This is a genomic window from Bilifractor sp. LCP21S3_A7 (genome assembly GCF_052118825.1).
Classification (GTDB): Bacteria; Bacillota; Clostridia; order Lachnospirales; family Lachnospiraceae; genus Bilifractor.
On record NZ_JBQKGL010000014.1, the window covers coordinates 1 to 57671 of the forward strand.

General features: G+C 44.9%; 53 protein-coding genes and 1 pseudogene (1 of these 54 running past the window's edge). 42 read left to right on the top strand and 12 right to left on the bottom strand.

The features are described 5' to 3' along the window. Positions 1–146: 146 nt before the first annotated feature. Together ACTQ1O_RS11965 and ACTQ1O_RS11970 are read right to left on the bottom strand one after the other, a co-directional pair. Positions 147–437 (bottom strand): hypothetical protein, encoded by a 291-nt coding sequence (locus ACTQ1O_RS11965; RefSeq protein WP_441487448.1) that lies wholly within the window; start codon positions 435–437, stop codon positions 147–149. An 8-nt stretch (positions 438–445) separates the two neighbouring features. Then, positions 446–1237 carry a YoaK family protein gene (locus tag ACTQ1O_RS11970; protein ID WP_441487449.1) on the bottom strand — a complete coding sequence of 264 codons (792 nt, stop codon included), beginning with the start codon at positions 1235–1237 and terminating at the stop codon, positions 446–448. A 1169-nt stretch (positions 1238–2406) separates the two neighbouring features. On the opposite strand from ACTQ1O_RS11970, the gene ACTQ1O_RS11975 reads away from it, so the two are divergent. The 4 genes from ACTQ1O_RS11975 (at position 2407) to ACTQ1O_RS11990 (ending at position 8850) form a co-directional block, all read left to right on the top strand. Further along, the gene (locus ACTQ1O_RS11975; protein ID WP_441487450.1) at positions 2407–3624 is read left to right on the top strand and encodes a hypothetical protein; all 1218 of its coding nucleotides are present in this window, start codon (positions 2407–2409) and stop codon (positions 3622–3624) included. 386 nt (positions 3625–4010) lie between these two features. After that, the gene (locus tag ACTQ1O_RS11980) at positions 4011–5408 is read left to right on the top strand and encodes a hypothetical protein (RefSeq protein WP_441487451.1); all 1398 of its coding nucleotides are present in this window, start codon (positions 4011–4013) and stop codon (positions 5406–5408) included. 50 nt (positions 5409–5458) lie between these two features. Further along, a complete protein-coding gene (locus ACTQ1O_RS11985) occupies positions 5459–7372 on the top strand; it encodes a phage tail tip lysozyme (RefSeq protein ID WP_441487452.1) in 1914 nt (637 codons plus the stop codon). Beyond that, the gene (locus ACTQ1O_RS11990; protein WP_441487453.1) at positions 7345–8850 is read left to right on the top strand and encodes a glycoside hydrolase family 25 protein; all 1506 of its coding nucleotides are present in this window, start codon (positions 7345–7347) and stop codon (positions 8848–8850) included. Before ACTQ1O_RS11985 ends, ACTQ1O_RS11990 begins: the two co-directional genes overlap by 28 nt. Positions 8851–9115: 265 nt before the next feature. On the opposite strand, the gene ACTQ1O_RS11995 is transcribed toward ACTQ1O_RS11990, so the two are convergent. Both ACTQ1O_RS11995 and ACTQ1O_RS12000 read right to left on the bottom strand, forming a co-directional pair. Beyond that, the gene (locus ACTQ1O_RS11995) at positions 9116–9988 is read right to left on the bottom strand and encodes a nitroreductase family protein (protein ID WP_441487454.1); all 873 of its coding nucleotides are present in this window, start codon (positions 9986–9988) and stop codon (positions 9116–9118) included. A gap of 507 nt (positions 9989–10495) precedes the next feature. Continuing rightward, the gene (locus ACTQ1O_RS12000) at positions 10496–11701 is read right to left on the bottom strand and encodes a diguanylate cyclase (protein WP_441487455.1); all 1206 of its coding nucleotides are present in this window, start codon (positions 11699–11701) and stop codon (positions 10496–10498) included. Between the two features lie 485 nt (positions 11702–12186). Between ACTQ1O_RS12000 and ACTQ1O_RS12005 the strand changes: the two genes are divergently transcribed. The 23 genes from ACTQ1O_RS12005 to ACTQ1O_RS12115 all read left to right on the top strand — a co-directional run bounded on the left by ACTQ1O_RS12005 (position 12187) and on the right by ACTQ1O_RS12115 (position 41039). Further along, the gene (locus tag ACTQ1O_RS12005) at positions 12187–12882 is read left to right on the top strand and encodes a response regulator transcription factor (RefSeq protein ID WP_441487456.1); all 696 of its coding nucleotides are present in this window, start codon (positions 12187–12189) and stop codon (positions 12880–12882) included. 290 nt (positions 12883–13172) lie between these two features. Beyond that, entirely contained in the window at positions 13173–15512 is a 2340-nt protein-coding gene (locus ACTQ1O_RS12010; protein WP_441487457.1) for a GH25 family lysozyme, read from the top strand. Positions 15513–15594: 82 nt separating this feature from the next. Then, entirely contained in the window at positions 15595–18642 is a 3048-nt protein-coding gene (locus ACTQ1O_RS12015; RefSeq protein WP_441487458.1) for a YfhO family protein, read from the top strand. 94 nt (positions 18643–18736) lie between these two features. Continuing rightward, positions 18737–19693, top strand: a complete 957-nt coding sequence (locus ACTQ1O_RS12020) for a ComEC/Rec2 family competence protein (protein ID WP_441487459.1) — start codon at positions 18737–18739, stop codon at positions 19691–19693. A gap of 223 nt (positions 19694–19916) precedes the next feature. After that, the gene (locus tag ACTQ1O_RS12025; protein WP_441487460.1) at positions 19917–21473 is read left to right on the top strand and encodes an LCP family protein; all 1557 of its coding nucleotides are present in this window, start codon (positions 19917–19919) and stop codon (positions 21471–21473) included. A gap of 150 nt (positions 21474–21623) precedes the next feature. Beyond that, positions 21624–22448, top strand: coding sequence for a YveK family protein (locus ACTQ1O_RS12030; protein WP_441487461.1), 825 nt, complete (start codon positions 21624–21626; stop codon positions 22446–22448). Continuing rightward, the gene (locus tag ACTQ1O_RS12035) at positions 22448–23179 is read left to right on the top strand and encodes a CpsD/CapB family tyrosine-protein kinase (RefSeq protein ID WP_441487462.1); all 732 of its coding nucleotides are present in this window, start codon (positions 22448–22450) and stop codon (positions 23177–23179) included. Before ACTQ1O_RS12030 ends, ACTQ1O_RS12035 begins: the two co-directional genes overlap by 1 nt. A gap of 2 nt (positions 23180–23181) precedes the next feature. Next, positions 23182–23916 carry a CpsB/CapC family capsule biosynthesis tyrosine phosphatase gene (locus ACTQ1O_RS12040; RefSeq protein WP_441487463.1) on the top strand — a complete coding sequence of 245 codons (735 nt, stop codon included), beginning with the start codon at positions 23182–23184 and terminating at the stop codon, positions 23914–23916. Positions 23917–23999: 83 nt separating this feature from the next. Beyond that, positions 24000–24935: a hypothetical protein gene (locus tag ACTQ1O_RS12045; RefSeq protein WP_441487464.1), complete on the top strand. Its 936-nt coding sequence runs from the start codon at positions 24000–24002 to the stop codon at positions 24933–24935. 222 nt (positions 24936–25157) lie between these two features. Continuing rightward, positions 25158–27116, top strand: coding sequence for a polysaccharide biosynthesis protein (locus ACTQ1O_RS12050; RefSeq protein ID WP_441487465.1), 1959 nt, complete (start codon positions 25158–25160; stop codon positions 27114–27116). Between the two features lie 218 nt (positions 27117–27334). Continuing rightward, the gene (locus ACTQ1O_RS12055) at positions 27335–30298 is read left to right on the top strand and encodes a sugar transferase (RefSeq protein WP_441487466.1); all 2964 of its coding nucleotides are present in this window, start codon (positions 27335–27337) and stop codon (positions 30296–30298) included. A 57-nt stretch (positions 30299–30355) separates the two neighbouring features. Next, positions 30356–31198, top strand: a complete 843-nt coding sequence (locus tag ACTQ1O_RS12060; RefSeq protein ID WP_441487467.1) for an NAD-dependent epimerase/dehydratase family protein — start codon at positions 30356–30358, stop codon at positions 31196–31198. A gap of 1 nt (position 31199) precedes the next feature. Beyond that, a complete protein-coding gene (locus ACTQ1O_RS12065) occupies positions 31200–31784 on the top strand; it encodes a DapH/DapD/GlmU-related protein (protein ID WP_441487468.1) in 585 nt (194 codons plus the stop codon). Between the two features lie 38 nt (positions 31785–31822). Next, a complete protein-coding gene (locus ACTQ1O_RS12070; protein ID WP_441487469.1) occupies positions 31823–32614 on the top strand; it encodes a glycosyltransferase family 2 protein in 792 nt (263 codons plus the stop codon). Then, on the top strand, positions 32611–33606 hold the full coding sequence (locus tag ACTQ1O_RS12075; protein WP_441487470.1) for a glycosyltransferase: 996 nt from the start codon (positions 32611–32613) through the stop codon (positions 33604–33606). The genes ACTQ1O_RS12070 and ACTQ1O_RS12075 overlap by 4 nt, the downstream gene beginning before the upstream one ends. After that, entirely contained in the window at positions 33584–34693 is a 1110-nt protein-coding gene (locus tag ACTQ1O_RS12080) for an EpsG family protein (protein WP_441487471.1), read from the top strand. Before ACTQ1O_RS12075 ends, ACTQ1O_RS12080 begins: the two co-directional genes overlap by 23 nt. Before the next feature lie 7 nt (positions 34694–34700). Beyond that, on the top strand, positions 34701–35642 hold the full coding sequence (locus ACTQ1O_RS12085; protein WP_441487472.1) for a glycosyltransferase: 942 nt from the start codon (positions 34701–34703) through the stop codon (positions 35640–35642). Positions 35643–35662: 20 nt separating this feature from the next. Further along, positions 35663–36862, top strand: coding sequence for an ATP-grasp domain-containing protein (locus tag ACTQ1O_RS12090; protein ID WP_441487473.1), 1200 nt, complete (start codon positions 35663–35665; stop codon positions 36860–36862). Further along, complete coding sequence (locus ACTQ1O_RS12095; protein ID WP_441487474.1) at positions 36859–37839, top strand: NAD-dependent epimerase/dehydratase family protein; 981 nt, start codon at positions 36859–36861, stop codon at positions 37837–37839. The genes ACTQ1O_RS12090 and ACTQ1O_RS12095 overlap by 4 nt, the downstream gene beginning before the upstream one ends. Positions 37840–37841: 2 nt before the next feature. After that, a complete protein-coding gene (locus ACTQ1O_RS12100; protein WP_441487475.1) occupies positions 37842–38951 on the top strand; it encodes a DegT/DnrJ/EryC1/StrS family aminotransferase in 1110 nt (369 codons plus the stop codon). 58 nt (positions 38952–39009) lie between these two features. Continuing rightward, positions 39010–40461 carry a lipopolysaccharide biosynthesis protein gene (locus ACTQ1O_RS12105; RefSeq protein WP_441487476.1) on the top strand — a complete coding sequence of 484 codons (1452 nt, stop codon included), beginning with the start codon at positions 39010–39012 and terminating at the stop codon, positions 40459–40461. Positions 40462–40501: 40 nt separating this feature from the next. Continuing rightward, the gene (locus ACTQ1O_RS12110; protein ID WP_441487520.1) at positions 40502–40873 is read left to right on the top strand and encodes a helix-turn-helix domain-containing protein; all 372 of its coding nucleotides are present in this window, start codon (positions 40502–40504) and stop codon (positions 40871–40873) included. After that, positions 40845–41039, top strand: coding sequence for a transposase (locus tag ACTQ1O_RS12115; protein ID WP_441487521.1), 195 nt, complete (start codon positions 40845–40847; stop codon positions 41037–41039). Before ACTQ1O_RS12110 ends, ACTQ1O_RS12115 begins: the two co-directional genes overlap by 29 nt. 65 nt (positions 41040–41104) lie before the next feature. On the opposite strand, the pseudogene ACTQ1O_RS12120 reads toward ACTQ1O_RS12115, so the two are convergent. Next, positions 41105–41473 (bottom strand): annotated as a pseudogene (locus ACTQ1O_RS12120) (transposase); the annotation flags it as partial. Positions 41474–41761: 288 nt separating this feature from the next. On the opposite strand from ACTQ1O_RS12120, the gene ACTQ1O_RS12125 reads away from it, so the two are divergent. Further along, positions 41762–42649: an AbiH family protein gene (locus ACTQ1O_RS12125; protein ID WP_441487477.1), complete on the top strand. Its 888-nt coding sequence runs from the start codon at positions 41762–41764 to the stop codon at positions 42647–42649. Between the two features lie 127 nt (positions 42650–42776). Here ACTQ1O_RS12125 and ACTQ1O_RS12130 read toward each other — a convergent pair whose 3' ends face one another. The 4 genes from ACTQ1O_RS12130 to ACTQ1O_RS12145 all read right to left on the bottom strand — a co-directional run bounded on the left by ACTQ1O_RS12130 (position 42777) and on the right by ACTQ1O_RS12145 (position 45585). Then, the gene (locus tag ACTQ1O_RS12130) at positions 42777–42989 is read right to left on the bottom strand and encodes a hypothetical protein (protein WP_441487478.1); all 213 of its coding nucleotides are present in this window, start codon (positions 42987–42989) and stop codon (positions 42777–42779) included. Between the two features lie 62 nt (positions 42990–43051). Next, on the bottom strand, positions 43052–43600 hold the full coding sequence (locus ACTQ1O_RS12135; RefSeq protein WP_441487479.1) for an ExeA family protein: 549 nt from the start codon (positions 43598–43600) through the stop codon (positions 43052–43054). Next, a complete protein-coding gene (locus ACTQ1O_RS12140) occupies positions 43593–44999 on the bottom strand; it encodes a Mu transposase C-terminal domain-containing protein (protein WP_441487480.1) in 1407 nt (468 codons plus the stop codon). Before ACTQ1O_RS12140 ends, ACTQ1O_RS12135 begins: the two co-directional genes overlap by 8 nt. Before the next feature lie 73 nt (positions 45000–45072). Further along, positions 45073–45585 (bottom strand): DUF6431 domain-containing protein, encoded by a 513-nt coding sequence (locus ACTQ1O_RS12145; RefSeq protein WP_441487522.1) that lies wholly within the window; start codon positions 45583–45585, stop codon positions 45073–45075. A gap of 282 nt (positions 45586–45867) precedes the next feature. Between ACTQ1O_RS12145 and ACTQ1O_RS12150 the strand changes: the two genes are divergently transcribed. The 6 genes from ACTQ1O_RS12150 to ACTQ1O_RS12175 all read left to right on the top strand — a co-directional run bounded on the left by ACTQ1O_RS12150 (position 45868) and on the right by ACTQ1O_RS12175 (position 50612). After that, positions 45868–46494, top strand: a complete 627-nt coding sequence (locus ACTQ1O_RS12150; protein ID WP_441487481.1) for a hypothetical protein — start codon at positions 45868–45870, stop codon at positions 46492–46494. Between the two features lie 664 nt (positions 46495–47158). Beyond that, positions 47159–47746, top strand: coding sequence for a type I restriction enzyme endonuclease domain-containing protein (locus ACTQ1O_RS12155; protein ID WP_441487482.1), 588 nt, complete (start codon positions 47159–47161; stop codon positions 47744–47746). A 20-nt stretch (positions 47747–47766) separates the two neighbouring features. Then, a complete protein-coding gene (locus tag ACTQ1O_RS12160) occupies positions 47767–49029 on the top strand; it encodes an SEC-C domain-containing protein (RefSeq protein ID WP_441487483.1) in 1263 nt (420 codons plus the stop codon). Positions 49030–49043: 14 nt separating this feature from the next. Continuing rightward, a complete protein-coding gene (locus tag ACTQ1O_RS12165; protein WP_441487484.1) occupies positions 49044–49238 on the top strand; it encodes a hypothetical protein in 195 nt (64 codons plus the stop codon). A 104-nt stretch (positions 49239–49342) separates the two neighbouring features. Continuing rightward, positions 49343–49636, top strand: a complete 294-nt coding sequence (locus ACTQ1O_RS12170; RefSeq protein ID WP_441487485.1) for a hypothetical protein — start codon at positions 49343–49345, stop codon at positions 49634–49636. Between the two features lie 112 nt (positions 49637–49748). Beyond that, positions 49749–50612, top strand: a complete 864-nt coding sequence (locus ACTQ1O_RS12175; protein WP_441487486.1) for an ATP-binding protein — start codon at positions 49749–49751, stop codon at positions 50610–50612. Between the two features lie 149 nt (positions 50613–50761). Here the strand turns inward: ACTQ1O_RS12175 and ACTQ1O_RS12180 are convergent, their stop codons facing one another. Then, positions 50762–50962, bottom strand: coding sequence for a hypothetical protein (locus ACTQ1O_RS12180; RefSeq protein ID WP_441487487.1), 201 nt, complete (start codon positions 50960–50962; stop codon positions 50762–50764). Positions 50963–50986: 24 nt separating this feature from the next. Between ACTQ1O_RS12180 and ACTQ1O_RS12185 the strand changes: the two genes are divergently transcribed. The 8 genes from ACTQ1O_RS12185 to ACTQ1O_RS12220 all read left to right on the top strand — a co-directional run bounded on the left by ACTQ1O_RS12185 (position 50987) and on the right by ACTQ1O_RS12220 (position 55971). Then, positions 50987–51286, top strand: a complete 300-nt coding sequence (locus ACTQ1O_RS12185) for a hypothetical protein (protein WP_441487488.1) — start codon at positions 50987–50989, stop codon at positions 51284–51286. Positions 51287–51555: 269 nt separating this feature from the next. Beyond that, the gene (locus ACTQ1O_RS12190; protein WP_441487489.1) at positions 51556–51915 is read left to right on the top strand and encodes a hypothetical protein; all 360 of its coding nucleotides are present in this window, start codon (positions 51556–51558) and stop codon (positions 51913–51915) included. Then, on the top strand, positions 51908–52981 hold the full coding sequence (locus ACTQ1O_RS12195; protein ID WP_441487490.1) for a HigA family addiction module antitoxin: 1074 nt from the start codon (positions 51908–51910) through the stop codon (positions 52979–52981). Before ACTQ1O_RS12190 ends, ACTQ1O_RS12195 begins: the two co-directional genes overlap by 8 nt. A 622-nt stretch (positions 52982–53603) precedes the next feature. Next, on the top strand, positions 53604–53942 hold the full coding sequence (locus ACTQ1O_RS12200) for a hypothetical protein (RefSeq protein WP_441487491.1): 339 nt from the start codon (positions 53604–53606) through the stop codon (positions 53940–53942). Continuing rightward, positions 53887–54399, top strand: a complete 513-nt coding sequence (locus ACTQ1O_RS12205; RefSeq protein WP_441487492.1) for a S1 family peptidase — start codon at positions 53887–53889, stop codon at positions 54397–54399. The genes ACTQ1O_RS12200 and ACTQ1O_RS12205 overlap by 56 nt, the downstream gene beginning before the upstream one ends. Positions 54400–54420: 21 nt before the next feature. Then, on the top strand, positions 54421–54693 hold the full coding sequence (locus ACTQ1O_RS12210) for a hypothetical protein (protein WP_441487493.1): 273 nt from the start codon (positions 54421–54423) through the stop codon (positions 54691–54693). Positions 54694–54812: 119 nt separating this feature from the next. Beyond that, positions 54813–55196 (top strand): SMU1112c/YaeR family gloxylase I-like metalloprotein, encoded by a 384-nt coding sequence (gene gloA2, locus ACTQ1O_RS12215; RefSeq protein WP_227617353.1) that lies wholly within the window; start codon positions 54813–54815, stop codon positions 55194–55196. A 1-nt stretch (position 55197) separates the two neighbouring features. Next, positions 55198–55971 (top strand): hypothetical protein, encoded by a 774-nt coding sequence (locus ACTQ1O_RS12220; RefSeq protein ID WP_441487494.1) that lies wholly within the window; start codon positions 55198–55200, stop codon positions 55969–55971. Positions 55972–56767: 796 nt separating this feature from the next. On the opposite strand, the gene ACTQ1O_RS12225 is transcribed toward ACTQ1O_RS12220, so the two are convergent. Together ACTQ1O_RS12225 and ACTQ1O_RS12230 are read right to left on the bottom strand one after the other, a co-directional pair. Beyond that, complete coding sequence (locus ACTQ1O_RS12225) at positions 56768–57289, bottom strand: ATP-binding protein (protein ID WP_441487495.1); 522 nt, start codon at positions 57287–57289, stop codon at positions 56768–56770. A 237-nt stretch (positions 57290–57526) separates the two neighbouring features. Further along, positions 57527–57671, bottom strand: the end of a protein-coding gene (locus tag ACTQ1O_RS12230) for a hypothetical protein (RefSeq protein ID WP_441487496.1). It continues 236 nt past the right edge of the window; only the last 145 of its 381 coding nucleotides appear in the window; the start codon falls outside the window, past its right edge; its stop codon occupies positions 57527–57529.

Here is a 57671-nt window from a genome sequence, read left to right on the forward strand (position 1 = left end):
AGGTGGAAGTGCCGTAAGGCATGGAGCTGACTGTTACTAATCGGTCGAGGGTTTGACCTGAAGCATAAGTTGGAAGGAAAAGAGGGAATCCGGAGACGGATTCCCGGGAAGAGTTTGTGTGTTCAGTTTTGAAGGTATGTGTTGATCTACTGAAAGTCTGCGTCGGCAGGCTTTTTTTTGTTATGGACTTTAGCCAGGACCGAACCACCCGTTTCGCAGGTGGCGGCGATTTTATCAGGAAGCAGCTGCATCGGCAGACTTTTTTGTTTATAAGGATGGAGTTGCTGCAGCGACTGTCTCAGCTTTCCAAGAGATCCGACGTCATAGATAATGGCATCACGAAAAAAGCACCGCCGTAAGATCGATAAAGACATCACGAAAAAAGCACCGCCGTAAGCCGAATTCATCCGGTGTACAGCAGCGCTCAACTTGTTCAATATTCACTTCACAAATTTTTTTTGAATTTTTCCTTTAGATCACTGATTGCCTGGAGTTCATCCTGATCAGTGACTTCTTCTATTTTTTCTTCTTCACGGACAAGCATCAGAACAAAGCTCACGGCGAGCAATGCACAGGAGATCCAGATGATCTGCCTTCCTGTCGGTGCAGTCCCGGCTCCGACACGGGAGGCAAGAAAGCCTCCGACACCAGCACCCAGAACAAAGACCAGGATAACCAGAAAATACTGCGTGCATCGTCTGAGATGCTTTCTATCCTTTGTACGAAGATAGGCACTCAGTGCGTCCATCCCGCTTCGAAGATTTCCAATGCACATTGTACTTGCGTATGCGTAACCGTTAACCTTCCGAAATGCCTGAACCTGCATTGCGCAGGCCATAGAAGTCAGGGCATTGGCAAAGACGTTGATGATATCATTGATCGGCAGAAAACCAACCACCAGGAGCATCAGGATCTGGAGCAGAACGATAACCTGTCTCCAGTGAATCATCCCGTTTGACCGGATTCTTGCGCGGATCTGTTCGGCAAGGAGAACACCGAGCGCAAATGCAGTCAGCGGGATCAGATAGTGCAGAGCTCCGGTCACGTCTCCGATGAAAAAATGCTGTGCCATAAGAACCAGATTTCCGGTCTGCGCATTCGCGAAAACCCTGCCTCGCACGAAATAGGAGTAAGCGTCCTGCAGTCCTCCCGATGCAGTAAGCACGATCATCACCGCATTTGATTCAGACATCTGAATGTGTTTTCTTTTCTTATGATAAGTTACAGGCTGTTCCAAATCAAATTCCTTCTTTTCTTAGCGTACCAAACGAATATTGAGCGGCCAATAAAACGCCTGATCTGATGCAGCTGAATACGAAAAAGCCGCATACAGATAAGTATTATAGTTCATCAGAAGAAAAAAACAACCTTGAAAAACAAAAGGATGTATAACTAAAGAGCTGAACTTAAATGACTGAAATGAAAAGACAAAAGACACGAGATCAAAAGACCAAAGATCAAATGACTGAAATCAAAAGATCTGAAATGAAAGGACTGAAATCAGATGTCCGAACATCAAAGACAGAACGTCAAAGATAGAACGTCAAAGACAGAACATCAAAGGCAGAACATCAAAGGCAGAACATCAAAGGCAGAAACATGCAGAAAAAGCGGCAATGAAAAGAGGATGTTGATTTTCTCGTCATCAACATCCTCTTTTAATGAACTGCCCTTATCGTCTCTACTTTCTTTATCATTATGATTAACCTCCTTTTCTTTTATTTATCGGATGGTTACTTAGGCCTTGATCAGATGTGCAATGGACTTCTCCTCCGTTTCTTTTGCTTTCTTTTTGTTGTTAACTATATAATACAGACGTAACGTCTGTTTGTCAAGTATTAATCTGAAAATAAAGCGAATTATAGAGTATATATAGATTAATTGAACGTGCACACAAGAATATACAAAAAAAGAGCCGCTGCCTGTTGATATCAGACAGAGGCTCCTTAAATGGGGGAGATGATCAAGATGAGGTAATCATCCTGAACCAAGGTTAAAAAACTTTGCCTTGATTTGGTGTGATTATAACAACAGCCGGGCTTCATTGCAAGCAATTTCATTGAAATAATTCCGAAAACTTTTACGAAAACAGCCTGATATCTAAATATATGCTATATGCGTTTGAATGAGCTTGAAATCGCGATCGTCCCGATCAAACATGCCACCTGAAATATCAATGAGAACAGGTGTCGATGTACAATTGAAATAATTTCAGAGGACATCGCAGGAGGATATGGTTTATGCTGCGCGGTTACATAACAGGGATGTTTTCAGTATTAATGATTAAAATATCTGTCGAATCTTCGGATTTTTATTTATCTTTCCGAATGAAATGTGCTAAAATTATAAATATGTGAAATGTGTAAGGGCTACTTGGGCTATGTCTTTAAATGAGAGGAAGTTCAAATGAACATTGACAAAACAAATGAAATCATCAATTTCTATATTGACAAGTTTGACAAATCAGCCGGGAAAGAACATGACGAACTCTTCAAGTGGCGCTCTGCGTGGAAGTGCAGAAAATACTGGGATCTGGAGAACGCGGATTTTGCCGGGATGTTCCAGTCCTGTTTCAAGGACAGTGGCAGCCTCATCTCCAGCAGCTTCTGGTGGCCGAACAACGGCATCATGATGCTCTGTGATGAACGCAGCAATCATCAGGAGGCAGTCCGTGAGGCCTTCCGGATCCTCACGGAGGAAACGGAAGAGGATGACAAAGCACGAGGAGAACACACCTTTACATTTATACACAAGATCAACAGTCTCCTGGAAAGCCGGTCAAACGGTAAAGGTTATCTTCAGAATTCACGTTCCGCGCTTTCTTACCTCGGACTGATCTTCCCGCAGAAGGACTTCATCTACAAACCGACGACAGCATCGAATTTTGCTGATTCTGTCGAATTTTCCGAGAACTTCAGCAGTGGAAAGGCCTTTCGTCTGGATGCCTACTACCGGATGTGCCGTGAACTTGCCGAAGTGATCCGCACTCGCCCGGAGCTTCTCGAAATCGTTCAGAAAGAATTGATCAGTCAGGCTGAGGAATACAACATGCCGGGGCTTGAAAGCATTGATCCTGAATGTCACATCCTTGCATTTGATATTATGTACACAGCCGACACCTATGATTACTACATGGATCACCCCTTCGTTCATCGGACCAAGGCATCCCGCACAAAGCAGGAGAAAGAAGAGAAGAAGCAGGAAATTGAAAATGAGATTTCTTACATTGAGGATCATATCCGGATGCTGAAGGATCAAATCGGAAATGCAGACAGCGCGGATATAATTGGAGCATCTGTCTCTCACAGAAAGTTCGGGGAAGGAAAGATAACCAGTCAGAACGATGACAAGGTGACCGTTGCGTTCCCGGCAGGAAGCAAGATTATGAGTCTTGCCTTTCTGACTTCGAACCACATGCTGGATGATACCGGAGTTATGGAAAGCTACAACAACCGGATGCATCTGAAAAATGAGCTGGACACCTACCGGGCTAATCTTGCCATCAAGAATTCCGAGCTTGCTTACTTTATTCAGAAGAATAAGACCCGGAAGCAGCTGCAGGAGGAGGAAGAGGAGAGGGAGCGGCTCTCTCTTGCAAAGAAAAAGGCGAAGGCACAGCAGTAAGTCTGGAAGGCAGACTATCCAACAAAGAATCAGAAATTAATGTTCACACAAAGAAAAAGAACGAGATAAAACACGCTGCGCGAGTTTTATCTCGCTATCGCGACGCTCGCCGCACACGAATACTTCGCATTCGGCTGCGGCTCACTGTTCGCGTAAATAAGAAAAAACGGGTGTTCAGTCATCCGTTTTTTCTGTATAATAGTAAAAAGACATCAGAAAGGTAACTGGAAACCGTGCAGAACAGAGCAAAACGAGGAATTGAAAATACCGCATTCTCGGAACAAAAGACCGAAGAATACGGATATTCAGCGAATGCGCTCCGGTTCATAGCACGGATCACTCTTTTCTTTTTTCTCTCCGCATTTATCGGAACCTCATTTCTATGTATGTTTCATAAATCCTATGCGATCGGAACCTACAGCGGGCAGGTCAGATGGAAGGAAACAGAGACCAATGATCTCTGGAAATTCTATCAGAGCTCGCTTTCGCTGGTCAATCCTGACGACCCGGAATCTGATCCGAACGTCATGACGTACACGGGAAGTACCTTCGACGACAATTATTACAATCTGATCAACAGCACGAACAGCTGGTCTCAGTTCCGCTCCTTCAGCAGATCCCTGTATCAGAACGATTCCTATGTGATTCCCGGCCTCAGACAGACGAACGTCTCCGGAATGGCAACGCCCTATATGGTGCCGCAGGGAATCTGCATGGCCGGAAACTATATTCTGATTTCCGCATACAGTTCTTCAGATAAGGTATGGACAAGCTCCGTAATCTATGTGCTTGACCGGGACACCGGAAAATACCTCACGACCCTTGCGCTGAGCACCCGCTGTCACGTCGGCGCGCTCGCCTACAGTACAAGAACAAACCGTGTCTATATCGCGGACTCCAGTCTCAAGGATGAGCGGGTACCCAGGACGAACAAATCGGATCAGCCGGAAAACCCGACCGGCGTCTACCGCATATGGCAGATCTCCATGCGTGATCTCCGGAAGTATGTCAATCAGAACAGAGATTCTGTCTATGTACCTCTGGTCAAGTATTTGTCCTGCAATACCATTCCGTCTTTCATCTTCATATATAAGAACACACTATTTGTCGGGAGCTTCAATGCCAACAGCTTCTATCCGAGAAGCTACGCGACAGCCTACAGCCTGAAGACCGGGAAGGTCGTGACATACAAGCTCTATCTCAGCTATTTTACCCAGGGAGCGCAGATTGTGAAACATAAAGGCCGTCTGTATGTGATCACGTCATCCTCCTACGGACGCAACAATACCTCCTATCTCAGGATCTACCGGATTCATTATAACAAGTATCTCGGCTGGTTCCGCAATCCGGTCCTTGTCCGAAGCCTGCGTATTCCAAATATGAGCGAGGATCTCGACTCCGGCGGAGATCATCTGCTGATCAATTTTGAATCCGGGGCGACGAAATATCAGGCGCAGAACGTCACACAGAATCAGATCGACCGTGTCCTGAATGCATCGATAGGCAGTCTGATTGACGGTTATCAGATGCAGGTTCCTTATGCGAACGAGACGCAGATGATGGACAACGCACTTCCCGGAGACAAGAGCACGAAGAAGGACAGCCCAGCCGCTGCAGATGCAGCCGGCGATCATATTGTCGAGAGGGCATTACTCCCTTCAGAGAGGAAAAATTCCGCGTTAAGCAGAAATCCTTCTGGGATCGGGAAGGAACCGATGAAAGAAAATGAAATGGAAGAAAACGAGAACAGAGAAAAACGAGGAAAGAGGAAAACCCGGTTGTAGAACCGGAACGAATAGTATTATAATAGGGGCTTAAAGGAGATTATACAAAAATGCACTATAAGAAAATTATACTGGCTCTGACAGCCGCGGGCATGATCGCATCTCAGACAGTGCCTGCCTATGCTGAAGAAAATTCAAACGTCACCTCAGTATCGTCTGCTTCCGGAGTGGTTTCTGCATCCTCCGGCTCAGATGCTGCTTCCGCGTCCACTTCCGGAACGGTTTCCTCCTCACAGAACAGCAGTGGAGCTGTTTCTTCCTCTTCCGCAGGAAACACTTCATCTGGCGCCGTTGAAACACCGGAAAATTCTGCGTCCGGGGATAACGCGACTTCTTCGTCTACCGGATCTGGCGCCACCGCTTCGGGTAGTTCAGCTACAGGTACCTCCGGGGAGAATGCTTCCGGTACCAATCCGTCCGGCGGCACGGACAGCACAAAGGAGGCTGCATCTGGAAACGCGGACGCCGCAGGTAAGAATCAGAGTGACGCTTCCGACAAGAAGTCTACGGAAGTCAGTGATGCCACGAAATCTCAGGCCGAGCAGGAAGCGGAGAGGGCAGCGCAGAATGAACAGTCCATACAGCCGGTCGTTCCCACGGGAGTTGCGGGTACGGTAGATCAGACTGCTGCGGAGAAGGAGACCTTCGCGTATCTGACTGAGGTTGTCGGTCTCAACAATGCCGCAGCGTCCGGACTCCTCGCGAATTTTTACCAGGAGACCATGTTCCAGTATAAGGCAGTTGGCGGAAACGGTATTGCTTACGGACTCGCCCAGTGGACCGGCGGGAATTTTACAAGTCTTGCGAACTGGTGCGGCGCCAACGGAAGAGATTACACAACCATTGACGGCCAGATGTATTATCTCAAATATGACCTGGAAACCAATTATCCCACTGTCTATGCGTATCTGAAGGGACTTCCGAACACAGCTGAGGGCGCGGGCGCTGCCGCCGCGTTTTTCTGCACATACTATGAGCGTCCGGCATACACGGAGACACGTGCCGCGGAGCGGACCGCATATGCGCTGCAGGTCTTCTGGCCGAGATACCAGAGCTACATTCTGGAGCAGAACAAGGATGTCAAGGCATACATGGACTGGCTCGCAGCCTATACTGCAGATCAATCTCACGGATACAGCACCGTAAGCCGACGCAACAATCCAGACGTGGATGCGTATTCCCTGATTTTCTATGCGCTGTATGACAACGGCTATCTTCTGGCGGAAAATGACAGGAATCCCTTTGACCAGAGCAGCATCGTCTCCGAGCTGACGGAACATGGCTTTGCGGAGGCATCCGACGCGGAGACAGATCCGGAAAAGCTGGAAGCGGGCGACATCATCCTGTATACTGACAATTCCGGGGCAGCGGTTTACCGGACCGCTGATCTCGTATGGCAGGCTAAGGAGACGGACGCGGACAAGGCTTCGGGCAATAAAGCAGGAGACCAGACAGATGAGGTTGGAAGCGGCGAGCTGGATACCTCAAAAGAGCGGAAGGTATATCGGCTGAAGACAAAGGATGCCAGCCTTCCGGCGCTTGCGCAGAAGATGGTGGATCAGCTTTCCAATAAGCAGTACATGTACAGCGACAACATCCGTCAGATCAAGAAAACCGATGAAGACAGCTACACCTTCCTGTTCCAGACGCTTAAGGGCATCGGAGAGCTGAAGGATGTGGATACTGCCTTCACAAAGGACACCATGGATCATGTTCTGTGTACGCACAGCTATCAGAACATAGAGGCTCAGATCGCAGCCAAGAAAACGTCACTGTCCGTCGGAGATATTGTCTGGAATCCGGAATTCGGAGCAGCTGTATATCTGGGAAGCGACCGCTATATCTTCATGGACAATGAAGTGGATCAGAAGATGACAGACATCACCGGTATCAGCAGCTGCAGATACCTTGAGACAAAGAAAATGACAGGTGCTGCATGGACCGCTGTTTATCACAAAATGTAACGGAGCGGAGTACATCGCGTCTCTGCGGGAAAAAGCGCAGGAAGATCATCTATAATTTTGTGACCGCGGTTCTGTTCATCGGAATGATTGCAGGCAGTTCGCTTCCGGTAGGCGCAGCAGGAAATACATCCGTGAATGCATCTGGGACTACATCAGGGACTGAATCTCAGAGTACATCCGGAGCTGCATCTCAGGCTTCATCGGGAAATAATTCTGGAACTGCACTTGGGACTACACTGGTCGGACAGTGCACTGCCTCCCGCACCAGTCCGGCTGCTGCGGACGCATCACAGACGAATGCAGCCGGGTCTGAAAATGAGGCGGGAACAGCGCACGGCGGCAGTGTAAACGGTGAGAAGGAAGCTGACACAAATGCTTCCCGTCTTCCGCTCGATCTTTCCGGAGTGACCCGTTCCGTTTCTTCGCATTCATCCGTTTCCACGGATTCCTCGAACGCATCCGGTTCCGCTCATTCCCAGGATTTGTCCGGTTCCATTTCATCCGGTTCTGCTCATTCCCAGGATTCGTCCGCTTCTGTTTCATCCAATTCCTCCGTGTCCGCGGACCCGGATACCACCGGCGAGGAGCTGTATTATTTTCAAGACGTTTACGGACATACGTATTCCATGTACCGCAATCTCACTTGTGTACAATCCCCATATCAGATGTCCGGCTTTTCCTGTCAGGATCAGCGGATGATGTACTCGGATGATACTTACACCTCACGTCTTGGCATCGATATCTCACAGTATCAGGGCGGCATCGACTGGGCGCAGGTAAAGGCAGCCGGATTCGATTTTGTCTTTATCAGAGTTGGAACCAGAGGATATGAGAGCGGATCGATTTACGAAGATGAATGCTGGGCAGAAAACCTGAAGGAAGCAAAAGAAGCCGGACTAGACGCCGGTGTGTATTTTTTCTCGGGAGCAGTCAGCGAACAGGAAGCCGAAGAAGAGGCGGACTATATCATAGAAAAATTGAACGGTGAGCCACTGGAACTCGGAATTGTCCTTGATGTCGAGACGATCGGCAGCGGAACCTCGCGGCATGACGATCTGTCGGCCGAACAGTACACGGCAAATACATCTGCGTTCTGTGAGAGAGTAAGGGCAGCGGGTTACAATCCGATCGTGTATTCCAATATCTTCTGGGAGGCAACGCACTACGATATGACGAAGATCGGCAATTATGATGTCTGGTACGCCGACTACATGACAACGCCGCAGACACCGTATATGTACCGCTTCTGGCAGTATACCGACTCCGGTACGGTTCCCGGAATCAACGGGGCCGTGGATCTGGATGTCGAACTGATTCCGAAAAGTGATCTGGTAGAGCATCACGGGGTCTTTCTTCTCGATGCTCTGCAGCAGGCCGTACTGGAGAATTCCTCCGGCGGAACAGAAATCGGGAAGGGTAATGAGAGCAGCTGCGCGGGCAACCGCGGAGTGGATCTGATCCAGAAGCAGAGCCAATAATGATCCTATACCAGAAGCAGAGCCGGTAACGATCATATCCAGAAGCACAGCCGTAAATGATCATATACTACAAGAATTAGAGCCGGTAACGATCATACGCCAGAAGCAGAACCGGTAACAATCATATAAAAGCAGGAAGAAAAAGACCGCGGCACCGGAAATATTCATCCGGTACCACGGTCGTTCTTTGTGCGCCCGGCAGCGCATATTTATAACCGGTGAAAGAATTCACGTTCGGGCGCAGATAAAAGATCATTGTCATAGATCAGACAATCGGATAGTAGGCGACGATCGTGTAATCCGCCGGCACGTGCAGGCTCTCGGCGCCGTCGGGCGTTCCGATGACCCATTTGTTTCTTCCGGTATTCCGATGTGCGTAGATCGTATCAAAATTGTACATGGTCGCGCCAATGTCAAGGGCGGTGTCTGCAGCGGTTGTGATTTCCTCCTGCTTTACGCAGAGAACAACATGGCTTCCATGCACGATATAGCGGTACGGCTGCCGGTTCAGAAAGCTCGGAGCGAGACTCGCCGCATAAAGAGCCTCATCCAGAAGAGGATCTACCGCATTCTCACTCCAGTCCATCGGCGTCCCCCATGAACCGGAATATACCATATCATCCTGCGCGATCTTTGGCGCGACGTGCTCCGCACGCTTGTTGTACTTAAGATTCGAAGGGGTCTCAATATCCAGACGCGGTTTCGCGGAAACAGCCTTTCCATAGCCGGCGGCAAGAATCACGGCCGGGGTCATCTCGGTTTCCGCCAGAAGCGCCCGCTTTGTGGCTTTGATATCATGTACGGTAAGCCAGCAATGATCAATCTCCATATCGGTGAGCTTCAGGCAGAGCTGCTCGCCGATATATCCTGCATTCAGGAGATCATTGTCCTTCTCTTCGGAAAATACGACGAGGTAGACCGGAGCGCCGAATGCAAGCCCGCGGTAACCAGCCACCCCCTCCAGGCGGTTCTTCATATCACTGTCATTGTAAATCTTCAGTTCTGTCCGGATATCCGGAACCAGTTTTTTGGTCTCTGTGAAGAAATTCCGGATCTCATTCAGGTCCTCATCCGGAATGCTTCTTTTCTTAAACTCACGCACGGACTGCCGATCTTCAATTAATTGTTTGTCATCCATTAGTGCCTCCATATCCTTATCCTGGTGATACGCAGTCTTATACCGAAATGCGCTGCTGTTTACAGTGTACGCTGCCATTTGAAGAACGCGCATCTATTTACGCGAACAGTGAGCCGCAGCCGAATGCGAAGTATTCGTGTGCGGCGAGCGTCGCGATAGCGAGATAAAACTCGCGCAGCGTGTTTTATCTCGTTGCAGCATGCGCTGTGGTTTGATTTGTGCGTGCCAATATGCAGCATATGCCTTCGGTTACAGAATGGTATTTTCCGTATAGACTTCGTATCGACGATTCAACGTGTGTTTTTATTATAAATTGGCAGATTCGTGAATGCAAGAGCAGAAAATAGTTTGCGAATCGTATGAATGAAGCATAATTGACGGTAATTGTCAGATATAACAAATTAAAATTATACTACAGAAACAAAATAATACGAAAGCAATACAATACTAAAACCATACAATGTCAAGGCATATAATACAAAGACAGAATCATACGGAAACCAAACATCATGGCTGATTCCGGAACGACGCGTCTTTTACGGCAAAGGAATCCTTCCCGTTCTGTTTCACATTGTAGAGCATGTGATCCGCCGTCCGGAACAGCGCAGAGTAGTCGATATAGGTTCCGTCATTGATGGAACAGCCGATGCTGGCAGTTACATGATCTCCGTTCTGTGCGTCAATCGCAATTGTGTGCAGATTATTTTCCACATCCGCGAGCTTGCTCTCCACAAACTTCCGGTCAACCATCCGGATCGCATACACCAGAAATTCATCGCCGCCCAAACGGGTCACAATGTCTTCCTTCCGGAAGGAAGACGAAAGGCAGGAGGCAACAGCCTTCAGGATTTCATCGCCCCTCTGATGACCATACGTATCGTTGATGTGCTTGAAATTGTCGATATCAAAGATGATAAACGCGCCCGGCACGCCGTTTGTGATACAGTTCGTGATCAGCGCGTCACCACCGCGCCGGTTCAGGATTCCGGTAAGGCCGTCATGCGAAGCGTACGTCTCTGTAATACCATTTGTCTGAAGCGAAACTGTTCTCGAGTAGATTATGATGCCGCTCCAGGTCAGCGAAATAACGTCATCCATCAGGACATAGATCAGAATCGGACCATATGCCTCGGAGGAGAGTATCAGGCGCGCAGAAATCAGGTATACTGCGGATACGAAGAGAATCATCAGATAAACCCGCCAGATCTGATCAAAGATCAGCATCGGGAGGATGATCAGCAGAATCAAGAAGATGATCGGCATATCACCCGGATTTAATGCGGTCTGAAGGAATGCAGTAAATAACAAAATCAGTATTTCAAAGATATAAAGTATGATCGTCGGCAGATGCGTCTGACGAATGGCACTGTTTCCGGCAGCTGATTCATCCTCAATTGCTGGTTTCCTGGGAAACGCATTCCCGGTTTCACGGATAAACGCGTAATAGATCAGTGCCATAAATCCAATGCCCATCAGCATATAGATACAGTATCCGAATTCGATAAAACGAAAGAACACAACCTGACAGATCAGATCCATCAGAAACAGAAGCATCAGAAATACAAGCAGGAATCTCATCGATACACAGTTTTCATAATTGAGAATTGCCGTGTAATCCTCCAGTGCAGGAGAAAACAGGGCCTTACGGACTTTGCAGGTCCACTTCTTGCAGTTCAGAGAAATATGTTCTTGCACATGGATAAATTTCTTCAATGGAATTCTCCGTTCGTCATATTATTTGCAAAATGCCATTTCAAGAGTAGTGAAACAGATTTGATTACTGATGATTTAATTATATCAACATTTTCAACAGCTTCAATGGTATTTGACAAAATGATTCTGTGCAAATTACATATACATGGAATACGATGGTGCAGATTTTTATACGTGAGAAGTGAAAAAATGAAACGGCGCTGCTGCCTGCGTTTTCGAAGAACTGTTCAGCCATGATCCAGTTCAAGACAGGTTGACATAAACAGTAACATATTTGTAAAGATTTATTTACTTTCTTCCCTGTGGATACAGTTAAAATAATCAGACGGGAGTAATAACGAGATAAAACACGCTGCGCGAGTTTTATCTCGCTATCGCGACGCTCGCCGCACACGAATACTTCGCATTCGGCTGCGGCTCACTGTTCGCGTAAATGAAAGGGCCGGATGTTCGCATCAGGCTGTATAAGGGGAGAGAAGTAAATAATGACACAGAAAATTCTGGCTGCTGATGACAACAGTCTTTTGATCAACCGTCTGAAAAGTTCGCTGGAACAGGACGGCTACGAGGTGACCGTAGCCGCAAGCGGCGCTGAGGCGCTGGAACTTGCACAGAAAAACTGGTACGATCTTGTAATTACCGATGCGGTTCTGAAGGGCATGGCAGACTTCGAGCTGTGTGAACGCATTCGTGAATTTTCCGATGTACCCGTGATCATACTTTCCGAACGCAATAAACCCATGGATAAGATCATGGGCTTCGATTACGGCGCGGATGATTATGTATCGAAGCCGTACAATACAAGAGAACTAAAGATTCGCATCCGCAAGGTACTGAAGCGTTACCGGAAGGATTACGGGAACCGTCCCGAGTCCGACCGCATCATCGTGGCTGGCAGACTGACTTTGGATAAGGACAGCCGGACGGCGACGGTAGACCACAGGAAGATCGACCTCACCGTAAAGGAATATCAGCTTTTGAAGGAGCTTGCTTCCCGGCCCGGTAAGATCTTCACACGAAATGCCCTGATCTTCAAGATATGGGGAACAGAATTCAGTGGTGACGAGAAAACGCTGGACGTTCATATCCGCAGGCTCAGGAACAAGATCGAAACCGATCCCTCGCATCCGCAGATGATTCGCACCAAATGGGGAGTCGGGTATTACTTCAGTACGAAATGACTCGAAAAACACATGTATCATAGCCAGTGTCTCGAAGAAAGACACTGGCTATTTGACGCTTAGAAAATCTGTCCATGGTAAGTATATATTGCTGCTTCTGGGAGCCACCTCTTAGTGAGCAGTTCATCAGCAGATAAAAGAAGCGGGCAAGGATAACCAGTAACTATCTAAAACGAAACATTTCTTCATATTTATGTAAAACAAGCTTTAAAAACAAACTGTTTTATTGTAAAATACAGAGCGGCAGTAAATGCCAGAGGAAACTGTTCCGGAGAGGGGAAAAGGATTAAATGAAAAAGAAAATACTTCGAATTATTTCAGCAGGGATTCTCAGTATGTCTCTGTGCTTTGCAAATGTTTCTGCTGTATCTGCTGATGAAGCGGCGCCTCAGACTATCACAGGGGAAGCGCAGATTCAGCAGGTGGAATCTTCATCGTCAGAAGATACGCAGAAGACAGACAGCGAAGATATTTCAGAAGATAGTGAACAGGGGATGGAGAAGCCATCCGAAACAGAGAGTGTTTCTTCCACATCATCCGTTTCAGAAGATGAGGATACAGAGAATTCTGAACCGCAGTCCAAAGCAGAGGACACCGAAACGGTGACAGAAGCTGTACAGGTCAGCTCGGACGTAGAAAACCTTGTCAGCGCCGCCGCACACATCACAGACTGCTCCTCTGATCAGGTGGCTGAGATTAGTCAAAAAATAGAGAATGTACAGAACACCATGGATTCTCTGTCCGAAGATGAACAGGATATTCTATCAGACAGCAGGGAGGCTCTGGATAATGCCGCAATTGCAGTGGAGTCTTTTCAGAATCCGGTATCGGATCAGCATTTTCTGGCGGGAGACGGCGAGCATATGAACAGTTTCCGTTATATAAACGGTCAGTCTGTCACAGAGGCGTTAGAGGATGTTTCACAGGAGGGGGCAGCTATTGAAGCCTATGCAAACGGTGAATCGGATACGGTTGTGCAGGGATTAAAAGATGGAACCATTTCCGTTAACACGGCAGACAAGACCGATCTTCAGACGGAAGCTGGCGCAGCGGATTCACAATCCATTCTTCTCGGAACCAAAGATACAAAGGAGGGGATCGATGTCAGTCAGTTTCAGGGAAAGATTGACTGGGCTGCAGTAAAGAAAGCCGGTGTAAAATTTGCTATTATCCGCTGCGGATTTGGAGATAATGATTCCAGCCAGGATGATACAAAATGGGAGTTTAATGTGGCAGAATGCGAAAAATACGGGATTCCGTACGGGGTATACCTGTATTCCTATGCAATTGATACCCAGGGAGCGAAACGCGAGGCCGCTCATGTGCTCCGTCTGATTAAGGGGCATTCCCTTGCGCTTCCTGTTTATCTGGATATGGAAGATAACACTCAATATAAAGCAGGAAAATCTATGATAGTTTCCATAGCCAATACTTTCTGCTCGACTATCCGGGAGGCAGGGTATGATGCGGGCGTATACTCGAGTACCAGCTGGTGGAACAGCGTTCTTTCGCCAATTGCATATGACACTACGATTTATCAATGGGTAGCCGAGTGGAAAAGCAGCAGCGTTCATGCATCCGCCAGATATCAGATGTGGCAGTATGATTCTACAGGCAAGGTAAGCGGAATAACACAAAATGTGGTAGATAAGGACCGCTGGTATGGAGACTTTCCGGCAGCAATCGGGGAGAGTCCTTCAAGAACATCAGATGGAACAGGCATATCGTATCAGGCCCATGTGCAGAAAATCGGCTGGGAATCCAAGACCCGGTGCAATGGGGAGACTTCCGGAACCGTCGGGCAGTCACTTCGTCTGGAGGCCATCCGGATCGGTATTTCGGGGAACAGTAATGTCGGCGTGGCTTATCAGACTTATGTGGAGAACATCGGCTGGCAGAATCAGGTCAGCAATTGGGAAACGGCAGGGACAACAGGACAGGGCCTGCGGATGGAGGCAATTAAAATCTGTCTTACCGGTGCGGATGCTGCCAGGTATGATGTATACTATCGAGTCCAGGTCGAGAAAATCGGCTGGATGGGATGGGCGAAAAACGGGAATGCGGCTGGTACACAGGGGTATGGCTGCCGGATGGAAGCTATCCAGATTATCCTTGTAGATAAAGGAGCGGAAGCACCTTCCAGTGACGGCGCAGCGGTTTCGGATGCTTTTCGTGGAAGGACAAACAATGTCTCATACAGCGTCCACGTGCAGCATTTCGGCTGGCAGGAAGATATAACAGATGGAGATACCGCGGGAACAACGGGGCGTTCCCTTCGTCTTGAGGCCATTCAGATCAGTTCTCCTCTGGCGGATATCCAGTACCGGACGCATATCCAGAAAATCGGCTGGCAGAACGGCTGGACCGATGAAGGAAATGTCAGCGGTACAACAGGAAAAAGCCTGCGTATGGAAGCTATTCAGATTCGATTGACAGGAGCATCCGCCTCGCAATATGATATTTATTACAGAGTTCACCTCCAGCATATCGGGTGGACAGACTGGGCATCTAACGGAGCACCCTGCGGAAGTACAGGATATTCCTACCGGATGGAAGCCATTCAGATTGTACTGGTAAATAAAGGAGGCTCTGCGCCGGGCAGTACTTCAAGAGCTTTCTATTCCAGATAAGAGAGAATGGTTCTGACTGTCGAGGTGTTGAAAAATGGAACAAGAAGATCAGACTAACAGCGGAGAATAAGGATTAAAGAGAATGACTGACAAGAAGAAATATGACCTGATTTATACAGTTCTGTTTACTCTGCTGTTTCTGGCATGCTTCGGCATATACATGATTCTTCATCGCAAAAGCTTTCTGCGGATCCCCGACGGCCTGAATCAGTACTATATGAGTTTTCTCTATCTCGGACGGTGGGCCCGTTCGATTCTGCGCGGCCTGATCGAAAACGGAAGCCTGAAGATTCCGCTCTGGGATCCTTCGATCGGATACGGGGCAGATATTCCCACGACCTTCGCGTTCTGCTTCTGGGACCCGTTCTGCTGGATCTCCGTGTTCTTTCCCTCGCGGTACGCGGAATACGGCTATGAGATCATGATCGTTCTGAAGCTGTATACCGCAGGCACGGCATTCAGCCGGTATGCGTTTCACCGCTTCCGGGAGGGAGGAGTCTCTTCGGCGGCAGTTCTCGGCGGAGCACTTGTCTATGTTTTTTCCGCCGTATCCTATGCCGCATTCGGACAATCCACGCTGATCAATCCGCTGATTCTGTTTCCGCTTCTGATGATCGGAGCGGATCACCTCTACGAAAGAAGAAAATCCAGGCTTTATGTGATCATCCTTGCGTTCAGCTTTGCGCAGCGTTTCTCCACCGCATGCATCATGCTGGTTCTGATTCTCCTGTCCTATACGCTCCGGCTGACCGGAGAAATAATCGGATTGCGAAACCGGAAGAAGAAGAAGGATATCGAGCAGAACCGGATCATCTCAAGACTCGATCCGGTCAAAAAGGGATCGGACACCCGCGCGCAGCACTACGCCATGTACGTGGCCCGGAGATCGGCAGCCAGAGACAGCGCCGACAGGCCGGTTCAGACATCGGTCAGTTCGGAATTCCGGATCATCATGCCGGAGAAGGGTAAAGGACGCTTCATCGCCGGGCTATATCTCAGCTTCATCCTGGAGACACTTCTCGCACTTGCCCTTTCCGCAATCAGCCTGATTCCATATATGCGGAACAGCTTCAGCGAAGGCCTTTCCACGATCAATCTGCAGGGAGGACTCCTGACCTCAACGGCGGCGCGCGACTTCTTCCGGAACTGCTTCCTCGGCTTCACCGTGAGTGCCGGGCTTCCGGACCACAGCAGCTGCTTCGGATTCGGCATCTTCACGATGATTTGTGTGTTCGTGCTTTTTACCTGCCGGAAGAAGTATCTGCTCATCAAAGCCGAGTTTCTTCTGATGACCATTTTTCTCTGCGTGCCGTTCATCGGACACTCCGCCGGAGATTTTCAGTACACGACGGCGAGATGGATCTGGGCATACACGCTGGTGACTGCCCTGATCACGACGGCAGCGGTTCCGGAAATTCCGCGGATAAACCGGCGGCAATGCATCGGACTCGCCAGCATGTCCGCCGTTTACATCGCTATTGGCTTTCTGCTGTTCACACAGGATTATCCCGCCATGCTGTGGATCTCCGTGATTCTCGTGGGCATGACCGCTGTATGCGTCAATCACAGCCTTAGGGTACAGCGGGAACAGAAGAAGAAATCCGCGCCGCAGTCTCAGATTACGGAATATTCTCCGACAGACCGCCTCAAGACAGCGGCCGCGGTTGCGAAGGCCGCCAGAAGTGCGGCCATGAACAGACAGCCTGCCTATCATCCCTCAGGGCAGCGGACAACCGCTGTTCTTTCGATTGTCATGGTCTGCCTGTCCTCCATTATCATGAGCAACATGTCAATCCGGCGGGAACACATCTTCGCAAACCAGGTGACAAGCGGTGAGGCGTACAGCCGGGTGACGCAGGAGAGCGGTCTCTCCGTGCTCGACAGCCTCGATTTCTCGGACGGCACCAGATTCAACACCGACGGGACGAGCCGCCTGGGGAATACCCAGTGGCTCTACGGGGTGAGCGGCACTGATTTCTCCGGAACCGTCTATAACCAGAACATCGACGATTTCCACGACAGCATCGCTCTCGCCAGCAGTCCGTCGGCCTTCTCCTACTCTGGACTCAATCAGAGAAGCGAGCTTCTGGCACTGTTCGGCGTAAACCACTACCTCGCCAGCTCCGGCACACGAAAGCTCCCGGTCGGATTTACCGATACGCCGGAGAAAACCGGTGCCGGATTCAATTCCTACGCACCAGCGGAGAAGAACTCCCTGTTCTACGTATTTCAGAACGGCATCACAGAGAAGGCTTATCTGTCTCTCCCGCCCCTGGAGCGGCAGCAGGCACTGATGCAGGCAATCGTGACTGATCCGTCCGTCTCGCAGAACACCATCTCCACCGACCAGCTGACGCTGGACACAGGCGTCATGAATTACAGCATCGAGACCGGGGACAGCGTGGAACTGACAAAGGTATTGCAGAAGAGCACCGGACAGGCCAGCTATATGGTTTCGGTAAACAGACCGGACGCCTATGTCGACCTGATTCTGGACAATCCCGTATCTGCGGAAGACGACAGCAAAGAGGTTTACCTCTATCTCAAAAACCTGAATTTCGTGAACGGCGGCATGGAGAGCTACCGGATTACCGTGCAGGAGATGTACCATCAGGATCCTGTCGAGGGCGGGGGCGCGGAGCTGAACGGCTACACAACCTACAACTCCAAATACACCGGCAAGAAAGACGATCTCCTGAACATCGGAAGACTCACAGGAGCCTTCAGCAAAATCCGGATCTGCTTCCATACGGCGGGCACCTATACAATCGACGACATGGATCTCCTGCAGCGAAGCGACGAAAGCATCGGCCGGAACATTCATGCCCTCAACGATTCCGTGACAAAGACCAGAACAGGGGTGAACTCCTGTTCCTGCTATGTGTCCATGAAAGAGGACGGCTACCTGTTCGCGTCTGTTCCGTATTCAACGGGATGGACGATCTATGACAACGGGAAGGAGATCAGCGCGCAGAAGACAGACCTTGCGTTCACGGCGGTCAGCCTGGACTCGGGGAGCCATCACATCACCATGCATTATCTGACCCCGGGAATCCTTCCCGGACTCTACGTCACGATTTTTGCCCTGCTGATCCTGATCGTGGTATTCCGGAAGAAAAAGAATGCATGACCCGCGGAGACATCAAGATCACCACACCCGACGATTTCTGCATTTTCCGGGCTCTTTACGATGCGCGGGAGAATAATCAGATAGAGGAGTACGAATGACAGATTTAAGAATACAGAATCACAAGGCTTCCCCGGGCAGAGCCGGAGACCGCCCCGGCAGGGGAAAACAGATCCTCGCCTGCATCCTTCTGTGCGGCATCATTCTGACCGCCTTCGGCCTTACCCTGTATCATACCCGCCACGCGGGAAACAGGTGGACCGTGACCTCCTACGCGCCGGCAAACGGAAACCAGGGGACCTTCTACACCATTACCGATCAGAACAACCATCTCGTCATCGTAGACGGCGGCTATGACTCCGATGCACAGCAGGTGCTGAACATCCTGAAACAGCACAACTATCATGCGGACGCGTGGATCATCACCCACGCTCATCCGGATCACGCGGGAGCCTTCAACGCTATCCTGGCCACCTATCCGGACACAAACGTCACGATCGGCCAGATCTACACGACAAAGATCAACCAGAAGCGGTACGAAGAAACCGCACACGATTACGACGTCATCGACACCTGGTACACCTTCAACCGACTAACGCAAAAGATGAACAATATCACCTATCTGAAGGCGGGAGATGAACTGGACCTCATCGGTCTGCACATGAAGGTGCTGCACGCCTGGGACAAGGAGACCGAACAGCAGCAGGCCAACCTGCTGAACGACGGCTCCCTGATGTTCCGGCTGTCCGGCAGAAAAACCTCCATGCTGTTCTGCGCCGACGTGCAGAAGGAGATGGAGGATGAGATCATTTCCTCCTATTCCGGCGATCTGAAATCCGATTACGTCGAATGCGGACACCACGGAAACTGGGGACTGGACACCGGGTTCTACGACCTCGTCGATCCGAAGGCAGCATTCATGGACTGCCCCGATCAGATCCTCAATGACACGACCGGCACCTACGACGCCCCACAGCTCAAATCCTGGTTTGAGGGAAAGGGCGTGACCGTCTGCTCCTTCCACACCGCGCCGAATCATGTCGTGCTTGAGTAACAGAGACGCGTGAGGACAGAACATTGACCCGCAACGGCAGGTAAGATATTAAACATTATGGATAAAAACAACCAGACAATAATTTGTATATTTGTAATAAATTTTCGGTTGCATGATAAAAGAGTATAGGAGTAAAATAAAAGCATTGTGATATTTTGGCTTTTCATGGACATTCTTATCTGTTCTGTCCGGATGAGTCATGGTTAGGGGGAAAGCAGTTTTTATGTTACCAAAAAAGAAGTGGCTTCCGATCGCATGCAGTGTTCTTACCGTTCAGGTTGTACTGGAGGCATTCGCTGCGTACCGGCTGATCTGGCTGAACATGCTGCCGGATAAATATGTAATGGCAGCCGTGGCTGTACTTGCAGCAATGGTCCTTTTGTCGTGCCTGCTTTTATTCGCAGGTCTGGGCCACGGACCACACAGAGCCCGGAAAGTTCGGAGGATTATCGCCTGTGTGCTCGCGGCAGTCATGGCCGTGGGCTCTCTCGCGGCTTCCCTTGTGATGTACAAGGTGGATGAGACGGTACAGACGGTTACAACGACAAAGACAACACTGCAGGCGATGGTCGGCGTCTATGTGCTCAAGGATGACAAGGCCCAGAGCATTCAGGACGCACAGAACTACAGCTTCGGCATCATGGCCGATTATGACCAGGACAACACCACACAGGCAGTAAAGTCCATAGAGAACGATCTCGGTTCAAAGATTGAGACGGTGTCACGTCCTTCCATGACCGAGAACGCGCAGGCTCTGTATGATAAAAGCGTCCAGGCAATAATCATGAACGAAGCCTACACCAGCGCACTTACCGACACAGAGCAGTACGCGGACTTTTCCGACAAGACACGGCTTCTCTGCGAGATCCCGGTGGAGAAAACCGAGACCATCGATGCAAGTGACACCGGGCTGTCAGCATCATCTTCAGGCTCTGACGAGAAGACGGAACTCAACCAGAAGGCGGCGAATTCCGACATCACCAAGGATCCGTTCGTCGTCTACATCAGCGGCTCAGACACACGAAGCCAAATGCTTGACACCAGCCGCAGCGACGTGAACATCCTGATGGCAGTCAATCCCCAGACGCGGCAGATCCTGCTTCTGAATACGCCCCGGGATTATTACATCCCGAACCCCGCCGGAGGCGGCCAGCTCGACAAGCTGACTCACCTCGGCATCTATGGCATCGATGTATCCATGAAGGGACTCGCCGATCTGTATCAGGAAGATGTGGATTACTACGGGCAGATCAACTTCACCGGATTTGAGACGCTGATCGACGCCATCGGCGGCATCACCGTGGATTCACCGCAGGCGTTTGAGGCGGACGGCTATTCCTTCAAAGAGGGGCCGAACACCATGGACGGCGCACAGGCTCTCGTCTTCGCACGGGAGCGGTACTCCTTCAGCTCCGGAGACAATGAGCGCGGCAGAAACCAGATGCGCGTCATCACTGCCGTCATCCATAAGATCACCGGGGACAGCACGAATCTGCTGCTTCATTACAATGAGGTCCTCGACAGCCTTCAGGGCATGTTCGTTACCAACCTCACTTCCGATGACATTGCCTCCCTTGTGAAGATGCAGATCGATGACAACCGTTCCTGGAATGTGAAGTCCTATGCCGTCACCGGAACGGGCGGATCAGAATATACCTATTCCATGCCCAGCATGAAGGCTTATGTCATGTATGAGAACAAGGATATGGTGCAGAAGGGCGCCGATCTGATCGACAAAGTGATGAACGGGGAGACGCTGAGTGATTCAGATATTGGATAAGACGGTGAAAAGATAAGTACAGAAATGTATTAAGGCAGAAACAATTTAAGACAAAACCAGAGAAATACTGTTACAAAGAAATACAGAGATAAATAAATACAGAGATAAATAAATACATAGACACACACTGAGAGATGGAGGAAAAAGAGAATGGAAGACAACAGTAAACGGACCGGAACGACCGGAAACGTGCCGATCCAGGGCGGACAGCCGGATGATAACGTTATTCAGATCAATCTGACAGACGTATTCCGGACGATCGGAGCAAACTTCGGAAAGATCCTGCTGGTCGCACTCGCGTTTGCCATTATCACACTGGCTGTGACCATGTTCGCCATCAAGCCAACGTACCGCTCCTACTTCACCGCTTTCGTCAACAACCGTACGAGCAGCAGTGAGGATACGCAGACATTGCAGAGTGGAGACGTGAGTGCCGCGCAGAGTCTTACTTACACCTACGCATCCATCATGAAGAGCCGTCCGGTTATTGAGGATGCACTCAAGAAGGCAGGTCTCGATTCCAAATACGAGTATAAGGACATATCCGGTGATATCACGATCGACATCGAGCAGAACACACAGCTTGTAACGGTCTACGTAATCACCGGTTCCGCCGAGGAATCCTATCATCTCTCCAAGGCCATCGCCGAGATCGCTCCGGACTACATTGCCAACATCGTAGAAGGTTCCTCCATGAAGGTGGTGACCGCACCGGTCATGGCGACGCAGCAGTACAGCCCCAGTGTGACGAAAAACGTCGCGGTTGGCTTCATCATCGGTATGCTGCTGATGATGATCATCGTCGTTGTCCGCAGCCTGACGGACACCCGCGTGAAGGACGCCCAGGAGCTGGAGTCCCGGTTCGGTTTTTCCATCATTGGAACGATTCCGAACTACGAGCAGGCGGCGAAGGGTAACACTGGCCGGGAAAGATATTACTATCGTGCACAGAACAGGAAAGGAGACCGCAAATAATGGGAGTATTTGACAGCAGAAGAACGTCCGGACGTTCTAATTCCATCGAAAAATCAGAGACAAAGCTGATCCTTTCCGACAAGTCTCCGTGGCCGATTCAGGAAGCCTACAAGGCACTCCGTACCAATATCACCTTCTCCCTTCCGGGAACAGGGTGCAAGGTCATTGCGGTGAGCAGCGCCCAGCAGCACGACGGCAAATCCACGATCTGTATCAACACAGCCATTTCCTTCGCACAGCTCAACAAGAAGGTGCTCCTGATCGAATGTGACCTCCGTCTGCCGACGGTAGGCACAAAGCTGGAGATACGCTCGGTACCGGGCCTTTCCGATACCCTGATCGGCAGCGCGCAGATCTCGGAAGCCCTCCGAAGAAACGTAAGGAATGGTCTCGATGTCCTTCCGGCAGGAAACATCCCGCCGGACCCGACCTGGCTCTTACAGTCCAATCAGATGAAGGTACTGATCGAGCAGTTCCGGAAGCTCTACGACTATATCCTGATCGACCTTCCTCCTGTCACTTCAGTAGCTGATGCGTCGATCATCTCCCGATACGCCGACGGTTTCCTCGTAGCTGTGCGGCATCAGGTGACCGAAATACCCGCTTTGGAGGACGCGCTGGCACAGCTCCATCTGGCGGAGGCAAAGATTCTCGGTTTTGTATACAACGACGTGACCTCGGAAGGAGGCCATTATTACAAGAGCTATTACAAGGGGTATTACAAGAAGTAATTATGCTGTTCAGACAGGAAAAGAAACCATTTTATGATCTGCATCTGCATATTCTGCCGGGCATGGATGACGGCGCCAGAGATCTACAGATGTCCGCTGGCATGATCCGGGAGGAGATCCGGCAGGGCTGCGAGGGACTGATTGCCACTCCGCATTATTATCCGACCGAGTCTATCTCTGACTTTCTTGCGAGGCGAAAGAGAGCATTTGATAAGCTGCAGGGCTGGATCGAAGAAGAACTGCCTGATTGGGAAGGCAGGATCGGACTCGGAGCGGAAGCAGCCTACCACAACGGACTGGTCTGTGACCCGGATCTGGAAAAACTCTGCATGGGTCATTCCCGCTATCTGTTGCTGGAAATGCCTTTTGAGAAGTGGACCTCCGGCGTGCTCCGGGATGTCCGCGTCCTGATCGCAAACGGAATCCGGCCGGTCATCGCGCACCTGGAGCGTTTTCCGGAATACGCGGGAGAGGACGCCATCGGGGAACTTCTGGAGATGGATGTCCTGATCCAGATGAACGCCGGTGCCCTGCTGCATCGAAGCAGCCGCCACCGCGCGGTGACCATGGTGCGAAACGGTATCACCCAGATCCTCGGAACCGACTCTCATAATCTCGACAGCCGGTGTCCGAATATGAAGAACGGCCTGGAGATACTGCGAAAGGAACACCTCGGAAGACAGTCGGACGAGATTCTGGAGAACAATGCGGCCATCTATCAGGCGGCAATGGAATAACAGGGTTCTATATCAGTCAGACATTCTCTGCACCCGGGCGGATACGATCAATTAAATTTAAATGAGGAGGAGCAGGAAAAGCGATGAATCATGATTCGGGATTTGAAAAATTTCTAACGACACTATGCTGTGTCGTTCTGGCGCTGGTCCTTGCAGCGCTTCTGATGGTAAGCCATATCCAGCAGAAGAAAACAACGAAGGAACTGGAGACAAAGGCAGCGCAGGCGATGATGCAGGATGGAAACAACACTTATGAGACGACCGTTGTCTCGGGATCCTCCGCTTCAGACAGCGCAGCACCGGAAGAAACAGACAGCACGGCCTCGTCGTCGGCCTCTTCCTCCTCTTCTGTATCCGCTGTATCTGCAGCTTCCGTCTCCTCGTCATCCGCATCTGACACAAAGAATGAGAAGACCAGCTACACCGCCATCAGTATCCGCGGCGACAGCTACATGGAGGATGACGCGGACAAGGCAAACGGTTATCCGGCAAAGCTGCAGTCCCTTCTTCAGGCGGCAGGCTCCGACATGACGGTGGAGGATGATACCTGGGACATGGCGGGAACCCTTTCCCAGATGTCCCTCGCAGGTATCGACCAGCAGACTGTTCAGAACTACATCAACAATCACACGCAGAATGGTCTGACCGACAGTTACGACACCATCGTCCGTGCGGATCTCAGTGAATATCTCAAGGATCGTGACGACAAATCCTATCTTCCGGTTCTTACCATGGGATACCACGGAGGCTGGGGAAATGACCTGAACGAGCTGATTGAACAGGAAAAGGCGGTTCTAGATACTTATGAGAACGGAACCAGGGACTACCTGGTTCTGGGATCCTACCCGTCCGACTGGACCGATCACAGCGCCTATGACACGGCCATGACCCAGGCATTCGGCAATCACTACATCAGCCTGAACAGCACCGTGACCGCATCGATGATGACCAACGATGGAAGACAGCAGATTGCTCAGACGATCTTCAACAAACTGAAGGAGCTTGGCTATATCAGCTGACGGATCATGCACAAATACGCGGTGTATTTGTAATGTAAATAGTATGAATCGTATAATTACTGACCGCTGCGTACTTCTGTCATTGATGTAACTTTTGACAAGGTGATCCGGCATACTTTTATAAATAGAAGAAGAAGACAAAACAGGTCAGACGGAACAGATCTCCTGGAAGAATATCAGATATCTGATTTGAAATGAATGAAGCAAATGAAGGAGAGAATTATGACATCTACTGGAGACAAGAAAGAAGGAAGCACGAACGGCAGCCAACTCCGTGAAGATTCCAGGTACAAGATGCGGGTGAAGCTGATATTTGCGGCGGATATCATCGCCACATTTATCGCGTATTTCTTCTCGCTGTGGCTGAGATTCGATTTTCAGTTTTCGAAGATACCGCTGAATTATCTGCAACATCTTCTTATCCTGTTTCCAATTATCTGCGCGACGACGCTGATCGTGTACCGCGCATGCCACCTGTACCAGAGCATCTGGAGATACGCCAGCATCTCAGAGGCCTATCACATCATCATCGCCTATTTGATTCTGGCAGCTGCGCTTCTGGTCGAGAATCTCATTTCCTGGCCGGCAGGAGTGGAAATCCCGCGTAGTGTGGCTGTGATGGGGTATATCATATCTCTGCTGTTCTGCGTTGCCATCCGCTTCGGATACCGGATGATCCGCTACGTGGCAGCAAAGAGGAAAAACGAAAAGCCGGACGACAGAAAGAAACGTGTCATGATCGTAGGCGCCGGACAGTCGGCCAAGGAGCTGATCAATGACTTTCGGCTGGGAGGTCACAGCAATTACCAGATCTGCACAATTGTAGACGACAATCCCACAAAGCTTGGGCGGTATCTGGAGGGGCACTGCATTGAGGGAAACCGGTACGATATTCCGGAGCTCGCCCGAAAATACGGAATCGACATCATTATCGTAGCCATACCGAGCGCATCCAATGAAGACCGGATCAGCATTCTGAATATCTGTCAGGAGACCGGATGCAAACTTCAGATTGTACCCGGGATCTATCAGATCGTAAACGGCGACGTACAGGTATCCAGGCTCCGTGACGTTCAGATCGAGGATCTGCTTGGCAGAGACGAGGTCAAGATCAATCTCACCGAGATCAAGAAGACGATCGAGGGAAAAGTAGTTATGGTAACCGGTGGCGGCGGATCCATCGGATCCGAGCTCTGCCGTCAGATCGCATCGGCAAACCCGAAGCAGCTGATCATCTTCGACATCTATGAGAACAATGCCTACGCTATTCAGCAGGAGCTGATCCGGAAATACGGAGACAAGCTGAATCTGGTTACTCTGATCGGCTCCGTCCGCAATACCTCCCGGATCAACAGTGTCCTTGAAACTTATCATCCGGAAATGATCTACCACGCGGCTGCTCACAAGCATGTGCCGCTGATGGAGAACAGCCCCTGCGAGGCGATCAAAAACAATGTCATGGGAACATACAAGCTGGCAAAAGCGGCTGCCGAGCACGGAGTGAAGAGATTCCTTCTGATCTCCACGGACAAGGCCGTCAATCCGACCTCTCTGATGGGCGCCACGAAGCGGATGTGTGAGATGATCATACAGATGATGGACCGCAAATATCCCGGTACCACCTTCATGGCCGTACGTTTCGGAAATGTCCTCGGATCCAACGGATCGGTGATTCCGCTCTTCAAGGAGCAGATCGCTAAAGGCGGCCCGGTCACAGTCACGGACAAGAACATCATCCGTTACTTCATGACGATTCCTGAAGCAGTATCCCTTGTTCTCGAGGCATCCATTTATGCAAAGGGCGGAGAAATCTTTGTACTCGATATGGGAAAACCGGTACGGATCGACGATATGGCCAGAAAACTCATCCGCCTGTCCGGATTCCAGCCGGATGTGGATATCAAGATCGTGTACACCGGCCTCCGTCCCGGAGAAAAGCTCTATGAGGAACTTCTCATGGACGAGGAGGGAATGAAGGATACCCCGAACAAACTGATTCATATCGGACATCCGATAGAAATGGATGACGAACTTTTCCTGCAGCAGATCCACAGGCTGGATCAGGTAAGTAAACAGGAAGTAGAACCGATGGAGATGAAGAGAGTGGTATCTGAAGTTGTCACAACTTATAAGCCGGATCTCGAACATGTAGATCAGTCTCAGGGCGTAATTGCTTCCTGAAAGCAGGAAGAACATCCATGTAAGCAGAGATTGCATACCCAATGGTTACGCTTTACTTGAGTGGGTATTAGTGTTATTCTAATGAAGGGCTTATTGCGTGATAATATTGTTCGCTAGTTAATAAGTATTATTGTCCAAAGAGGGATAAGTTGCACCCGGGATTTTAAACAATAAGATGACACTCCAGCAGCCGGGAGGCTGAACACAGAGAAGAGCAGATGGACAAAGATAAAGCTAAGAAAATCATAAGAGGCACCGCCATTGCGCTTGGTGCTACATATGTCCTTCTTGATGTTATTGCAAAGAAGGAGAAGGCAGATTCGACCTATAAGAACGATCCTGATCAGCAGAATCCAATGCAGGGCAAGTCTGTCCAGTTTGTAACAGACGAGAATGATAAGGAGAACGCCGATGGAAAATCCGGTCATCTGAAAGCCACAGGCGAGTCCAATGCTCTCACACGACACAAGTCTGCATATGAGAAGTATGGTAAACGGGCTATAGATAAAGCACTCTCTTTTGGAGGTTTAGTTGTGCTGGCTCCTGTTATGGGAACAATAGCGCTCGCTATTAAAATTGAAGATCCGGGTCCCGTGCTGTTCACTCAGAAGAGAGTAGGACAGGATAAGCAGTATTTTAAGCTCCATAAATTCCGTTCCATGAAAATGAGCACACCGCATGATGTGCCGACGCATATGCTCGAAAATCCGGAGCAATACATTACAAAAGTCGGCGGTTTCATCAGAAAGCACAGTCTTGATGAGCTTCCGCAGATCTGGGATATCTTCGTCGGGAATATGAGTGTCATTGGTCCTCGTCCAGCCCTGTGGAATCAGGATGTGCTAGTAGCTGAGCGGGACAAAGTCGGAGCAAACGATGTGAAGCCAGGGCTTACTGGCTGGGCGCAGATCAATGGAAGAGATGAGTTGTCTATAGCGGATAAATCGATGCTTGATGGAGTGTACACGAAGTCACTCAAAGCCGGCGGTACAGAAGCTCTTAAAATGGATTCAAAATGCTTCGCGGGGAGTATTCACGTGTTTAACGGTGATGATTCTGTAGTTGAAGGCGGGACAGGAGCTATGGCTGGATCTACAAAAGGTAAACTGAGAGAAGGCGTGCCAGAACAGGATCCTGAAGAACATTTCGCATGTGATTACAAGTTCACTGTTAATCACAACGCTCATAAGAATATACTCATCGTTGGATCAGGAAGCTACATCGGTGAGAGCTTTGTCAAATACGCAACAGAGCACTACTGTGATAACTTCACTTTTACGACCGTTGATACACTGCCCGGTGAGAATGGTAAGTCTGAGTTAGACAGTCTTACACTTGACCAACTTGCCAATTTTGACATTGTGTATCACCTTGCAGGCATAGCACATGCAGATGTGGGACACGTTGACGATGCAACGAAGGAAAAGTATTACAAGGTTAATACCGATCTTGCTGTAGATACGGCCCGTAGATATAAAGCTGCACTAGAAGAGAGCGGAAAAACTGGTCTCTTTGTTTTTATGTCTTCGATGATCGTTTATGGCGATTCTGCTCCGTATGGGCAGGAAAAAATCATAGATCGCCACACTGTGCCTTCCCCAGCAAATTTCTACGGAGATTCGAAATGGCAGGCCGATAAGGGTATTCGTTCAATAGCTGATTCAACAATGAAGGTTGCTATCATCCGGCCACCTATGATTTATGGTAAGGGGAGTAAGGGAAATTACCCGACACTAGCGAAATTGGCGGATAAACTTCCAGTATTCCCGGATGTAGAGAATAAGCGGAGCATGCTTTATATCGGGAACTTGTGCGAGTTCTTGAGTCAGATGTGCCTGAGCAATGTTTGTAGAGAGGATGGATTAGAAGCACCGCAGTCACTCATCTTCATGCCGCAGAATGGCGAATTTACAAGGACTGCTGATATGGTTAAGAAGATTGCGGAAGTCACAGGGCACCACATTCTCATCCAGAAGGTATTAAATCCAGTAGTTGTTCTCGCTGGTCATGTTCCGGGAAAAGTAAGCGGATTGGTAGACAAAGCCTTCGGGAATAATAGCTATGATGAGGGGCTAAGTAAGTACGAAAAACTTGACTATCAGAAATATAATCTTGAGATGAGCATCGAATTGACTGAATCACCATCACTCACATCTTCATTCCCAGACAATAAACTCACATCTTTAGAAGGCAAGAAAGTTTTACTTATTGCTCTTCCTGGCTATCCTGATGGAATGATCAAGGAAATACAGGAGCTGGGTGCAGAAGTTGATTATATCCACGATAAGCCGAATGAGGGATTTGTATCAAAAACTCTGGGACGCCTTCATATGGGCTTCTATGAGAAAGTAATAAATGATTATTACAAGACTGTACTCGAGGCTCTTAAGAATCGTGATTATGATTACATTCTTTCTATACGTGGAGAATATACTCCGGCTGAATCTCTTAATCTGATGAGGTCTTACTTCCCTCATGCGAAGATGATTCTTTATATGTGGGATGGCCTTCACAAGCAGAATACCGTTGGAATAGAAGAAAAATGGCCGTTATACGATAAGGTTTATACATTTGACCGAATTGATTATGAAGCAAATAAAGGAAAGATTGAATTTCTGCCTCTTTATTATTACGACGCATACCTTCCAAATGATATTAAGGATGCGAATAGCAGCGATCTGAAATATGATTTGAGCTTTATTGGTACAGGACATGATGATCGTATCCGCATTGTTAAGGAAGTAATGAGTCAATGTGAAGAGCAGGGTTTAAGGACATTCCATTATTTCTTTATGCCACATAAGCTAGTGTTCCTTAAGAACAGGCTTTCAAATCCTAATTTCAAGAATGTAGAAGAATCGGATGTTCACTACGAGATGCTTCCGTTCGAGACACTTTACCAGACGTATGCGGACTCTCGCTGTGTGATGGACGTTGAGAATAGAGGACAGCATGGCCTTACAATGCGCAGTATCGAGATACTTGGACTGAGGAGAAAGTTTATCACAACAAATAAAGACATAGTTAATTACGATTTCTACAATCCCAATAATATTTTGGTAATCGATCGAGAAAATCCAGTTGTGGATATGGATTGGTTTAAAAAGCCGTATGAGGAACTGGATGAAAACCTCTATGGTAAGTATTCATTGAGGAACTGGATCCTGGAAGTTTTGAAGTAATCTCTTTTGTACTGAATGACCAGTTCGCGGAAAGTATACTAAGGAGTTGGAAAGTTAATGAGAATTTTAGTTACAGGTGCAAACGGATACCTTGGAAAAGGAGTTGTTAAGCAACTCTTGGATGATGGTATAGAAGTTGTCGCCACTGACTTCGGAGACAATCTGATTGATAAGAGATCGGAAATCAAGTGTGCAGACCTTTTCAATGTTGATGATCCGTATGAGTATTTTGGAAAGCCGGATGCGGTTCTTCATATGGCATGGAGAGATGGATTTGTACATAAGTCCGTGAACCACATCAATGATCTCCCGAAACATTATAAGTTTCTCTGTAAGATTATAGAATCAGGTTGTAAACAGGTTGCCTGCATGGGATCTATGCATGAGATTGGATTCTATGAGGGAAGCATAAACGAATCCACACCTTGCAATCCTCAGAGCTTATATGGCATAAGCAAGAATGCATTGAGAGAACTGCTGGACTTGAAATGCAAGGAGAATAAGACAATATTTCAATGGCTAAGAGGATTTTACATCGTAGGTAATACCGAAGATGGTAGCAGTATCTTCTCAAAGATAGTCCAGGCAGCACATAAGGGACAGAAAGAGTTCCCATTTACAATGGGTCTGAATCAGTTTGATTTCCTTGATTACGACGTGTTTTGCAAGTATGTGGCAGACAGTGTGGAGCAGAGAGAGATTAACGGCGCGATTAATATCTGTTCAGGTAGACCGGAGAAGCTTGCTGATCGCGTAGAGCGATTCATTAAAGAAAATAGGTTTGACATCAAACTTGATTATGGCAAATTTCCTGACCGCCCATATGATTCAAAGGCTATCTGGGGCGATGACTTTAAGATACGAATGATTGAGAAGTCAAAGAGATTGGAGAAACAATAAGTTGAGGAACCAATATACTGCATCCGAGTTTATTGAAAATGTGTTTGCATTCATAGACACAAAAATATTTTATCCTGGTGCGCGACTAATTAGAAGGCCAGTATATATACGTGGTAAAAAGAGTTTACGGTATGGAAAAAACCTAACATTAGGACATGGATGTAGGTTTGATCTTCTTAATAAAAATAAAGTAACACTATTTATAGGAAATAATTGCGAGATAGGAGACTATGTTCACATTGTCGCAACCGATAAGGTAGAAATTGGTAATAATGTGCTAATGGCTTCTAAAATTTTTATTTCTGATACAAACCATGGGTCTTATAAAGGGGAAGAGCAAGATAGCCCTGATGTAGTTCCAAATAGAAGAAAATTGACAACAGCACCTGTTAAAATAGGCAATAATGTTTGGATTGGAGAAAATGCAGTGATCCTAGCAGGTGTTGAAATTGGTGACGGCTGTATTATTGGGGCTAATTCGGTTGTTAATAAGAATTTTATAAAAGGTTCAATCATTGCAGGATGTCCAGCAGAAGTTATAAAAAAATGGGACGACGATAATAAAACATGGATATCAATAAAGTGAAAAGAAAGGTCTTCATTAAGGGTAAGGGATAGATTTAAATGAATTATACTGTTGTAATTCCTGTTTATAATGGTGAAAAAACTATTACAAGGGCTATTGATTCAGTAATTAAACAAACTAGATATGATTTAATAAAGCAGATCATTATTGTAAACGATGGATCTTGCGATAAATCTGAATTTATTGTGTTAAAATTACAGCAAACAAATGATAAAATTCTTTTGATTAATCAAAAGAATTCAGGGCCTGCGGCGGCTAGAAATGTAGGTATCAGAGCAGCAAAGACTGATTTTATTGCATTACTTGATTGTGATGATGAATGGGATACTAATAAAATTGAAATACAGGACTGCATTCTTGAAAATAATGTAAATATTAGAGCTCTAGGTTCTAATAGAGTTGGGGAAGAAATAAAGATTGGAAAAAAATACTCAAAAAAAATATATATGATGACGGCTTCTCTTTATTGCTTTAAAAATTGGCCCTGTACACCTTCGCTTGTATTTGATAAAACAATTTTTCATGACAATTCATGGTTTCCTGAGAATATACATTTCGCAGAAGAAGGCCTTTTTTTTATTTCACTAGCACAAAAAACTGGACTTTATTACACTTCGCTTCCTCTTGTTAAATGTGGAGGAGGAAAAAGAGCATTTGGCGTTAGTGGTCTATCTGGCAATTTAAGACGTATGCACGAAGGGAATCTAGAAATGATAAAAAATGCTTATAAATTGAATTATATTAATGCCACAACTTTTGTCTTTTCTTCTATTTTTGAATGCGTTAAGTATATTAGGCGCATCATTGTAAAAATGGTGGATAAAAGATGAATACAGATCAAGAATTCAAAAAAAATATAGTCAGTATTATTATCCCGGTTTATAATATTGAAAATTATATTGTTAAATGTATAAAAAGCGTTGTAACTCAAAGCTACAATAATTTAGAAATTATCGTTGTAGATGATGGATCTACGGATAACAGCATACAAAAAATCAAACAAATTAAGGACAACCGAATAAAGATATTTCATAAAGAAAATGGTGGATTGAGTTCAGCGAGAAATTTTGGACTCAAAAAGGCCATTGGAGAATATATTTTTTTCCTTGATGGAGATGATTATTTAGATAAAAACGCTATTAATAATCTAGTGATAGTATCTTCCATAAATGATGTAGATATAGTTCAAGGAGAAGCATGCTATTACTATTCTAATGGTTATTATAAAATTGATAAAATAAAAGAAGGTGTGATTGAAAACGACATTACACTTGAGTATTTTAAAACAAAAAATTTTAAAACATATGTATGGAATAAATTATATTCGCACAAATTCATAAAAGGACTAAAGTTTCAAGAAAAAATGACTAACGAGGACATAGCATTTAGCTATGATGTCTGTTTAAAAAAACCAAGAGTAATTAATTTAAATAAAGTTATATATTTTTATGTTCAGCGAGAAAACAGTATTGTACATAATAAAAAATTGTCAGAAAAATTAAAGGTTCTGGAAGCTCATGATTACGTGATATCTAGAACAGATGACAAATACAAGAGATACGCATTATTTCATGAATATCGTTCATGTTTGTATATGTTATCTGATTGCTGTATGGATAGGATCACATACCAAAGTGAAGAAATGTTATTTTTAAAAAGAAAGGTATATGAATTAAAAAAACAAATTGGACTTTTGAAGTATGACAGATGGATTTCAAACAAAGATTATCTAATTTATATTTTTTCGTTAATGCCTTTAGAAATGTTTTGTACTTTATTTACTGCTTTTAGGAAAAAACATGATGCTTGGAAGAGTCAGTAGCTTAATTTTTTATTGTATAGTAATATTTGTGGCAATCATCTTTTATGATCTATATCACAATCCGGGTTTTATGATAAAGTATGGAAATCATTATTCCAAAAAAAGAGCATTTTTAGTAATTTCCCTAGGGATTTTAAGTATCACTTTTGGTTTTCGGTGGAATGTTGGGACGGATTTTTTTAATTATTATTACAATATTTCAGAAAACATTTTCAACATTACTGAACCAATTAATGGATTACTATATTTTGTAGGACGTATTAGCGGCAATATATTATTAACTTTCTTCCTCTACATTCTTATAGAATTGATAGTGGTAAATCAAGCATTAAAAATATATTTTCAAAATGATTGGATTGGCATTGTATCGGGTATGACAGTTTATCTGTTTGTTTTTTTTCCCGCTAGCTTGAATACTGTTAGAGAATCATTTGCTTTGTCCTTTTTGCTTTTGGCATACTCTGCGGCATTGAGCGGTGATCATAATAAGTTATCGCTAATTTCTTTTTTAGTGGCTGTTTTAATACATAATGTAACTATCATCGCTTTTGTAGGTCTCCTTTTAATATATTGGGGATATAAAAATGCAAAATATGTTCCGTGGATCTATACTATATTTGTTATATGCTTATTTGGTTTTGCTCTTTACTTAAAAAATGTAAGTGACATAAATTTCTTTGGTCAGAGGCTAGAATCATATATTGGCACTTCTGAAATCAGATTTGGATTAGGAGTTTTTATTGTAAACATTCCTTTTGCTATTTACTGTTATCTTTTGTATCAGATTGATGTTACAGGAAAAGATTGGAAAGTAAATAGAAATACACAGGCTATTTCTGTTGGGGTTACAGCAATTATAGTCAGGCTTTTGTCTTATATTAACTTTTATTATTATAGATTTGCAAACTGTTTCTATATTTTGCAAGTTTTATTGTTCGGTTCTGCTTACGATATGATTTTATCTAGTGCACGAAAAAAGAAAGCTAGATATATAGTGCTATTATTTTGCGTTTTATATTTTATTTATCAATATTACATAGAAAAAACAGGAGATATTATGAATTATCAATTCAAATTGAAGGGATAACAGAAGAATGAATAATGATATCGAAGTTTCAGTTTACTGTACTACATATAACCATGAAAAATATATTCGAGATACTTTGGAGGGTTTTGTTTCTCAAAAGACAGATTTTAAATATGAAATAATTATTCATGATGATAGATCGACAGATAATACTGTGAAAATTATTGATGAATATAAGAAAAAATATCCTAACTTAATTACCACTATATATGAAAAAGAGAATCAATATAGTAAGGGAGTAAGGATTACTGATACTTTTATTGTCCCCATAATGCGGGGAAAATTGGTTGCTGTTTGTGAAGGGGACGATTATTGGACAGATAAGACTAAATTACAAAGACAATACGATTTCTTGAACTCTCATCATGAATATGTTGCATGTGTTCATAACACATATCTCTTGGATGCAAGAAATGGGAAAAAAAAATTAATGTATAAGTCCATTGGCGATCATGATGTTACTTTTTCTGATACTGTACGTGCTGGTAGCTATGCGTTTCATACATCTTCCTTAATGTATCGTTATGGTGCGGTTCTAAATAAGCCTGATTTTTATGAAAAAATGAAGTTTTGTGATGACTATCAAAAGGCAATTTTGCTATCTTTGCGAGGCAAAATTTGGTTTATAGATAGACCTATGTCATGCTATAGAATTTTTAATGAAAATTCTTGGACAGAAAAAAACTTTACTGCAAATGATATTAAAAGTCTTGATTCTGAGTTTAATCAACTTTGTGACATGTTAGACTCATTAAATACATACACTGGTTACTGCTATGATGATTTGTTATACAAAGTCAAACTTCAACATGAGTATACGCTTAATGAAAGAAAAAAGAATTTTAAAGCATTATCAGATAAAAAATACAAAAATGTTTGGTCTGATTATCCTTTAATATTTCGTGTGAAACGGAAGATTAAACGTTTTTTCGAAATTAAGAGTTTTTAATTTGATACGAGGTAACAATATTGAAAAAATTATTATTACTTGGTGGAACAAAATATCTTCTTCCATATATTATTAGAGCACATGAATTGGGAACATATGTCATCACCTGTGATTATCTTCCTAATAATATAGCACATCGGTATTCTGATGAATATGCTAATGTATCTATTGTAGATAAAGAGGCGGTGCTCAGAAAGGCTAAGGAACTTAATATAGACGGAATTATTTCTCCTGCTACGGATCCAGGTGTTGTTACTGCATCATATGTTGCAGAGAAGATGGGGTTACCCGGATGTCCATATAAGTCGGTAGACATTCTTCAGCATAAAGATAAGTTCAGAGCGTTTCTTCGAGATAATGGCTTTACAGTTCCTAATTCAGCGGGCTTTGATAATAAAGAGGATGCGCTCGCTGGCGCGAGGAGATTCAAACTTCCATTTATTGTGAAACCTACTGATTCTGCTGGAAGTAAAGGTGTGACAAGAATTGATAATCTTGATCAACTGCCAGTTGCTTTAGATGAAGCATTTGATGTCTCTATTTCAAAACATATCATCATCGAAGACTTCATTGAAAAGGTTGGAAGCTCTTCTGATACAGACTCTTTTTCTATTGATTCAAATCTTGTTTTCTGCAGCTTTAATTGCCAGCATTTTGATGCGGAAGCGATAAACCCGTATACGCCTTCTGCATACAGTTGGCCGTCTGATATGCCGCAAACTGTTCAGGGTGATCTTCGCTCTGAGCTTCAAAGGCTGATTAAACTACTGAATCTTGGCACATCACAGTACAACATTGAGACACGCATGGGGACGGATGGTAAAGGCTATATCATGGAAGTATCTCCTCGAGCTGGTGGTAATCGACTCTCTGAGATGCTCAAATACTCATGCAGTCAGGATCTTGTATCTAATGCTGTAAGAGCAGCTTTGGGAATGAAACTGGATGACCTGCATGATCCAGTATATAACGGTGCATGGGCTGAATATATTATTCACAGTAATAAGGCCGGAACTTACAGAGGAATAACACTTGATCCTGAGTTTGAAAAGAAGCATGTAATCGAAAAAGATTACTGGTTGAATCCAGGTGACCACGTGTATGAGTTTTCTGGAGCAAACCGGGCAATTGGTACTCTTGTACTACGATTTGATACACAGAGTGAAGCAGAAGAAACATTGGCCAATATCAATAGTTTTGTAAAGGTTGAATTAACATGAAAAAGATAATTGTTTTTGGCGCCAGCGGTGACACCGGCCACTATTTCATAAAGTATTTCCTTGATCATTATAACGGTGATGAGTATGAGGTCATCGCATCTGGAACAAGACATACTGATTATTTTACCTCTCTTGGTGTGCGTTATATTCCCGTAGATATTACAGATAAATCTGCATTCGAAGCACTTCCGCAAGATGATGTATACGGGATTGTAGATCTTGCTGGAGTTATGCCCGCTCGAATGAAGGGATATGACCCTTATAAATATATTGATGTTAATATCACCGGTAATTTAAACATTCTAGAGTATTGCAGAAGAACTCATGCAGACCGCATTCTTTTTGCTCAGAGCTTTGGTGATATCAAGAATTATTCAGAAGAAGATCCAATCTTGACAGTTAAAATGCCGAGAAACTTCAGTTTCACATCAGACCACACAGTTTATGTCATGAGTAAAAATTTTGCTGTGGACTTAATTGAAAATTACCACCAGATGTACGGATTAAAGAGATTTATTTTCCGATTACCTACCATTTATCTTTATTCTCCAATTGATTATTACTATGTGGATGGAGTGAAACATAAAATAGGATACAGGGCATTGATTGATAAAGCAATTACCGGAGATCCAATTCAGGTGTGGGGTGATCCTAGCCGCAAGAAAGACATGGTCTATGTAAAAGATTTCTGTCAGATGCTGTATAAGGCATTATTCGTTGACCTGGATGTGGGTTATTACAACGTTGGTACGGGAATAGGCACATCTTTACTTAACCAGGTTAAGGGAATGGTAGATGTCTTTAGTGGAGAAAAAAAGTCCGAAATCAGTTTCGCACCTGATAAGCCAAATGCACCTCAGTATATTATGGATATAACCCCTGCTATCAATGATCTTGGGTATAAGCCTGAATATGATTACATTTCTATGCTGAAAGATTTCAAGAAAGAGATGGAGCTTGAGAGAGAGGGCGTGTAAAAATGAGCGAACAAATTTTAGTGACAAAATCATCGATGCCTCCTATAGAAGAATATGTGGATGAGATAAAAGGTATTTGGGACAGCCATTGGCTGACAAATATGGGACCAAAACACAAAGAACTTCAAAAGAAATTACAGAAATATCTTGGTGTTGACCATATAGATCTGCTTACGAATGGGCATATGTCCTTGGAATTGACTCTCCAGGCATTAAACCTGCAAGGTGAGGTTATTACAACACCATTTACATTTGCATCAACGACTCATGCAATTGTACGAAATGGTCTCATACCGGTATTCTGCGATGTCGATCAAAAAACGTTCTGCATGGATCCTACTAAAATCGAAGAGCTTATAACAGATAGAACATGCGCTATTCTTCCGGTTCACGTATATGGCAATGTGTGTGATATTGATGCTATTCAAAAGATCGCTGATAAATACGGTCTTAAAGTAATATACGACGCGTGTCATACGTTCGGTGAAACATACAAGGGCAAGGGAATCGGATCATATGGTGATGTATCCTGCTTCAGCTTTCATGCGACAAAAGTATTTAATACGATCGAGGGCGGAGCTGTCTGCTATCATGATGAGCGGTTTGGCAGAGATATCTATGGTTTGAAAAACTTTGGAATCCGTGATCAAGAAACTGTCGACGCGGTTGGCTCGAATGCCAAGATGAACGAGTTCTGTGCTGCGATGGGGCTTTGCAATCTGAGACATGTGGATGAGGAGATCGCGAAGAGGAAAAAGGTTGTCGAGAGATACAGAGCTGATCTCGACGGAATAGACGGACTCCAGCTTAATGCCGTCCAGCCAGATGTTAAAAGTAACTATGCGTATTTTCCGGTGATTTTTGAGCCAGAGACTTTTGGCGCAACCAGAAACGAAGTCTTTGATGAGCTTGCAAAAGACAATATTAATGCGAGAAAGTATTTTTATCCTTTGACAAATACTTTTGAATGCTTTCACGGACAATTTGATGTAATGAAGACGCCGGTTGCCTTACATATAAGCAAACGGGTTTTGACGTTGCCTTTGTATGCAGACCTTGCACTTAGTGATGTGGATAGAATCTGCAATATTATAAAAAGCTGCGCGAAATAAACATAAGAGATACTTCGAAAGGGAATCCATTTCTATAAAAGAAATATGATGACTATTTATGGATACATTTAAGAATACGAGAGTAATTTCAGGGTTCATCTGGCGCTTTATGGAAAGAGTCGGAGCCCAGCTTGTACAGTTTATCGTTTCTATAGTTCTTGCGCGCATTCTTAATCCATCGGCATATGGCACCGTAGCCTTGATAACGGTCTTTACAACGATTATGCAGGTATTCGTTGATAGCGGACTTGGAAATGCTCTGATTCAAAAGAAGAATGCTGACGATATTGATTTTTCTACAGTCTTCTACACCAATATCGTTTTTTGCTTACTGCTATATGGAGTAATGTGGCTTTTCGCTCCTGCTATAGCTGGATTTTATCATCAGCCGGAGCTTGTTCCATATGTTAGGGTTTTGAGCCTCACCATTGTTGTCAGTGGAGTTAAGAACGTTCAACAAGCATATGTTTCCAGGAATATGCTTTTTAAACGGTTCTTTTTTGCAACATTAGCTGGTACGATAGGCGCAGCAGTCTTGGGCATTACTCTAGCGCTGCATGGTGCCGGAGTTTGGGCTATTATTGCACAACAGCTTTTTAATTTGACCGTTGACACTTGTGTCCTTTGGATTACAGTAAAATGGAGACCGATAAAAGCATTCTCGTTCCAGAGACTAAAGGGACTTTTTTCATTTGGATGGAAACTGTTGGTCTCTGCTCTGATTGATACTGGCTATAACAATCTTCGTCAGCTTCTTATAGGAAAAATTTACTCGCCGAGTGACTTGGCATACTATAACCAGGGAGATAAGTTCCCAGCGGTAATTGTTAATAACATTAACACATCCATAGATTCAGTTTTACTACCGGCTATGTCTAGTGAACAAGATCACAAGGATCATGTAAGAAATATGACAAGAAGGGCCATAAAAACGAGCACTTATATTATGGCGCCGCTGATGATTGGATTGGCTGCATGTTCAAGGGAAGTTATCTCTTTAATATTAACGGATAAATGGTTGCCTTGTGTTCCGTATCTTCAAATATTTTGCTTTACTTATATGATCTGGCCGTTGCATACGGCTAATCTTAATGCGATCAAAGCTCTTGGCCGTAGCGATATGTTCCTTAAGCTTGAGATCATAAAAAAATGCGTTGGCCTTACGCTACTTTTAATAACAATGCGAATCAGTGTACTTGCAATGGCTATTAGTTTGCTGATTAGTGGCGTATGTAGTTTGATCATTAATTCATGGCCAAATCGTGGACTTCTTAATTACAAAGTAGAGGATCAAATTAAGGATATTTTACCAAATATAATTATGGCACTCATCATGGGGACAGCAGTTTTCGGCATTGGATCAACTCCATTTCCTACTGTTTTAAGATTAATAGTTCAAATCGTTGTAGGGGCCGGAATTTATTATATTCTTTCTAGAATTACAAAGAACGATACCTATTTTTATGCAGTTAATTTGATAAAACAGCATAAAGATAGTAGTAAAGAATAAAGTCTGGCGTGGTCTGGACTTCTCGGGAATCCTTGTTGAAATCGAGGCTACTACTCACTGTGTCACTTGTCCGGAACATGGTGTTGTCACTGCTGCTGTTCCATGGGCATACTCTCAAAGCAGCTTCACCAAGGACTTCGACCTTACCGTTGCATGGCTTGCGACATATTTAACCCGCAGCGCTGTGTCGAACTATATGCGGATCGACTGGCAGACTGTCGGCAGCTGCATGTCGAGAGCCCTGCGTGATCTGGAGCCGGAACGGACCAGGCGGCTAAATGGATTGGTGAATATCGGCATCGACGAGACCAGCTACCTGAAGGGTCACAAGTATATCACAGTAGTCGTAAATCGCGATACCAATACTGTTGTCTGGGTTGCCAATGGGCCACGGAGCCCGCTGGATCACTGACTGTGTTAATGAGTTTACTCCTGAGTGTGCGCGCTGCGTGGATCCCTTCCACGTCGTCGAATGGGTCATGGATGCACTTGATGAAGTCCGTAAGGACCGCTGGCGTGCCGCCTATGCAGCTTGCCAGAGAGAACCCGCAGAAGCGTGGTCGTCCGAAAACGGATGATGAGACTGTTGGATAGGGTCAAGATTTTTTCGCAAATTCAATTTCAACCATCGGATTCTTGGTAGTTAGCCGGCAGACGCCTCAGCCGTTTCCGTATTGTTCATAAGTTCCATCTGGAACAGATGATCCATGTTGAGATACCGCTTGGTTCCCCAATCCGAAGCCGCTACGTAACGAAGTCTGGCGCAAACCAGCATCAAAGCACTTTGCCCATCTGGAAACGCCCCGATTGCCTTGGTACGCCGCTTGATTTCTCGGTTGACTCGCTCTGTTACATTGTTCGTCCGAATACGGGTCCAATGTTCTGTAGGAAAGTCCATGTAGGTCAGAGTTTCATCTACACCGTCCTCAACTTTCTTTGCGGCTGCAGAGAGCTTCATTTCACGAAATTTCGCAACAACGGAAGCTACCTTTTCGCGTGCTGCCTCTTTGTTCGTAAACGGTAAATCGTCAGTACCTGTCAAACTTAGCTGACCTTTGGGATAATGGAAAATATCTGGTGATAGGCACTGTTAAGGAAACATTACAATATTACGAAAATATTACGCAGGGATCATTAAGGACGAAATTATAAAGGATAATTCAAGTCCGGAAAGTTACTTTCCAGTCCAACAGACGGTTAATTTTTTATTTCGTAATATCCATTATCGAAAGATTATTTTCAGATCATTGTCTTCAAGGATGCTGTCTGAGTCATTTATTGCTTTTGAAGAGGTGTTAATTTGAGCCGATTATTTGTGATTGGAAATGGCTTTGATCTGCATTTTGGCTTAAATACAAAACCAGAATATTTTGAAGAATATTTGGCAACGAAATCTATTTATAACGAGCCAGATAATGCGTTAGATTATTTTCGGTGTTATGGTGTAGATTGGTCAGAATACGAACAGTCTATGGCAAATATTGAATTTGAAGAATTGGAAGAGGAGCATGAGCAAGCTCCAGATTATATGTCAGATCATGAGAGAGACAGAGATGGTGTCATATGGGATATGGAGATGCTTGTTGATAGCCTTTCTGGGGCAATAAACGATGCCTTGACCGATATGGTTGATGCTGCAAATGCACAAATCGAAAGTTATATCATTAATGATTCAAAGTATCCATTAAGATTATTTAATGCTGATGATGCTATTCTTTCTTTTAATTATACACGCACTGTTGAGAGACTATTTGATGTACCTGTGGAAGTTCCAATACTCCATATACATGGATTTCGCGATAATGAAGATCCGTTAGTGTTCGGATATAGGTTGGATGATAAAATGATGTATCCGTCACACTGGGGATTGAATGAAGAGAATGGGGATTATTATATCGATCAGCAACGACAGATAGCATATAGTTTTTATACGCGTTTAGAAAAGCAACTTAAGATAGACAAACTAAATGTTTTTATGAATGGGTTGAATGTATGTGAAGTAATCGTGCTTGGGCATTCGATGGGAATCGTAGATTTTGACTACATGGAAGAGATAGAGAAAGGGTTAAATCCAAAGCGATGGTTGATCTCTTATTATAAAGACCATGAAAAGAATGATATCTTAAATAGAGGTTATTCCTTTGCTTCAAAAATACAGTTTTGCACAATAGATGAGATCCTTTCGTGAAACGGCGTAGATACTTGTTGCTGATCTCATGAGTTGTCATCCAGTTGCTCTCATTGATTGTCTCTGAACTGCTCAGTTTGTTGTCATCGTTTTTTGTTCTAAACGCCGGGCCGAAGCCCGGCAGGAATTATTTTTCTATTATTGCGTTGGCGAGCATTTCATGCTCTGCAACAAAGCTGATCATGTGATCATCGATCAGCCATTTCTGCCTCTGACAGGCATACATCAGGCTTTTTTCGCACACACGGTTGATCATCCGCGGAATACCGTTGGAGATCTGATATATCTTATCAATGGCGTTGTCTGTGAAGACATCCTGTTTACATCCGGCATATTTCATATGCGAATCGATATACCCTTCGCATTCGGATCTGTTCAATGTGGGAAGTGTACAGTACATGTCTATCCGCTGGCGGATGGCCGTATAACGCTGAAGGCGAACTTGCTTTCCCAGAGCTCCGTCTGTCCGCACAATACAAGAGCCATCGGACTTTCGGAATCAAAATGATAGTTCAGCATGAAGCGGAATTCTTCAAGCATCTCCTTATCAAGCAGATGCGCTTCATCCAGAACACAGACAACACGTTTTTTCTGTACGCCCTGAATGATCTCGATTGCTTTCAGGAGTTGCCGCTTGGCATCTCCACGGTAGAATCCGGATTCCATTCCCAGCTGCTCGAGCAGTCCCTTATAGAACCATTTCGGAGTCAGCTTGGAATCTGAAAGATAAAGAAGAATGTATTCATCTTTTGGAAGCATGGCATCAAACTTACGCAGCAGTGTGGATTTGCCGCAGCCCGGATCAGACGTGACGACAGCGAATAACTTTTTATCTGCTACATACATAAGATGGCCAAGGGTATCACTCATAGCCTGTGTTTCATACAGCGCCTCCGGTGGTACATTTCTGGTAAATGGAGTTCTACTCATTTCGAAAAATGACTCATACATTGTCTTTGCCCTCCCTTCTGTAATCAGCAAAAGAGATGGCATCGGCTACCACTGTTTTAGATTCGCGGTGTCGTTTTTCCAATCCGTCCAGTAATCGGGAAGTCTCAGGCTTATCCATTGCCTGTATTGCGGCAGGCAGTGACGGTTTTGGATCACAGTAGTCCTTTATCTGTAATGGCTTGGCTTCAAAGGGCTCTACATGCGGATGATATACTCTGATGGTTTCCGGGCTGACAAGATCATAAGCAATCTCAACTTCCTGGCCAATGAGTGAAGGCTTTGCTTCGTATTTCCTCCCCTGAAATTTGATACATGCTCCGCGGTCAACCTTGCGGGTTACATGATGCAGAAAAGCTTCAGCAACGGTGGCTGTATCTATAAAGGTAAGTGGTCTGGAGTCTCTGTTCCACTCCTGAACAGGGGTAATGCCATCGGCGGGTACAACAACACCCTGGCTCTGATAGTATTCAGCTATCCCGCTGTGTGCTTTTCTGTGGTAATACTCCTCAAGATAGAGGGACCACAGGGCGTTTAACTGATCAAGAGTTTTAACATTCTTCAGCTTGCACTCACGATCGAAGGCGTCCACTACCTGATGGAACTTCTCGATTTTTCCTTTGGATTTTCCGCTTCTTACAGGCGCGTATCCGATGTGAATACCAAGTTTTGCCAGGGACAGTTTCAGTTGTTTGGCTACATACTGGGAACCATTGTCAAAGTATGCCCGGTCAAACTTACCGGCACGCAGAAGCACTGTATGAAAAGTATCTTCAACGATAGTTTCCTCACAGTTATCATAAAACTTCGATGCGATCACAAAACGTGAATGGTCATCGATGGCAGAAGAAAGATAGGTCTGTACCTTTGCACCATTCTTACCAATTGGCAGCTTTGGCCCATATTTAATATCGCCCTGGATCAGCATCATTCTGTGTGGCTTGCAAAACCGCTTGGATGAGCTCTCGCGTGCCTCCTTGTAGGTCTTCAGATGTTTAGCTCCAAAACCTGCCTTGTACAGATGGCGTTCCAGTGTTGAACGTTTCAATACCCCCGGTGCGATACGATGTTCCAGTTCCAGGATCAGGATTATTTGGGATACAGATCTCTCAGGTACTTCCCGTCTTAACTGGATTGCTTCGTCTACAAGCTCATCGAAGTTATCCGGCAGGGCCTGTGATCGGCGTTTTTCCCGGTTCATCGGCCTCAGCCCGTTAAATGCCTGATCCTTAAATGCTTTTTCGTAGCGGTATAACGAACGGATCGTTATGTCGTTGGCTTCTGCAATCTGTTTCCGAAGGACAACACGTTTGGCGTTATCCAGATCCTCCTGTAACAGTGGAGCGATCAACGTATAGCGGCGCAGCGCCTCGTTATCCTGCCATTCTTTGTTTATCGTCATAATAGTAACCTCCTTATGAGATCACTATACAGAGCATGATTATGACAGTATAAAAAAAGTAGGTGCACGAGGTTCAATAATAAACCGGCAGCAGAAACCCGCCACTGTTATAAACGGACCGGATGATCTGTTCCAGCCAGCATGGGGATCTATGGCGTATGGATTCGAGCAATGGTACCTGTGAATACAATACCTCCTGATCGTAATCAGAAAGCTCATAAGCAACAGAGCGCAGATATCCCTCGATGCGTTCCAGGTTTTCTGTAAACCAGCGAATCCAGAGCAGCATGGTATACACACATGGGTAGTCTTCTGAATTAAGGTCATCAGAAGTAACTACTCCGTCGATCACACCTGAAATGGCTTCGGCTTCGTAGTGCTTGTACGGCACCAGGCAGTCCGGCAGTTCATTATGATAGCGGCCACAGCCAGAGCATCGAAATCTACGGATCATGAGCCACTGCCTGCTTCCGCCCTCGGATTTCAGAATTCTGGGCTTCCTGTCGCGATAAACCAGTCTGGCCCGGCAGACTGGGCATGGAGGAGGTGTACCATTGCTTTCAACATAAAAAATCTTTATCCTCATTGTGAACAAGAGCAAAGTCTGATACACTGAACATGGTTGTAAAACAGGGTCCAGAGTACACGACGTCGCGGGAGGGTGTTCTGGACCTTTCCTTTTATTTTATTTACTAAAAGACAGTATACAGAGCAACTCCGTGACACACAAGGGGAGCAACTATTGGACATGCTGAGAAGTCAGCAACACCTTCGGCTCAAGAGCCTGGGATTTAGTGACAGAAACATTGCACGCAGCTGCAGTGTTTCACGTAACACAGTCAGACGCGTGATCGATAAGGCGACTGAGATGGATATCTCATGGCCTCTCGATTTCGACATGACTGACGGTGCGCTCGAGGAGCTTTTGTTCCCGAGCGACAAGTCGGCGACAGACAGACGGCTTCCCGACTATAACTACATCCGCAAAGAACTCTTGCGGAACGGTGTCACAAAAAAGCTTCTGTGGATCGAATACTGCGAGGAATGCCGGCAGGCCGGCGAAGAACCTCTCATGTATTCCCAGTTCTGCGAATACATCCGCAGGGATGAACAGAAGCGCCGTGCAACCATGCACATCCCCAGAAAACCGGGTGAGCAGATCGAGGTTGACTGGGCGGGAGATCCCGCGCACATCATCGCTCCGAATACCGGTGAACTCACCGACTGCTGGCTGTTTGTAGGCGTTATGACCTACAGCCAGTACACGTTCGTCGAAGCATTTATGAACGAACGGACCGGGAACTGGATCAAGGCCAATGTCCACATGTTTGAATTCTTCGGCGGCACTGCACCGATGATTGTGGCCGATAACTGTACAATAGCGGTCGATCACAAAAAGAGTGACTGCGGCCACTCACACGAATCAGTTGTTGCTGAGGAAGCGAGCACATCTGCATCAGATGCAGCTTTTACAGAATCATCTTGTGGAGCATAGTGGACAGTTAGAAAAACTTTGTTGTTTTTCAGAATCGTGACGTCACCATATTCCATTGCCATACGGGCAACCTTGGAGAAGTTCTGATTAGTTTCTGTCATCGAAACAGTTTTATCAGTGTCAATAATCATAATGAGTACCTCCTTGATATTTTGATTATAGATAAATTCTATTATCGAGGAATCTATAGAGGATAAAAGGAAGAATCATAGGGCTGTTCAGGTTTCCTATGGTGTATGGAAAACCTATAACGGCACGAAGGAACACAAGAACTGTATTATTGCCGAGACACTTGAAGCAATCGATGATGTAATGCTTTTTCGAATTTCAAATTACTTTTTGAAATTCACTGAAGAGTATATTCGTCAGCACGGCGAGTGTAAAAACGACTGATATGAATATGTCGAATACGGAACCACAAACCGTCTGAGAATAACTCTGCAAAAGAGCGATTTCTCAAGAGAGGCAGCCACCTATATCAGAAGTAATCAGGACGAATATGTGGTGATAGTTGATGGAAACTATAACTGAGAAAAAGCATACTGGAATGCGGATCGGAATTGGTAAGACGCGAGGCGGCTGATATCATTTTCATTTTGCCAGAGCTTTTTGTGGATTAAGAAATACATCTTGGAGGAGAGACGATCAGGAAGGCGAAGTTCTGGTGGAGTCCCGGCGCTTTGATATCAGTCAGATTGACTTTGATCTGCTGGCAGCAGAGTTTGCAAAGGTGAAGAGAAAGAATCTGATGATCAAAGACCTGAATGATCTGGTGCAGGAGCGCTTATCAAAGATGATGGCGGTTAATCCGTCACGTGTTGATTATTATGTTCGCTACATGGGAATCATTGAGACCTATAACGCGGAGCAAGATCGGACGACCATAGAGAAGACCTTTATGGAGCTCATGGATCTGGCAAAGAGTATGTCAGAGGAAGAGCAGCGATATGCACGTGAAGGGTTCTCCAGTGATGAAGAGCTGACGATTTATGATCTGCTTTTCTCAGAGAATCTGTCGAAGAGTGATATAGATAAGATCAAGAAGATGTCCAAAGACCTGCTTCAGAAAATAAAAGAGAGAATCGACGGTATGGATCACTGGACGGATAAGCAGGAGACCAGGGCAGCAGTTGATGTTCTGATCAGAAATGTGCTTTATGAAGAGATTCCGGACAGCATGTTCGATCGGCTGGAAGCATACCGGAAGGCTATATACGAACATATTTATACGCACTATAAGCAGGCGGCGTAAGAAAAGGAATGAAGTAAAAGATGGTATATAATTGCTTTATAAAATGCCAGGTTTGTGGAAAGATAACACGTATTCGACTTCAGGTCGGATGGCTTCCGGAACATCCAATTGTAGTTACTTGTGGGGAATGCGGCACTTCTCTGTCTGGAAAGGTTACTATAGGACAGGAACAGCCAGGGTTAAGATTTGCATTTGATAATGCTGAAATAGTGATAGATGAAAATGCAGATTATATGGTTGAGTGTTCTGGGGAATTCCCGGTAATGAAGCAGGGAGCTGCAAAAGACCCACTAAAAAATCCAATTACGCCGTTTATCAGAGTTATGAATCGCATGGATTCAAACGATGCATACGAAGAGTTTTGTAAATCTGTTGCTGCGGTGATGAAAACAAAACAGCAGTGGAGTTTTTATAAAAGAATTCTGGACTTAAGTGGTGATTTGAATAACAAATATCTTCTTCAGGAAATCAGGAAGATGTTTGATGAAAAGGTGATGCCTTGTAGAAATGAACTGGAGATTTTGAGAGCGGTTCATATGGTTGAGATTCATGGGTTCATAGGACCGTTAATGCCTGATTTTCTTAAGGATTTGACCTTTAGTAGCGATATTTTAAAACTGAATATGGATCAGACCAGACAGCTTATAAGCTTCTTGAACAGTAATCCTGGATATGGCCTTAAGGATATGCAAAACTTGATTTACAAGATGCTGGATGAGTTTCTGGATGTTTTTCACGCGCTTATTCCCGTATTGGCAGTGCAATATTACAAAGACGACAGTGTAGATTATGAAAGTGAAGGTACTACGACAAGCAATTTTGATACGGTGAAACAGTATTATTTGGATGTTTATGAAGCTCTGGGAAATCTATTAATTGTTCCTGTTGCTCTCAATAACATAAAGTATAGGGGTGATTATAATAAACTGAATCCTATAGAAGCAAGAAATAACTCACTCTCGGATTTTATTGGCCTTACAAAGGCAAATCGATATAAATATTGCATTGATACGGAAATATATACAGATAAGCTTAGGGTTATTATCAATTCAAAGCTGAGAAATGCTATCGGGCATAATGATGTGGAATATGATACTGCATCGCAGAAGATTACATATATTCCGAATCCGAGAGATCGGTCAAGAAAAGAGGAAGAATATCTTCTGGAGTTTGAGAATGAAGCGCTGCGATTATTTCAAGGCTTGTTGGTGACCGATGAGTATGTATACCGTTTGCGGCAACTTGAACTTATGATAAATGGATGCGTGCCGTTAAAACCGTAAGAAAGGAAATCTTGATGAGCTATTATACAGAGAGACATGGATTGAGGAAACCCGTAGAAAGAACATATGTGATTACCTATGAAATGTATGCAATGCTCTTTGATTGCTGCGAGAAATATTTTGAGAATCTTGGTTGCAAATATCCAGAGGAATGCCCGGATGGAAATGGATGTTGCGGTTTGGACTATGAAAATTTAATACGGCATTAACCTTTGAGATCCCTACAATCTTTAAGGACAGTAGAGGTTGCGTAGGTAAACCGCAAAAGGCGGCATATTATGGAGAAGATGATAAATATGATCAGTATGCTCTCTTGGATTTGATAGAGCTGATTGCAAATGAAATCTATGACATTACAGATCGTCGATATCATAGTTATTACAGGCACGATGATATTTCTTTTGGAACAACAACATGGATTAGGCCAAAGTTCCGGAAAGAGATTAACGATATCTTTACAAAAACGGGATTACTATATTTCTTGAACGACGATGGTATGGTTGAGAGGATAGTTGAGAATACTCCATTAACACCGGAAATAGAGAACGAGGTTCAGAATATAAAGGAAAAAGGGATAAAGGAGCTTTTGGAGGAAGCAATCTATTAGGAATAAGACTGGCTTTTTATGGGATGCTGTTCCTGTAGATAATATCGGCATTGAGGATCTTGATCAGGACAGCATTGAGATTTTTAAGCGCGAAGCACTTCGTAAACAAAGGATGGAAAAGGAGGATTTGGATATTCCAAATGATGAATTGATGGATCATCTGGATCTCCTAGTGGACGGGAAGCTTAAAAGGGCTGCTGTAATGTTATTTTATCGGAAGCCGGGTCGGATAATTACAGGAAGCTATGTCAAGATCGGAAAGTTCGGTGAAGGCTCTGATTTGCAGTATCAGGATACTGTGGAGGGATCGCTTTTTAATATCGCTGACAAGGTGATTGATCTGATATATACAAAGTATTTGAAAGCAAAAGTTACTTATGAGCATGATGTTCGGGTGGAGACATACCCTTTTCCGCGTGAGGGAGTGAGGGAAGCAATCTACAATGCTCTGGGACATAACAATTACGCTGCTAGCATTCCTATTCAGATACGGATTGAAGATGACGCTATGTACATCAGTAACAACTGTATTTTGCCGAAGAACTGGACAGTAGATACACTGATGAAACCTCATAAGTCAGAACCTTTCAATCCTTCCATCGCCCATGTTTTCTATCGTGCAGGTTACATTGAAGCATGGGGACGCGGAATTCAGAAAATCTGTGAGGCTTGTCAGGAATTAGGAACGCTGGAGCCGGAATATAGGGTGCTGGGTGATGACATTACTGTCAAGTTTTTTGCGCTTGAGAGCGCCAAAATATCAGAATCCAAAAATCCTAAACATCAGGGTGATGTTTTGGAGGATAAGATTTTAGATGAATTATGGAGAGATCCAAGATTGAATCAGAAAGAATTGGCTGAAATACTTGGAACCTCTGTTCCGTCTATCCAAAGGGCAATGAGCAAGATGAAAGATGACGGATGTATTGTACGAAAAGGTGGAAAGCGTTTTGGATACTGGGAAATTCATGAATAAGAACTCAACGAGCCATATTGTTACTGACGCCGTGACTTGTCTCTGAACTGACGGCATCTTTTGTCTCGGTTCTGCCGAACTTCATGTCACTGAATTCGCTTTATATAAGGCGCTCTGGCTCTGCCTGAGCGCCGCACGCACCTTGAAAATCAGGATTCCTTCTGGTTCCATTTCCGTTCCCAGTCTTCTGCGATCCGACTGATGGCTTCCGGCATCTCCGCGTTCGGATCAAAGAACGGGATCCGGCCTCGAAGGATACGGTATAGATGGAAGAACTGTCCCAGGTGCATCCATTCGATGAAGTCTTTCTGATCCCTCAGTTCTGCCTGAAGCTCGTATGTTTTGATCATGTATTTTGTATAGCTGTTGAAGAAATGGAAGCCTGGTTACTGGGTGATCGAGAGGCATTGAAAACAGCATATCCTAAGGCAAAAGATGGTGTGTTAAAATCGTACAGCCAAGACAGTATTTGCGGAACATGGGAATTGTTAGCAGACACCATTTATAGTGGCGGATACAAAGCTTTAAAAAAACATCCGTATAATGTCATTGGTAAAGTTAAAGCAGAGTGGACAGAGAATATTGGAAAATATATGGTCCCAGAAAGAAATATCTCTCCTAGTTTTCAATATTTTTATAATGAGGTTATGTGCAGAGTACAGAATTATTTATAAGATGTTGATCGATGTGACCCATTTCTTTTCCTGGTCATTCAGCATAATGATTTTGTAGAAAGATATATAAATGCTAATCTGAAACTGAGCCATGGAGGGTGCGGACGTTTTTCTGTACAGCCAAGGTAAGTCTAGGAATCAAAGCAAATATTATTACCCAGCATAGCTATGGAATATTTGGATCTAATAAAGGACATCTTTCATTGACAAATATCTTTTGAATGGTACAATAATATTACCTGATTGGTAATTTTACGTGGAGCGTGCTTGTGAAAATAAACTATGCAAATGAAAATGTAAGGCAGCAATGCACAAGCATGAAGGCTGCAACAAAGTTGTTTGGTGGCGATAAAAGATTGGCGATAAGTTTACATGCCAGAATCAATGCCATTGAACAGGCAGATATAATAAAAGATATCATTGCCATGCCAACATTTCGTTTTCATAATTTGCATGGGAATTTGGATGGATATTTTGCCATTGATATGAAAACGCGAAAAGAGAAATGGCGGCTAATATTACAGCCATTAGATGATAATGAAGCGGTATATGATCCGTGTCATATTGATGAGATTGCCAGTGTTGTAAAGACAGTTGAGATAAGAGAGGTGAGTGCACACTATGAGTAATTATATTGAATACAAAGATCAGATTGCATTCCATCCAGGATATTACCTCAGCGAAATGGTGGAAGAAAGCGGTCTTACGCAGAAGGATTTTGCGAAACGATTAGGAACAACTCCAAAGAACCTCAGTGTTCTATTAAAAGGAGAGCAGAATTTATCTATAGATATTGCTACAAAGCTTTCGAGAATGCTTGGCACGACAGTGGCTTATTGGTTAAATCTACAGCAAGCTTATGATGAAAAGCTTGCTGCCTTTATGTCCGAAGAAGAATTAGTGAGAGAGAGAGAAGTGTTTAAACTTATCGACTATGGCTATTTCAGAGACAATTTTCATCTTCCGGATCTGCCCAGAAAAATTGATGAACAGATTAAATGTGTTCGTGAGTTTTTATCGGTATCTTCCTTAACCATTTTGGAAGAACAGAATCTGGCAGTGAGTTTCAGAAGCTATACAACGGATTTAAGCCTTTCGAATGTTGTAAATGCTAATGCGATGGTTCAGATTGCAATCAATAAAGCTTTGAAAACAGATGCTCCGAAGTTTAATAAGAAAAAATTTGAGAGCGCAGTTGCATTTGCATTAACACAGACCAGTAATCATGAAAATTTCTTCCCTGTGGTTCGGGAAGCTTTTGAAAAGGCAGGGGTAATTCTGGTTGCACTTCCGAATTTAAAAAGTTCTGGAATTAATGGTGCGACAAAGAAAGTAGACGGAAAAGTCCTATTGATGGTCAACGATCGCAGGCATTATGCGGATACCTTCTGGTTTACCCTCTTTCATGAGATTGGTCATATCCTTAATGGAGACTTAGGGATTTCAGTTAAGGATGAGGCTGAAGATGAAGCTGATCTGTATGCACAGAGGACCTTAATTCCTCAAGAAGAATATGAAATATTCGTTAGAGAAAACAAAGTATTCACGGAAAGCAAGATCAGAGATTTTGCAGACAGGATAAAACAAGACCCTGGCATAGTGTTTGGTCGTTTACAACGTGACGGAAAGATATCATATACTGATGTAGTGCTGGGCAAAAAACTTCGCCATAAATACAAAGTTATACTCGCATAAGGAAGACACATGATGAATAGAAGGGCTGTGAAATAATCAGCTCAAGAAAAAAGAGAAGTAATAGCTGGAAACAGCCGATTACTTCTCTTCTTTATGGTAAAATATTACCATGATCAATCAAACCAATTCTTATAATACTCTAAATCAGTGCGATATCATCAGGGCGTTTTACCATTTTTTATTTCAGATTGCTTGGATACCAAAAATGAAATTTTAAATTCCACCATGATTATTCCGGCCCCTTAGGAGCCATCTGTCCGGACTTTGAGAGCCACCATTCCGGAGAATGAGAGTCACTGATTCCGGAGTTTTGGAGCCACTCTGACGGCTCCTGTATCATACGTTCCTTTATACTGTTTGTGCACGCTTCAGCGTGACTACAGATAAAGGAGGGTCACCATTATGACCAAGTATCGTGAGATCCTTCGGCTCAAGAGCCTGGGATTTAGTGACAGAAAAAGGGTTGAAATTGTGATATACCGGGAGTGGTAGCTCCCTACGCTGCTCGGACAAATCAAAAACCTTTTTGATAAATCACACACCTCTCCGTGGTGAGTAGCAGGCAACGACCTTATGGACGGCGAAGATGTGATAATAATACGAAGATAAAGGGAGGGTAATTATGAATACTGTTTACGAGCAACTATTATATACAACGCTAAGAATAGAATGCAAAAACAGTGAAGGCAAAGTAACATCAATAGGAACAGGATTCTTGTTGTCTCGCCCTGTAGGAGAAAACCAATATAAATTGTATTTAATCTCAAATAAACATGTGTTAATTGGAACCCCCAATATTACTATATCTTTCACGTGTAAAGAAAATGGGGAACCGAAACATGGGCATAAACAGGAGCTTAATCTTCAAGGTGTAGATCAAATTGTCAAAGGGCATCCCAATCCAAATGTCGATATTGCGGCAATGGATTGTACGGGGGCTTTTTATTGCCGCAGAAGATAAAACATACTATAAGTATGTTGATTGTTCCATGCTTGCTGATTTTCATGAGCCAGAATTATCGGTTACAGAGAATGTGTATTTTGTTGGTTATCCAGATGGTAGATATGATATGGCTAATAATCTGCCACTTATTAGAACGGGCATGATTTCAAGTCACCCGCAATATGATTTCAATGGACAGCCGGAATTTGTGATTGATGCACAAGTATTTCCTGGTTCAAGTGGGAGTCCTGTTTACATAGATTTGACATTCGAGAATTTTAAGAACGGACAAATTGTAGTTGGACAAAGAAAGTTGAAATTGCTTGGTATTGTTGCGATGACAATGATTCGGAATAATACATTGCAGGCAATCCCAACAGGAACGAATTATATTACGCAAGAGGTGCTGGGATTAGGAATTGTTTTTAAATCGACAGCGATTAAAGGACTTGTTGATTCGATGCCATTTAATTAAAAAAGGAAAGAGGTTATCACGATGCCCAGAACGAAAGGCAGCAAAAACCGTCCCAAAACCAATATCACCAAAGACTACGCATCCCAGATCGCAGAAAAGCAAGAGACTATTGCGTCTCTGAATACTGAAATCGCATCCATCACCGGCAACATTGACACTTTGAAGGCTGATTTGAAGGAGAAGAAGACTGCTCTGAAGAAGGCCGAAAAAGAAGTGGCATCTCTAGCGAAGAAGGCAAAGGCAGATGCTAAGGCCGCTGAAGAAGCTGCTGGCCAGCGGCATGAGTGCGGATGAAATCCTCGAAAAACATAAGATCGGCCGTGTGGACAAACTGAACTCCAGAAGTTCACACGTTTTTTTGAAGGTCGCTATATAGTTTATAACGGAAATAAAAGAAATGGAGTGTGACATAAATGAATTTATCAAAAATACATCATATTGCAATCATCGTATCTGACTATGAAGCAGCTAAGGATTTCTATGTGAACAAGCTGGGATTCTCTGTCATCAGAGAAAACTATCGCCCAGAGCGTAAAGACTGGAAGCTGGATCTGCGTGTTAACGAACACACAGAGCTGGAGATTTTTGCAGAAGAAAACCCGCCGAAGCGTGTGAACCACCCGGAGGCCTGTGGGCTGCGTCACCTTGCATTTTGTGTGGAAAGCGTGGAGCAGACAGTGAATGAGTTGGCAGAGGTAGGAATTGAATGTGAGCCAATTCGTGTGGATGATTACACCGGCAAGAAGATGACCTTCTTCCATGACCCGGACGGACTGCCGTTGGAGCTGCATGAGTAAAATGAAGAAAACAAGAAAACCAGGCGGTGGCCGGAAGAAGTTGAAGCCAGAGTACGATGCCGGGAAAAATCTGAAAGAGCAGATGGAAAGTGCTGTGGCACTTTATGATTCTGAGATGTCCTTGCAGGCCATCGGCGAAGAACTGGGATTAAATCCAATCAAAGTAAGAAAGCTGCTTATCACGGCCGATGTGTATGAATCTGAAGTGGCGGAGAAGGTGCAAGCTACCTTTCAAGAATACCGTGAAACACAAGACTACAAAACCTCCATACACTCAACTGCAAACACTCTGAAACTTTCCAAAGCCTCCGTCACCTCGTACCTGCCATATCGGAAAGGTGTGTACTTCCCAAGCACAGCAGAAAAAGGGAAGATCAGTGTCGGAGCAGCGCGGCAGCGGAGATACAGAGCAATGAAGCGGTGGAGGGTTGATCCGACAGAAGAAAACTTCTGGGGCATGGTTATGTCCTATGCAGAGGTAGGATTTAAAACCTACTCTGGATTGCCATTCTCTTACGAAATTAAAAAAGGCAGGAACGGTGAGCACACAAAAGAGCTGTGGATCGACCGCCGGGAGAAGAGTAAAAGTCTAGCATGGAGTTCAGTGCTGCTGGCGCTGAAGAATATTAAAGGAGAAGTGGTAGACCGCCCGAAAGCTCTGGACGATATCCGGGGAGTGACTTACATCTACGGAATGTTCTATCGGTTCGGATTGATCGATGTGCCGGATGAAGTGAAGGAGAAGATGGGGCATCCGAAAGACCGCAAAAAATAGGTTGCTATATGCAAAAGTCTACGGTAAGATGTGCCGTAACTGAGGATGTGAATCTCAGTTGGGAAGGATGGTAGCATTATAGAAAAATTGAAGAAAATGCTGGAGGAGTATTTGAAGAAAACGGAACCAGAGTGTCGAGTGACCAATATTTATGTGCTTCCATTTTGTGTCCTCCTTATCTTCTTTCCGTGTTCTAGGCAATTCTGCTATTTCCGTTTTACTTGCTAGGCGTACTGCTGGATTCTCTTTATATATTTGTGCTCCGCAGTCTGGGCAGCGGTCAGGTAGTTCCTCAGCAGAGAAGCAGTAGCGGCAGGCGTTGCAAAAGTAGTAGTTCAAGTCATATTCACCCCAATCTCTAATATATCCTCAAATGCAATAATGGTCGGCAGCTCTTTGCCGGTATCATTTATAAATCCTGTGTAAATTCGGGGGTGCGGACGAAATCCTGGACCAAATGAGGTCATTAACAGGAGGAGGTCACTCACATGTATTCCTACGAAGAACGATTGAAGGCCGTTCAGCTTTATATCCAGTATGACAAGAGCTACGCGTCGGTTTTCAGAGAGCTTGGATATCCACCATCTTCACATTCCATAAAACTTTGGTATAAAGAGTATGAAAAAACCGGAGGTCTGCATAAGTCTTACAGCAGTGCAAACAGCCACTTTCTGCGGACAGCAGGGCCGCATTTTCCGGACGGTTCGGGCCATATTAAACGGACAGCCTGGGAGATCAGTAGGGCAGAGGGTACTCCGCCCTACTGATCAGTATTGATCGGTGTTCCAGAAGAAAGCTATGCTTTCTCAATCAGTACAGTAAATCCTGTCGTCAGTCTGCGTCTGATCCCGTCAAGCTTACCGTAGATTTCCTTCTCGTCACTCAGCTGGTTTCCCCACTCATCTGGAGAATACTGACAGCTGAAGAGTGTGGAGGTGCCAAGGTCATCCTGAAGCTTTATGAGATGATACAGGATCTTGATCCCTTCTTCTGAATACCTGCTTATGGTAAAATCATCAATGAACAGCAGCTGGATCCGTGCATAGTACCTGATCCTCTTGCGGTACTTGTTCAGATCTTCCTGGCGGTTGAGGACGATCAGTTCGTCTAGCAGGTCACTATAGTCTACGAACTTACAACGGTAATTACGTCTGCATGCTTCCACACAACAGGCAGACAGGAAATAAGACTTGCCGGCACCGGTGATTCCATAGATCCCGACGTTCTGCCGATTCTCAGCGAAATGAAATTTCAGGATCTGTTCAACGGTGGCATCATTGTAGATGCGTCCGTTGCCGGTTTTCAGATTCTCGGCCAAAGCACCTTTATTGATCAGGCTGCTGAGCCGCAGATCTTATTCTTCATTGCCAACCTCCGTTTCCTGACGCTTCAGCAGGTTCTTAAGGGAATACTTGCTGTCATCATCTTTGTAGGGCGCCGGATACGGCTGTTGCAGCATCTTCGTTGGGTCTACTCTGTGGCATTGTACTTTGCAACGGCTCTTTATGGTAAGTTGAGATTGTGTTACATATATAGGAATGGTTGCATCTCCCAGCTAAAACGGCGTCTTTACAGCAACGTTCCAGGGCTTCCGCTTCTCAGCACCCACCTTTTCCATCAGGACACGGCTTAAATCATCCAGCGAATAAAAGACCATATCTTCCATATCCATGAGGATGTGCATGGGAATGATCTTTACG

Coding starts and splice junctions, on each gene's coding strand:
- ACTQ1O_RS11990 (WP_441487453.1), top strand. CDS start 7,345: ATGGACCGCTGTTTATCACAAAATGTAACGGAGCGGAGTACATCGCGT.
- ACTQ1O_RS12100 (WP_441487475.1), top strand. CDS start 37,842: ATGAGCGAACAAATTTTAGTGACAAAATCATCGATGCCTCCTATAGAA.
- ACTQ1O_RS12220 (WP_441487494.1), top strand. CDS start 55,198: ATGAAGAAAACAAGAAAACCAGGCGGTGGCCGGAAGAAGTTGAAGCCA.
- ACTQ1O_RS12185 (WP_441487488.1), top strand. CDS start 50,987: ATGGAAGCCTGGTTACTGGGTGATCGAGAGGCATTGAAAACAGCATAT.
- ACTQ1O_RS12070 (WP_441487469.1), top strand. CDS start 31,823: ATGAATTATACTGTTGTAATTCCTGTTTATAATGGTGAAAAAACTATT.
- ACTQ1O_RS12160 (WP_441487483.1), top strand. CDS start 47,767: ATGGTATATAATTGCTTTATAAAATGCCAGGTTTGTGGAAAGATAACA.
- ACTQ1O_RS12040 (WP_441487463.1), top strand. CDS start 23,182: ATGCTGTTCAGACAGGAAAAGAAACCATTTTATGATCTGCATCTGCAT.
- ACTQ1O_RS12195 (WP_441487490.1), top strand. CDS start 51,908: ATGAGTAATTATATTGAATACAAAGATCAGATTGCATTCCATCCAGGA.
- ACTQ1O_RS12085 (WP_441487472.1), top strand. CDS start 34,701: ATGAATAATGATATCGAAGTTTCAGTTTACTGTACTACATATAACCAT.
- ACTQ1O_RS12060 (WP_441487467.1), top strand. CDS start 30,356: ATGAGAATTTTAGTTACAGGTGCAAACGGATACCTTGGAAAAGGAGTT.
- ACTQ1O_RS12020 (WP_441487459.1), top strand. CDS start 18,737: ATGACAGATTTAAGAATACAGAATCACAAGGCTTCCCCGGGCAGAGCC.
- ACTQ1O_RS12175 (WP_441487486.1), top strand. CDS start 49,749: ATGGAAAAGGAGGATTTGGATATTCCAAATGATGAATTGATGGATCAT.
- ACTQ1O_RS12015 (WP_441487458.1), top strand. CDS start 15,595: ATGACTGACAAGAAGAAATATGACCTGATTTATACAGTTCTGTTTACT.
- ACTQ1O_RS12115 (WP_441487521.1), top strand. CDS start 40,845: ATGGGCCACGGAGCCCGCTGGATCACTGACTGTGTTAATGAGTTTACT.
- ACTQ1O_RS12140 (WP_441487480.1), bottom strand. CDS start 44,999: ATGACGATAAACAAAGAATGGCAGGATAACGAGGCGCTGCGCCGCTAT.
- ACTQ1O_RS12210 (WP_441487493.1), top strand. CDS start 54,421: ATGCCCAGAACGAAAGGCAGCAAAAACCGTCCCAAAACCAATATCACC.
- ACTQ1O_RS12035 (WP_441487462.1), top strand. CDS start 22,448: ATGGGAGTATTTGACAGCAGAAGAACGTCCGGACGTTCTAATTCCATC.
- ACTQ1O_RS12045 (WP_441487464.1), top strand. CDS start 24,000: ATGAATCATGATTCGGGATTTGAAAAATTTCTAACGACACTATGCTGT.
- ACTQ1O_RS12030 (WP_441487461.1), top strand. CDS start 21,624: ATGGAAGACAACAGTAAACGGACCGGAACGACCGGAAACGTGCCGATC.
- ACTQ1O_RS11995 (WP_441487454.1), bottom strand. CDS start 9,988: ATGGATGACAAACAATTAATTGAAGATCGGCAGTCCGTGCGTGAGTTT.
- ACTQ1O_RS12205 (WP_441487492.1), top strand. CDS start 53,887: ATGTCGATATTGCGGCAATGGATTGTACGGGGGCTTTTTATTGCCGCA.
- ACTQ1O_RS12165 (WP_441487484.1), top strand. CDS start 49,044: ATGAGCTATTATACAGAGAGACATGGATTGAGGAAACCCGTAGAAAGA.
- ACTQ1O_RS12005 (WP_441487456.1), top strand. CDS start 12,187: ATGACACAGAAAATTCTGGCTGCTGATGACAACAGTCTTTTGATCAAC.
- ACTQ1O_RS11985 (WP_441487452.1), top strand. CDS start 5,459: ATGCACTATAAGAAAATTATACTGGCTCTGACAGCCGCGGGCATGATC.
- ACTQ1O_RS12055 (WP_441487466.1), top strand. CDS start 27,335: ATGGACAAAGATAAAGCTAAGAAAATCATAAGAGGCACCGCCATTGCG.
- ACTQ1O_RS12180 (WP_441487487.1), bottom strand. CDS start 50,962: ATGATCAAAACATACGAGCTTCAGGCAGAACTGAGGGATCAGAAAGAC.
- ACTQ1O_RS12050 (WP_441487465.1), top strand. CDS start 25,158: ATGACATCTACTGGAGACAAGAAAGAAGGAAGCACGAACGGCAGCCAA.
- ACTQ1O_RS12200 (WP_441487491.1), top strand. CDS start 53,604: ATGAATACTGTTTACGAGCAACTATTATATACAACGCTAAGAATAGAA.
- ACTQ1O_RS12105 (WP_441487476.1), top strand. CDS start 39,010: ATGGATACATTTAAGAATACGAGAGTAATTTCAGGGTTCATCTGGCGC.
- ACTQ1O_RS12135 (WP_441487479.1), bottom strand. CDS start 43,600: ATGTATGAGTCATTTTTCGAAATGAGTAGAACTCCATTTACCAGAAAT.
- ACTQ1O_RS12150 (WP_441487481.1), top strand. CDS start 45,868: ATGGATATCTCATGGCCTCTCGATTTCGACATGACTGACGGTGCGCTC.
- ACTQ1O_RS12010 (WP_441487457.1), top strand. CDS start 13,173: ATGAAAAAGAAAATACTTCGAATTATTTCAGCAGGGATTCTCAGTATG.
- gloA2 (WP_227617353.1), top strand. CDS start 54,813: ATGAATTTATCAAAAATACATCATATTGCAATCATCGTATCTGACTAT.
- ACTQ1O_RS12095 (WP_441487474.1), top strand. CDS start 36,859: ATGAAAAAGATAATTGTTTTTGGCGCCAGCGGTGACACCGGCCACTAT.
- ACTQ1O_RS11980 (WP_441487451.1), top strand. CDS start 4,011: ATGTTTCATAAATCCTATGCGATCGGAACCTACAGCGGGCAGGTCAGA.
- ACTQ1O_RS12080 (WP_441487471.1), top strand. CDS start 33,584: ATGATGCTTGGAAGAGTCAGTAGCTTAATTTTTTATTGTATAGTAATA.
- ACTQ1O_RS12130 (WP_441487478.1), bottom strand. CDS start 42,989: ATGAAATATGCCGGATGTAAACAGGATGTCTTCACAGACAACGCCATT.
- ACTQ1O_RS12025 (WP_441487460.1), top strand. CDS start 19,917: ATGTTACCAAAAAAGAAGTGGCTTCCGATCGCATGCAGTGTTCTTACC.
- ACTQ1O_RS11975 (WP_441487450.1), top strand. CDS start 2,407: ATGAACATTGACAAAACAAATGAAATCATCAATTTCTATATTGACAAG.
- ACTQ1O_RS12145 (WP_441487522.1), bottom strand. CDS start 45,585: ATGAGGATAAAGATTTTTTATGTTGAAAGCAATGGTACACCTCCTCCA.
- ACTQ1O_RS12075 (WP_441487470.1), top strand. CDS start 32,611: ATGAATACAGATCAAGAATTCAAAAAAAATATAGTCAGTATTATTATC.